Here is a 57671-nt window from a genome sequence, read left to right as displayed (position 1 = left end):
GATGTTGTGGTTCGTGTGCTTTCTTATGAAGGGCGTCGTTACTTTGTCAACGGCCAAGTCATGCGCAGTGGGCAATATACTTTAAATGATCAACCAATCAGTATCTATACTGCATTGGGTCAGGCAGGTGGAGTAGACACTAAAACTGGTGATACCACCAATATTCAATTAATCAGAAATGGACAGACTTATAACCTAAATACCATTCAGCTCGAAAAACAAGGATTGTCTTTACATCAACTATTGATCCAACCGAATGACACGATTTTCGTAAATACTAAACTAGATCAAAAACTTTATGTCATGGGCGAATCGAGTCGTAGTCAAGCCCTCACATTACGAGATCAAGGGATGACATTAAGTGATGTACTTGGTGAAAGCGAAGGAATTAACCCTACTTCAGCAAGTGCTGCACGTATTTATGTAATGCGTACTGACCTTAACACTAAACAGTCAACAATTTATCATCTTAATTTAAGTAGTCTAGGTAATTTAGCCTTAGCCAATCAATTTGCCATGCAAAAAAATGATATTGTCTATATTGATGCAACGGGCCTAACCCGCTGGCAACGTATTATGAATCAAGTAATTCCATTCTCAAGTGCCTTATATAGCTTTGATCAATTGGGTAAATAAGATGCAGATTCAAAACATATTAGTCGTCTGTGTTGGCAATATTTGTCGTAGTCCAATGGCAGAATTTTTTTTAAAAAAAAGCCATCCTGATTTACATATAGAATCAGCTGGGCTTTCGGCCATGGTCGGCTATTCTGCAGATGATAAAGCCATTGCCTGTATGGATAGTCTAAACATTGATATGCGTTCCCATGTTGCACGACAAATTAGTGCAGATTTGGTCAAAAAAGCAGATCTCGTTCTGGTGATGAGTAAAAATCAATCACAACATATTGAACAAAAATGGCCTTTTGCTAAGGGGAAAGTGTTTCGTTTAGGGCATTGGCAAGGTCAAAATGTGCCTGACCCTTATCAACATGATCAAGCTTTTTTTGATGAAACATGTAAAAATATCCAAGCTTATGCCAATGATTGGCAATCACATCTATAAATTTTAATTAGTTGTTTACCTATGAATCAAAATTCAAAAACTAATGATGATACGATTGACTTAAAAGAGTTGTTTTTCTCTTTAATCGCTCAATGGAAAGTGATTGCACTTTGTGTCATTTTAACTTTAATCTGTGCTCTACTTTATTTACGTGTAACATCACCTGTTTATTCTACTGATGCAATGGTTCAGGTAGAAGATGGTAAAAGTGCTGCTTCTGCTGCCCTTATGGGTGAACTCAAAGATGTTGCTGGTGGCTTGGGGCAAAAGTCTCCTGCCGATGCTGAAATAGAAATATTAAATTCACGACTTGTTCTTGGGAAAGTAATTCAGAATTTGAATTTAGATATCCAAATAGATGACAATGCCGATACTTTTTTGCATAAATTAGTTTCCAAAGAGAAATCTCATCTCAGTTATAGCACCAAAGCAGTTGATTTTCAAAAAAATCGGTCTAGTTTTTCCATATTAAAGTTAGATATCCCAGAATATTATTATGATAAAAAACTTACTTTAAAATTTATAGATAAAAAGAAGTTTAATCTAAGCTATAAAGACCAAATTGTATTTAAAGGTAATTTAAATCAACTTAATCAAGCTCAAGATAATAAAGGATTATGGTCAGTTCAAATTGATAGCTTAAACCCTTTTCAACAAGACTTTACTATTACTAAATTTGCACTTCCTTCAGCGGTTAAACTGATGCAAGAAAATTATTCAGTTGCTGAAAAAGGCAAAATGACGGGGGTTATTGGTCTTAGTTATATCGGAAATGATCAACAGCATATTACTCAAGTTCTCAATAATATTTTGAGTGTTTATCATGGACAGAACATTGAACGAAAAACCTTAGAGTCTAAACAGACATTAAGCTTTCTCGACCAGCAACTTCCAGAGCTTAAACAGCAGCTTGAAGAGTCTGAGATTAAATTTAATAAATTCCGCGAACAATACAATACTGTAGATGTCACTCAAGAAGCAGAGCTGATGTTAAAGCAAAATGTTGAATTGGAGAAAATGCGGATTGAGTTAAAGCAAAAACAAGCAGAATATTCTGCTAAATATACCCCTGATCATCCATTAATGACAGAGATCAACGCTCAACTCACTGCAATTGATAAGAAATCAACTGAACTTAATCAGGCGATTAAGCGTTTGCCTGAAACGCAACGTTTATATTTACAACTCTATCGTGATGTTAAAGTCAATACAGAACTTTACACTTCATTATTAAACAGCTATCAACAATTAAAAATTGTTAAAGCGGGTGAAATTGGTAATGTACGTATCATTGATACAGCTGTAGAACCTGTTAAACCCATTAAGCCACAAAAATTAATTGTACTTATTCTTTCTATTTTTGTTGGTGGCTTTATTGGAGTAATGATTGCTCTACTTCGAAATATGCTTTCATCAGGAATTAAAGATTCTAGCCGAATTGAAAATGAACTTGATCTCCCTGTGTATGCCACTGTGCCTCGCTCTCCAATTCAAGAAAGCCGTGTTCAGTTGTTGAAAAAGAAAAAATCGATTCCGATTCTTGCTGCTAAGAATAGTGAAGATATTGCCATTGAAAGTTTACGTAGCATTCGTACCACAATTCACTTTGCTTTAAATAAAGCAAAAAATAATATTATTGCGATTTCAGGACCCGCTCCAGAAATTGGTAAATCATTTATTTCGACCAACCTTGCCGCAATTTTTGCACAAGGAAATAAGAAGGTCTTATTGATTGATGCCGATATACGTCGAGGCTATTTACATAAATATTTTAGTCATGACACTTCACCTGGTTTAACTGAATATTTAGCAGGCCACAACACGCTTGAACAATGTATTGTACATTCAGATACCGTAAATCATTTAGATTTTCTGCCACGTGGTAAAAATCATAGTCATGCTTCTGAAATGCTCAGTTCCGATCGCTTTAGCGAATTATTAGAACAGCTTTCTCAGCAATATGATCATATTATTATTGATACACCACCTGTGTTAGCAGTAACAGATGGCATCATCATTTCTCAATTTGCTGGTGTAAACCTTGTTGTTGCCCGTTATGCAAAAACGCAGATGAAAGAACTGGAATTAACCATCAATCGCTTTGAACAAGCGGGAAGCAAAGTGAATGGGGTTATTCTCAATGATGTTCAAGCAACTGCTGGGGGTAATTATGGCTATAATTATGCTTATGCCTACACCGCATCCAAAGTTGATTGATATTCAATAAGTAGCGAAAAAGCCAGATTCAATCTGGCTTTTTTGTGCCAATTTTTTGATCAATATAACTGTATATTTTTAGTTGTCGCCATCAGATAACTATATCGTTTATGATGAAGAAGTTATATGCTTGAGCAGATTATGCTAATGATCAAATTAGCCTCTTAAAAGATTAAAATTTGGATATTTTTATGAGTAAAGCCTTACCCATCGCAATTGCTGTAATCTTAGGTGGTGCTGCACTTGTACCTGTTTATTATGCATCTCAACATCCTGCTGATGTAAACAGTCACTCAATGTCAAAAAATGCTAAACCTGTAGAAAAAATTAGTTATGCACTTGGTTATGAAGTTGCGAGCCAAACGCCACCTGAAGTCGATGTGAATACATTTATCAGCGGTATTCGTGACGGTCATGCTAAAAAACAACGTGCCTATACAGATGAAGAATTACAAACTGCATATGTTGACTTCCAAAAAGAAATGCAACAAAAGCAATTACAGCAAAGCAAAGAAACAGCCTCATCAAATGACTCATTCTTAGCTGAAAATGCGAAAAAAGAAGGTGTTAAAACAACGGCTTCAGGATTGCAATATAAAATCACCAAAGAAGGTACAGGTAAACAGCCTGCTGCTACTTCACAAGTCACGGTACATTACAAAGGTCAGTTGTTAGATGGCAAAGTATTCGACAGTTCATATGATCGTGGTCAACCAGTTGAGTTTCCTTTGAACCAAGTAATTCCAGGTTGGACTGAAGGTTTACAACTCATGAAGGAAGGCGGTAAAGCAACCTTATATATCCCTGCAAAATTGGCTTATGGTGAACAAGGTGTTCCTGGCACGATTCCTCCAAACAGCACTTTAATTTTTGATGTTGAACTTGTTAAAGTTAAATAACATTTACGAAAAGGAGAGATTTACTCTCCTTTTTTGGATTTTAATTATGAAAAAAACACTTATTGTGCTTAGTCTTAGTATGCTGAGTAGTGCAGCTTTCTCAGCACCGATTAACAATAAAAGCTCCCAACAAGATCAACTGGGTTATAGCTATGGTTATGTCATGGGACGTACCAATGCCGATACCTTAAAACAAATTAATTTAAATGCCTTTATCCAAGGGATCAAAGAAGGCTCTACAGGTCAGAAAGCAAGCTTAACTGATGAAGAAATGGCAAAAGCACTTGCACAATATAAACAGCAAACTGAAGCAAAACAAATGCTAGAGTTTAAACAAGCTGCAGATGTAAATGCCAAACAAGGTGAAGCTTTTCTTGTAGAAAATGCGAAAAAAACTGGTGTAATTACTCGCCCAAGTGGTTTGCAGTATAGTGTTTTACAACAAGGTACTGGAAAATCACCCTCTGCAAAATCTAAAGTTTCTGTAAACTATGAAGGTCGTTTACTTGATGGCACCGTATTTGACAGTTCTTTTGCACGGAATGAAGCGGTAGAATTTCAAGTTAGCCAAGTGATTCAAGGTTGGACTGAAGGTTTGCAACTGATGAAAGAAGGCGCGAAATATCGTTTCTTTATTCCAGCGAAACTTGCCTATGGTGAGATTGGTGCGGGTGATGCGATTGGCCCAAACAGCACATTAATCTTTGATGTAGAACTATTAAAAGTTTTACCTTAAGTTAAATGTGAAATAGCTTTTAAAATAAAAAACATCGCTCAATTGCGATGTTTTTTTATGCTCTAATAAAAAATCTTATCGCATTTCATAGAAGTAAATTCATACATCTATAAAGCTTACAGTACCGTATCTTATATTTAGAATTTAAATTCCCCAAACGCTATGGCGATATCCTTGTCACCATGCGTTAGATACATCACTTATGATTAAATGATGCTCAAAGTAAAAGCGGTTTCATTTATATTCTGTTGATTGGTCTTAATTTAGTGTTTTAAATGTCTTGGTCTAAATCCTGCAGCAAGCAGTGCAATACCATAAGCCACAATACCGACCAAACATAATCCGACAACTTCAAGAATTCGAAGCCATTGCGACGCTGTGCCATCATACCAAGTTAAAGCAAACCATAGTGCGCCAATCATTACGATATTGGCTATGGCAAATTGAACGAATAATTTTTTCCAATGCGCACCAAAACGGAAAATATTTTTCTTATGTAAATAAAAATATAACATCCCTGCATTGACCAAAGCTGAGCCTGAAGAAGCAATGGCTAAGGCCATATGCTCAGCTTGCCAATCAATCAATTTAAAAATACCAATAAAGATAATATTTAAAATCGCATTGGCTGCAACCGCCATTAAGCCGACACGTACAGGGGTTTTGGTGTCCTGAATGGCATAAAAGCCTGGTGCAAAAACTTTAATCAACATAAATGCCAGTACACCACCACTCATACATTGCAGTGCCATAGCGGTCATTTGCGTATCACGTGCATCAAAAGCCCCATGCTGGAAAAGTGCTTGAATGATTGGCGTAGATAACATGAACAAAGCAATACTGGCTGGCACCCCCACCAAGACAATCACGCGAGCAGCCCAATCCAGCATTCTACGGAACTTGGCCTGATCTTGCTCTGCTTTACTCACGGAAAGAGACGGAAGAATCACTGTACCGATTGCAACACCAATCAATCCAAGTGGCAACTCGGTCATACGTTCAGCACTATATAACCATGACACCGAACCATCTTGCATGAATGAGGCCCAAATTGTATTTAGTAATAAGTTAATCTGAGTGACTGATACACCAAATAAAGCAGGCAACATCAGTTTTAGAATTCGATCGACACCCTCATGTTTAAAATCAACTTTAGGTGGAATCAGTAATTTTTTATTCCATAATTCAGGTATTTGAATGGCAAGTTGTAAAACCCCTGCTGCAACCACAGCCCATCCTAAAGCCATGATCGGTTGAGCCATATGCGGGGCTAACCACCAAGCACCAGCAATCATTGCCACGTTGAGTAATACAGGCGAAAACGCTGGCGAAGCAAAAGATCCATAACTATTCAAAATACTGCTAGCAAATGCAGTCAATGACATAAACATCAGATAGGGAATCGTTAAACGAAACATATCTACAGCCAGATCAAATTTTGCAGGATCATTATGAAAACCAGGTGCATAGACATACAAGATCACAGGCGCAATGATCATACTGATCAAGGTTAACAGTGACATCACCATTAACAGGCAGCCAAACACACGACTAATGAGAATCTGTACTTCCGCATGCAGTTTTGTAGTTTTATATTCGGTGAGTACGGGAATAAAGGCTTGCGAAAAAGCCCCTTCTGCAAATAAACGCCTGAAAAAATTGGGAATACGAAAAGCAACCACAAAGGTGTCAAAATCCTTACCTGCCCCAAACACATTGAGCAAAACCATATCTCTGACTAAGCCCAAGACTCGTGACAACATGGTCATTGCACTGACAATAAAGGTGGATCGCCACAGCGCCATCGTATTCACCTAGTTAAAATAAAGTCGCTATTGTAATTAAATATTCTTAAAATTGCGTTGTTAAATCATAAACAGACACTTATTTACTTCGCTTGTTCTACTTTTAATTTTTTCTGATTCAAACTTTCTCTAAACTGCTGCCATTGAAAATGTGGTCCAGGATCAGTTTTTCGTCCTGATGCAATATCAGAATGTCCTGTTAAATGATGATCAGTTTTTGGATAAGCGTGTTGCAAAATGGCAACCACATCAACCAGTTGTTGATATTGGATCGCTTCAAAATCGCTATCATCACTTCCTTCAAGTTCAATCCCAATTGAATAGTCATTACACTCAACTTTACCCAGATAAGCTGAACGTCCAGCATGCCAAGCCCGATCATTAAAATTAACAAACTGGATAATTTCACCAGTTCTTAAAATCAATAAATGTGCAGAAACCTGCATACCCTCAATGGTTTGAAAATAAGGATGGACTGACCAATCCAGTTGATTTTGAAAAAACTGTTCAATATAACCACCACCAAATTGTGATGGTGGCAAACTAATATTGTGAATCACAATCAGCTGAATCTCTGTATTTTCAGGACGTTGATTATAGTTGGGTGATGGGACTTGTCTTGCGCCAATCAATTGACCATTTACGACCTGAAACTGTGGTGCAGATTGCATATCTTATTCCTACAGAATTTTTCTATTTTCAATAAAGCTGATTCTCAATATTTTAGTGTACTCTCGGGGCTGTTGACAATTCGTCTATGTTTGCGACGACGAGTATTTTTTAGGTGATACAAGGCACGAGATACGAAATTTAGTCATTCTAAATGAGTAGTTCGTAACGATGTAGTACCAAAAAATACTCTAGTCCTCAGCTTCGACTTTCACTGCGAATAAAGTAATACTTTGTTCTTGTTCAGATTATGACTAAAATTATTTCAGTCTGTATTATGAAACTTAAAAATAGTCTCACTATTCTCATTCATGTTTTACGATGTATACGTCTCGTGCTTAATTTGGACCGACAACGCAAACTATTTATGAAATGTTAACAGATCCTTATCTGTATAAAATAAAAACTTCTTCAAACTTGCAATGACAGTGCTAATATATCGCTCAGTTTTTAAGGGTGACTAAAATAGGGATATCCATGAGCATACCTGAATCTTTGCTTGAACAATCTATTCAAATTAATATTCAACAAGCACTCCAAGAAGATATTGGCGATGCTGATATTACTGCCCTACTCACACCAGAAGATGAGCAAGCGACGGCCACGATCATTTCGCGTGAAGATATGGTCTTGGCGGGACAACCTTGGGTCGATGCACTGATCAGAGCGTATGATCCAAGCGTACAGATTACTTGGCTTAAAAATGATGGTGACTGGGTTAAAGCCAATGAAACCATTTATAAATTGGCAGGTTCTGCGCGTAGCTTGCTGACTGTTGAGCGTCCTGCATTAAACTTTGTGCAAACCCTGTCTGCAGTCGCAACCAAAACGGCTGAATACGTAAAATATCTAGAAGGTACAGCAACCAAATTATTAGATACACGCAAAACTTTGCCGGGTTTACGGATTGCACAAAAGTATGCAGTTGCTGTAGGTGGCGGGCAAAACCATCGCCTAGGTTTATTCGATGCGTTTTTAATTAAAGAAAATCACATCATGGCTGCTGGTGGTATTGCTCAGGCAATTGCCAAAGCGCATCAAATCGCACCAGGTAAGCCTGTCGAAGTTGAAGTTGAAACATGGGATGAACTGAATCAAGCGCTTGAAGCCAAAGCAGATATCGTCATGCTAGATAATTTTAGCCAACAACAAATGATTGATGCGGTTAAACATGTTGCAGGGCGTTGTAAATTAGAAGCTTCTGGAAATATAACTCTTGAGAATTTAAGTCAAGTTGCACAAACAGGTGTTGACTATATTTCGATGGGTGTATTGACTAAAGATGTTAAAGCGATTGATTTATCTATGCGTTTTAATGACTAATCACTCAATCATATTCGGTCATAAAGCAGTATCTATATACTGCTTTTTTATTACAAAATATAACGATGAGTCAATAAATAATCAGCTAATTTTATGCAAAAGATCTTCTAAATAACAATCAAATTACGTGCACCAACAAAAGAGATAAACAATGAAAAAACATATTTTATATTCATCACTATTCGCATTATCTATTCCGATCCTGAGCCATGCAGACACAGTCAATGTGCATGTGTTAAGTGCAACAGTCAAAGATCAAAATATTGCCAATGCTGAAGTAATTTTGCAAAAAAATGGTGAGCGCTCTGCCTCAAGTTCTACCAATACAAGCGGCCGAGCCTCAGTCAATAGTAATACTATAGACAGTTCAGATAATTTACTGATTATCAAAAAATCAGGTTATTCAACACTGGTTGCAAAATGTCCATGTGATGGCATGACCTACGCCTTAAGTCCTGTACTCAAAGATCTCAACAGTATGCGAATTGTACTGAATTGGGGGCAAAACCCTTTAGATCTCGATTCACACTTAAGTTATAAAAATCAGCATGTATATTGGGACAGTAAACAAGGTTTGGCTGCAAATCTGGATGTGGATGACACCGACTCTTATGGCCCTGAAACCGTCACGATTGATAAACGTTTAGAAGGTCAATATTATGTGTATTCAGTACATGACTTTTCTGATCGGACTCAACCAACTACGACCAATTTATCCAATAGCCAAGCCAAAGTCATGGTCTATGCAGGGGAATCACTGATTCGTTCTTATTATATTCCAACTGGTCAAACGGGTAATTTATGGACTGTATTTCGCATTAGCCCTGAAGGTGAAATTCAAGACATCAATCGTATTTCAGGAACCACGGTTAACGCAAGCCAAGTGGGTTCAACAGTATCAAATTATCAAAATCAAACCACTCGGGTAAATATCGTTCCTGTCTCAGCAGATGCGCAAAAACGAGCCAAGACACTAAATTTAAGTGCGGATAAAGCCTATCAAAACAACCAGATTGAACAAGCTGCAATGCTCTATCAACAGTCTATCGACTACAATCCAAATATTGGCCAGACCTATAGTAATCTTGCCGTTGCTTATCAAAAGCTCAATCGTTCCTCAGAAGCTTTATGGGCAAATCAAAAAGCCATTGCTTTGGCGACCAATAACAATACCAAAGCTTACTCTCACTATAATATGGGTAAAATCTATGAAAATAATCAAGATTATGCCCAAGCTAAGCAACATTACCAATTGGCCAATCAATACAAACCAAGCGCGACTTATGATGAAGCGATACAACGTGTAAGCCCGTAAAAAAATTGCCCAAAGGATATCTACATTCTTTGGGCAACGTTGATGCTTTAGTTTGCTATTTTTTATTGATTAGTTTTAATTTTGCTTACAAAACAAGCAGTTTTTACATAGAAAAGCCGTCTGAATAAGCCTATAATCTTTGGCTTCCAATACATTCCTGTAATTAGGCCAATGAAGACTTTGAAACAACAAGTTTTGTTTTTACTTGTCGCTTTTTTATCTGTATTTGCTTTTTTCTTATATCAAGAAGATATCACGCGTTTCTTTCAATTACGTGACATCTATCTAAAACCACGTCTGTATAAATATGGCTTTTCAATTCTCTTAAACTACGCCTTTATTAGTTTATTTTATTTAATTTTAAGAAAAACCTTTGCGACCATTTTACTCAGTCAATTTATTATTTTTTTACTGAGCTTTATCAATATTAAGAAAGAGCAATATCTTTCTGCAAGCTTGGTTCCGAGTGATTTTTTATTATTTAAAGAAACCTTTATCGCCTCTCCAGTCATGCTCAAAATTGCGGTCTTTGTAGCAATTGCAGTGTTTATTGGACTATTTGTATTTCTGTATAAAAAAGAGAAATTAGGGACGAAGCCACTCCTCCTGACAAACAGTATTTTATCTTTTGCTATCCTTGGCTTCTTTATCACTGCAAATTTTAAAAATAATTTTAGTGAAGCTTGTGCCAATGCAGCAAAAAACTCAATTTGCCAATATGCAAAATATCTACCCAATACCCGTGGCGATTGGATTGGTGATCATTTAACCATTAAATATTTAGGTTTTTCGACCTTCTTCTTTTCCAAAACGGTTGATGGCTTAAACAATAAAATTTTCCAAACACAAGTCATCCCTGAAGAAAAAGTTGCCGCTTTTTATCAACCGATGGCGGTTGAACATGATGAAGAATCTACATCGAATCTAGCATCAGATGATCCGTCACAACAAAAACAATTGCCAAATATCGTTTTTGTGATGAGCGAGTCGCATTGGGATGCCAGAAAATTAGACAAAAGCATTCCACCTAACATCACCCCAACGATTAGTAAAAATCAGATTTCTAGCTTATTGTCTCCAAGTTTTGGTGGAGGAACTGCTAACGTTGAGTTTGAAGTGTTAACCAGTCTAAATACCTATTTAAATCATAATGAACTGGCTTATGTCTCAAAATTAAAACGTCCAACTTATTCATTACCGATGTATTTAAATACATTGGGTTATGAAACAACTGCAATGCATAACAACGGCAAATATTTTTATAACCGTAGCGCAGTTTATCAAAATCTAGGTTTTAACCGTTTTACTTCAATTGAAAATATGATCAACATGGCTGACCGTGCTAAATATATTAATGCTGCGGGTTGGGCTACTGATGATTTAATTTATAACAGTATTGAAAATCAGCTTAAAAATACGGATAAACCGCAATTTATCTATGCGATCAGTGTTGAAAATCATCCAATGTACAGTGATGATCGCTTTGGTAAAGATCATTTTAAAATCACCAAAGATGGTGTGAGTGAGAACAGTAAACGTGCACTGAATACTTATTTAACGGGTATGCAACGTGCTGACGATAAATTTAAAACCCTGATTGAGCATGTCAAACAGCTTGATCGCCCAACAATTGTGATTTTCTTTGGTGACCATTTACCCAACTTACAAAGCGTTTACGATGAGTATGGCTTCTTTAAATCAGAGCAAGAAAAATCTGAGAAAAAAGATGTGCGCTTCTTTGAAACACCGCTTGCAGTTTGGGCAAATTTCCCCATTGATCAAAAGCAATTTAAAGGGCCTTTTGTGGCAGCACATTTCTTAGCACCCAAAGTATTAGAAGCTGCGCATATTCCCCTTTCACCTTACTATGCTTTTGTGAATAAGGTGGGTTCTTGTTATAGCACTGTTCATCAAACAGGCACACAAACGCAAAAATCTTGTGAATTTAATCAAGCTGAGATTCTACAACAGTATAAAGACATGAATATGGATGTGTTAAATGGTAAGAATTTCACTTATCAGATGTTAAAATCTAAAGCTGAAAGCTAGTCCTGCCCAAATGATCAAGAAGGTTCTCCAGAGTCTTCTTGATCATGCTGCTGTTCAGCATGTTGTTGCGGTTCATTATTTTTTGCGTCAAATTCTTTGCTTTCGAAATCTTCACGGCGTGGATCTCCAGCCATCAATACAAAGGTAATCACTGCGAATAGAACAATGAGTATTTTCATAAGCCTGCCATTTGCTAAAGTTTGAAATATTCTAAATATCGGTTGATGAAAAGATTTGTAGAGTCTGTATACGAAACAAGGGATTTCAGCTGATTTATGTATCTATTGAAGTAAATAGATGATTGGAATCTTAATCATGTAAGTTTGCGCAAATTATGTGGCCTTCTATCAACTAAAAATAAGGTGCAATTCGCACCTTATTTAAATTATAAAAATTCAGCTATTTAAAATTAAGATTCTATAAATCCCATATAAGGGTCAGAAAATGAATCTTTACCCGTTTCAATACGCCCAGCAAAACGACGTTTAAAGGTGCTATCGCCCTCTATTGTTACAGTAAAATCATACCAACCACCGAAATCAGACATATTCCAATTCAACTCCTTTTCTGTAGAAGCCGTTTCGATATTCCATGTCTTATTGGGTAGATAAGCATTGGCTTTCACTGTCAATTTTGCTGTTTTCGTAGCGTCATTACGAACTTTTAAATAGAGTTTAGGATCACATTCTTCAACACATACACGCACTTCTGGCAATGCCTCTATTTGTGCAGACTTGGCTAAATCACCTGCAAAGCCACGATGGAAGCCATTTGGACCCAACACCCATAAATCATATAGTCCATTTGAAGCTTTCCATACATCGTCCAATTGCTTACCTGCTTCAACCATATAACGACGAGGAATCGCATCTAAATTCAATTTGTCATAAACATGGAAAACTGCAGCGTGTGTTCCTGTATTGGAGAACATTAACTTCACCGTTTTTGTTGCCACATCAACTTTCGCACTACTATGTAAAATATAAGGCAATGCCCGAGACAATCGTGTTCCTAACTCTTGAACAGGATAGACCTGACTTAAAGGACGGGAAACCGGCGGCAATAGCGCTTGCGCATTACGAATCGCATCTGCATCATTCTTGGTTTTTTTACCCATCAAGTCCGAAATAGCTGTGGTATTTGGATTTTTAAAGTCAAAAGCTGTTGTTAAATCACCACATACAGCACGGCGATATGGACTAATATTCGGTTCTTGCACGCCAAAACGTTGCTCTAAGAAACGAATAACAGACGAATGATCAAAAACCTGTGAATTTACCCAACCACCACGGCTCCAGGGAGAAATCACATACATAGGTACGCGTATTCCTGGACCATAGACTCCCACACCATTACTGACTTTAGGATCAGTAAAGTTAGGTTGTCCTGCTGAAGCTTTAGGATGCGTAGCGTATTCATATGAGATTTGTTCATCACTCAAAGTGGTTTTACCTTGCATCACACCTGAAGCGTCTTTTGAAGGTGCACTTGGTGATGGAACGTGGTCAAAAAAGCCATTATTTTCATCAAAGTTGACCAATAAAACCGTTTGGCTCCAAATTGCAGGGTTTTCCGTTAAAGCGTTTAAAACTTCCTGAATATACCAAGCACCTTGTACAGGGCTTGATGGTCCTGGATGCTCACTATAGGCCGCAGGTGCAACCATCCAACTGACTTGAGGTAATTGACCTTTGGCAATATCATCTTTAAATGAAGCAAGAAATCCACCATCAGGCATCGTATTGGCAATCCCTTTATACAACGGTTGTGTTGCATCAATGGCTGGATCATAAGCAGGACACGTGCTGTCATTGTTTACAGGTTTACCAGACAACTCATTGGCACGGCGATATTGTTTAAAGCCAGCCAAAGGATTGTCGGTAAAGTTATCTGGCATATTTTGATAAACTTTCCACGTCACACCCGCTTGTTGTAGGCGCTCAGGATAGGTTGTCCAATCATAGCCTGTGCTTGATGCACCAATACTGTCCAAGTCATTTACGACACTGGCAACACCCGCAGCTTTCGGACCGTTTGAACCTGCCCATAAGAACATACGATTCGAATTGGTTCCTGTATGCATTGCACAATGATATGCATCACACAGGGTAAAGGCGTTGGCAAGTGAGAACTGAAATTCAACTTCTTTTTGTTTGTAATATCCCATAGATTGGGGTTGTTTATACTGTACCCAATTGCCCATACGCCCATGGTTCCAAGCAAATTGCCCATCTGTCCATGAGTGTGGCGTACCGCTAACACGTTGTGCATTGCCACGCGTGCTGTCTAAATGATAGGGAAAGATTTTATTCTTATCTTTATCGTATTGTTCCCAAATCTTACGGTTGTCGGATAGCGGAATCGTAAAACGATCACCAAACCCACGAACACCCTTTAACGTTCCAAAATAATTATCAAACGAGCGATTTTCTTGCGTCAAAATGATGACATGTTTTACATCTTTAATCGTGCCTGTTTCGACTTTGGCGTCAATGGCTAAAGCTTTTTGGATGCTGGCTGGAAAGCTGGCTAAAGCGGCTGTACCAAATATTGTTTTTGTAGAATTGACTAAAAAATCACGACGGTTCATCTCTATTTCCTTATTTTTTATTATGGTGCGCAATGTACTTTACAAGCAGCGGGTGGCTGTGGATTCGTCGTTGAGCTTTCATTATCATCATTACAAGCACTGAGTAAGACACTCAGACTGGTCACTAAAATCAGCAAAAAATTTCGCATTGTCCTATCCATGAAATAAAGGTAGGGATAGTCAATACAACTGCTATGACGCTAGAGTGAAGTTTTTATGGCAGTTTGATGAATATTTTTTAAAAAATGATGAATATCAAATATTTGTTTTAATTTAAAAATAAGCAACTTAGGTTAAAACAATTTTATGCAATAAAAAACGCATCCGAAGATGCGTTTTGTTTATAAAAATATATCAATATTTTAGAATTACCAACCAAGCGCTTCTTGTTGTTTTTTTACCAATTCCTGAATACCTTTTTCAGCCATTTCAAGCATTGCATTGGACTGAGCGCGTGTAAATGGTTTTTCTTCTGCAGTCCCTTGAATTTCAATAAACTCACCTGCTTGAGTCATCACCACATTCAAGTCTGTTTGACAGTTAGAATCTTCTTCATAGCAAAGATCAAGCAATACTTCATCTTGATACATGCCGACAGAAATCGCAGCAACAAGCCCTTTTAATGGATCATGCTTAATTTTCTTTTTCTCAAGAAGTACATTCATAGCATCAATTAATGCAACCGCAGCACCCGTAATTGCAGCAGTACGTGTACCACCATCTGCCTGAATCACATCGCAGTCGATGGTAATGGTGTTTTCACCCAATTTTTTCAAATCCACCATTGCACGTAAGCTACGACCAATCAAACGTTGAATTTCTTGAGTACGACCAGATTGCTTACCGCGAGCAGCTTCACGGTCGCTACGTGTATGGGTAGAACGTGGCAACATACCGTATTCCGCAGTCACCCAACCTTGGCCCTGACCCTTTAAGAAACGTGGCACTGAATTGTCAATACTCGCAGTACACAGCACTTTTGTATGACCAAATTCAACCAATACTGAACCTTCCGCATAACGGGTGTAGTTACGGGTAATTTTAACTTCACGTAATTGATCTAATGCACGTTGGTCGATACGCATAGCTTGTCCTTATGGGATTCAAAAAATATTGCGACTTATTATAACAGATCCAAGAGAGATGGTTTTGTTACAAGATGGTGGTTTTTGAAATTGCTCGCTAAATCTATATGTGGTGACTTAAATAAACGTCTATACAAAAAGATAGATATACAAACCACGTTTTAAAATTTTCGAAATTTAGCCAAAAATTTAAATGATGCTTATCAGCGTAAGCGACAACAACTTGTTGATACTTAAAGGCTGTATAAATGCATATATTAAAGACTATCTTGATTCCAAGTTTTATCTAAGTCTTTTAGGTGATTATACACTTGTTCAAACTCAGTAAAACTGAATGTCAGAGTGGGGACGGAACAAGGGTTTTCCCAAATAACAGATGTTATAACATCATGTATATATCCCCATGCTAGTCCAAACCGAATCCACTTGACTTCAGTTTGAGTAACGACTTGCTCTACCATGATGACACTACATCCAAGATCTAAATCATCGGGACAAACTAAAAGAGGAACAACCGTTGAGACAGCACCATATTCAGAAAATTCAGGTTTAAGAAGCTTCCAAGCATTACTTAAGGCTTTATTATCTTCATAATCATATAGCCATCCTTGTGCTGGGACTAAATTATCTGCACGTTCAATGATATTAGTATTTCCGTGTATCCATATATTTAGCGGAATATTGTCAATTGCAAGAATAGGAAATGATTTTGAGTGACCATTTGCATCATGAACGCATCCGCTAATCGGATGTTCGCTTAAAGGGATGGCTGAAATGAAGTACATATATTGATTAAGTACTTTCAAAAGATTCTAAAATCAACATAGCACAGCTTATACAAAAAATTAAAAATCACTGAATTTAAACATCACTTTAAAAGCAATAGAAGAACCTTATCTAACTCAATAAGGTTCTTCTAACAACAATTGATGATCTATTTTAAACAGCTATTGCACAAGTTGAATGAAGCAAAATAAGTACCTCAGCAACACCAATGCTTACACATCGCAAAAACTTTGTTTAAGCAAAAATACCCTTCAACTTTTGTAAAGACTGAGTAATGGTGGTTGTTAAACTATTTGGCAAAGAGCATTTGGCTAAACGTACCCATACACTGCCAAACTGTTTCAGGAAATCTGCTTCATTATAGTTGATGCCATATTCTGCACACAAAGCTCTAATTTTTGGGGCAGCTTCTGAATAACGATTGGCAGGCATATCAGGGAACAAATGATGTTCAATCTGATGACTTAAATTCCCACTCAAAATATGCAACCAGTCTGTTCCAGTAAAATTACTAGAACCACGAATCTGACGTAAATACCATTCAGCACGGGTTTCATTTTCCACATTATCTGCTTCAAAAGTCTCTGCATCTTCAGTGAAATGACCATTAAAGATTACCGCTGAAGACCACAAACTGCGGATCACATTGGCAATGGCATTCCCAGCTAACACTGGCAAAGCATTGGGGCCTGCAATCACAGGAAAAAACACATAATCTTTTAGAATTTGACGGCGGGCTTTTTTACGAAATTTTGCCGCATCTGCCCAGACCTGTTTCCAAGTTTTTGTTTTATAGATCAGCGCATCTTCCAAATGTAGATTTTGTAAGCCAACATACCATTCAAAAAATACCATCAATTGAATCGCTAAAGGGATATTAAACAAAAAGCGCGGTTCCCATTTTTGTGATTCACTAACACGGAGTAAACCATAACCCACATCATGATCTTTACCCACAATATTAGTATAGGTGTGATGCACATAATTATGTGTGTATTTCCAATCATCACCTGTTGCCATGGTATCCCAGTCGTAGTTTGCACCATTCAAACTCGGGTCATTTAACCAATCGAATTGACCATGCATAACATTATGACCCAACTCCATATTTTCTACGATTTTGGAAATTCCCAGCAATCCCGTACCCACCACCCAAACAGGTGGAATCCATCCGCCAAACATCAACATACCACGTGAAGCAATTTCACTATAACGGACAAAATTTCGGATTTTATAAATATACTTGGCATCTTGTTCACCTAAACTGTCCATGATTTCACGACGGATTTCATCAACACGGCGACCAAACTCTGCGGTTTGTTCTGGATTTAAATGTTTCGATTTACTGTTTGGAAAAGTAACTGACATATTCATTGTCTTGCTCCTCAGTACTTCATTTTTAGAAGCCTTAGCTGAATTTTGGGTACAACTTCCTACGCCTAGGTTCAACAGACCGTGAAGTTGTTTAAATTTATTTAAATGATTGCTTTAATTTAAAGATTAATGACCACAGGGCTTATCGCTTGGCTGATACACAATTTGATCTGTGTATTTGAAGCATGGTCAATTTCACCTGTCAGCATATTTTTGGTCGAACCACTCACTTTGGTACAGGTATTACAAACCCCCATACGACAACCATGGGTTGGTTTTAACCCTGCTTGTTCAGCACTTTCAAGTAGATTTGATTTCGCAGCAAACTCTTGTTGTGAGCGTAAAAAAACAATCGGTTGTGCTTCTAAACTTTCATCTACCGCAATCTGGAAATATTCTTGTTTCAAACGATCTGTGATATTCAAATCTTGAAAAATTTGATTGATGCTTTGCATCATTGCACTTGCACCACACGCATAGCTTTGACGCTGCTTGAAATCAGGAACCAAACTTTCCAATAACTCGATGGTTAAATGCTGCTTTTGCTGAGCTGTGTGAATATAGTGATAATTCAACAACGCATGTTGCTGATAAAGCTGTTCTAGATCTGTATGAAAAGCCTCATCACGACTAAAATAAATTAAATCAATTGGACGATTTGAATCTTTAAGTGCTTCAAGCAACAAAGAATGGATTGCGGTAATTCCACTGCCTGACGCAATCAATAACAATGGCGATGCATCTTGAGCTAAAACAAAATCACCTTGAGCTTGTGACAACTCAACAATGCTACCAAAAGCCATTTGGCTCAGTGCATTGGAGACTTTACCTTGCTGTTTTACAGCAATGATCATATCGCCATTATTCAAAAATTTAACCACAGAGTAACTGCGTTGTTGACGTACACCCGCAATTTCAACAGTTACAAGAACAGATTGTCCCGCTTTAAACTGCTGATGCTTAAAATTACGATTTGGACGTAATTGAATTTGATAAAAATCAGGGCTTAATGCACGAGTTTTAATAATCGTGGCTTTTACCTTTTTCCAAGCCCAAACAGGATTGATTTTTTCAGCGATAAAATCGACAAAATCCTCACGAACCCATTCTGGCTGATACTGCATATAGCTACTCATGTGACGTTCCTCTTTGTGCTTGCTATTTATTGAGTGAACAAACGTTCTTTTAGTGAACATATGTACACTATAATCATTTTTTAAATTCAGTCAACACCTGTACACTGACATTCGTCGTTTAATTTGTTTTTATTTTTGATAGACTCATCACAACAAAAATCTTTGGATACCAGAATGTCGATACGCGATGAACGAAAACAGCAAAGCCGTCAGGCTTTACTTGATGCTGCTTTAACCTTAAGCACATCGGGTCGTTCATTTTCGAGTATCAGTTTGCGAGAAGTTGCCCGTGAAGTTGGTTTGGTTCCGACAGCGTTTTATCGCCATTTCCAAGATATGGATGAGTTGGGCAAAGAGCTGGTGGATCAAGTTGCGCTTTATTTAAAGAATGTCCTACATCAATTAGGCAAAGGCCTAGCGCATCCTGAAGCGAAAACCAAAACCAGCATGGCACTGTTTTTTGAGGCTGTAGACAGCAGTTCGCAACAATGGATTTTTATGATCGCGGAACGTTGGGGTGGTTCAGAAGTTGTGCGTAAAGCCATCGCCCGTGAAATTGACTTCCTAAACGATGACCTTGCCAATGCGTTAAAGAAGTTTGAAGTTATCGCAAATTTTCATGATGAAAATGATTTAAAAGTGATCACCAATATTTTGATTAATTTATCTTTTACTTGGGCAATGTCATGGATTAACTTATCTCGCCAATACTCAGGCATCGAACTTGAGTTACAAAAAATGGTGCTTAAAAAACAATCGGTGACGCAAATCCGCTTAATTTTTAAAGGCATCGAAAATTGGGACCGAGATAGAGCTTAATTTATTTCCCAAACTCGTCTGTATATCACCAGCAATAAAAAAACCCGCAATTCAATTGCGGGTTTTAAAAACAGCAAAGCTTATTTGGCTTTACGTTCTTTATTGATCAGATAGTCAACAACTTGCGTCACTTTACCATCTTCACCTTGAACCACATATTTACCATTTACCACAACAGCAGGCACCCCTGAAAGCTGGTACTGTTGTGCCAATTGGTTTGATTCAGCAATTTTTGCAGTGATCGCAAAAGAACTATACATACTGTTAAATTTCGCCTCAGGCACACCGTACTGAGTAAAGAATTTAGCAAAAGCATCTTTTTGTAGAACTTGCTGATTACCTGCATGATTGGTATGGAATAAAGGCAAATGCGTACGTTTACGTACACCCAATGCTTCACTCACATAATATGCACGAGCACCTTGTTCCCATAATGGATTCATTGCTGCAGGTGTACGGATAAAGTTAACATCTTTAGGGATCTTCTTTAACCACGCTTGCATATGCGGTTCTAATGTAAAGCAGTGAGGGCATCCATACCAAAAAAACTCACGTACTTCAATTTTACCCGGAACTGAAACTTTTCCTGGGTTTTGCACCACGGTATAATCTTTACCTGCAACAAAATCAGCAGCCATGGCATTTACAGAAAATGCCATCACTATGGCAGTCATGCCACCTAAAATAAATTTTTTCATTGACTTTATTGTCCTCGTAGTCATCTCGTATAGCTTATGCATTCACTATAAAACAAATATGGGAAAATCGTTTTCCTTCTGTGAAGTTTTTTACACGATTCATCGCTTTTTCTGGATTTATGGTTACACTAGGGTCTGTTGATATTTCATAAATAGACGAAGTGTTAACAAACACTAGCATAACTGAACTTAATTTTTGATTAAAACAATTTACTTAGAGGTGTCCGGCATGTCGCAACTTAATGTTGATCCACAGGAAATTGCTAAATTTGAAGCACTTGCTGCTTTATGGTGGGATCAACACTCTGAGTTCAGACCTTTACATCAAATCAATCCACTGCGTTTAAACTGGGTTGATGAACATGCCAATGGTCTTACAGGCAAAAAGATTCTTGATGTGGGCTGTGGCGGCGGGATTTTGGCTGAAAGTATGGCGCGTCGTGGTGCCGATGTTTTAGGTATCGATATGGGGGCAGCGCCATTGAATGTGGCTCGCTTACACGCTGAACAGGAAAATGTTCAAAATATTGAATATCGCCAGGTTCCTGTGGAACAACTCGCAGAAGAACAAGCAGGACAATACGATATTGTTACATGTATGGAAATGCTAGAACATGTTCCTGACCCAGCATCCATCATCCAAGCGTGTCAAAAGTTAGTTAAACCAAATGGTCATGTGTTTTTCTCAACAATTAACCGTAATCCTAAATCTTATTTATTCGCAATTATTGGTGCGGAATATGTATTACGTTTATTGAAAAAAGGCACCCATGATTATCATAAATTTATTAAACCGTCTGAACTTGCAGATGACATTCGTAACTCAGGTTTAAAACTTAAAGATATGACTGGCTTACACTACAACCCACTCACAAAGCATTACTGGCTTGCGCCCAATGTTGATGTGAATTACATGGTTTATACTGTGAATGAAGGTGTTTGATGCAAGCTGTTCTTTTTGATTTAGACGGAACACTGATTGATACGGCTGCGGATTTTATCCGTATTATTCAAAATATGTGTCGAGAAGAAGGACGTGCAGTGGTTGATGCGGATTTGATCCGTACTCAGGTTTCTGAGGGCGCACGTGCAATGGTAAAACTGGTTTATCCTGAACTCGAAGTGGATGATCCAGTCTTTTTAGTGCATCGCCAACGCTTTTTAGATCAGTATGGTGATGACATTGCTGTAGACACAGACCTGTTTGCTGGTATGTATCCACTTTTGGCAGAGTTAGAAAGCCAACAGATCCCTTGGGGTATTGTGACCAATAAACCACGTTGGTTAAGTGAATCATTATTGAACGCATTGAACCTCACACAACGTTGTGCTGTTCTGGTCTGTCCTGAAGATGTCGCTCAGACCAAACCAGATCCTGAGCCAATGTATCTGGCGGCAAAGCAAATTGAGATTGCACCTGAACAATGTATTTATGTGGGTGATCATCCGCGCGATATTGATGCAGGACGTAATGCGCAAATGTATACAATCCTCGCAGCATATGGTTATTTACCATTACAGTACAAAGATGATTTAAATGCTTGGCAAGCCGACTGTATCGTAGAGAATGTCGATGAATTACATCAAGTTATTCGAAAACTTGTGAATAGTTAAAGTTCAAGAAAATCATTCAATTTACCCAACAACATGATAAATAACACTGAAACATCTTGAATATGATGTTTCAATGTTTTTATATAGAAGATAGCTCTGTTGGCACTTCGGCTCGCTTTACGAGAAGCAGTTCTTTTCCAACAGTGCAAAGTAAGACATATAAAATTTAATCATTCTAAATGATGAGAAACATTGTTTGATTGGGTAACGACATTGCGTCCAAAGCCTAAATGACATCATAACAACTATAGGAGGTCTCCAATGAAGTATTCAGAATATCAACCTCGCCCAGATTTATTGAAGGATAAAATTATCCTTATTACGGGTGCGGGAGACGGTATTGGACGTGCAGCTGCGCTCAGCTACGCCTTACACGGCGCAACAGTCGTGTTACATGGTCGCACGCTCAATAAACTTGAAGTCATTTATGATGAAATTGAATCACTTGGTGCCCCGCAACCTGCCATTCTTCCTTTGCAGCTTTCTACTGCCTCTTCACGTGACTATGAACTGCTTGTCGATACTCTAGAGCAACAATTTGGCCGCTTAGATGGTATTTTGCATAATGCCGGAATCTTAGGAGAGCGTGTTGAGTTGGCACATTATCCAGAAGAGGTTTGGGATGATGTGATGGCGGTGAATTTACGTGCACCCTTTGTGCTCACCCAAGAATTACTGCCTTTACTGGAAAAATCAGAAAATGCATCAGTCGTTTTCGCCAGCTCTGGTGTAGGACGTGAAGCACGTGCGCAATGGGGCGCTTACTCGGTTTCAAAGATTGCGATTGAAGCGGTCAGTAAAATATTTGCTAAAGAAAATACTTATCCAAATATTCGATATAATTGTATCAACCCAGGTGGGACCCGTACCGCTATGCGTGCCAAAGCTTATCCTGATGAAGATCCAAAGGTTTTACCATCACCTGAAGCCATCATGCCTGCTTATCTCTACCTCATGGGAGATGATAGCCTTGCGTTGAATGGTGAGAGTATCGACGCACAAGATTAGGGTCTGTTGACATCTCTCTTTCTCCACGCTTTTCGAAGTGTGGAGAAAATCATAAGGGATTCTGTCATTTAAAATATTGGTCATAGAGTCAAAATAAAAATTTAATAAAAGCCCATATCAAAATCGTTTTACCCAATAAAAATTATAATTTTATTCAGTTTCTTAAATAACAACGCTTACTCTATAGTGGTACTCAAGTTAAGCAGATCAATTTGAGGCGTTTTTTTATGAAAGATTTAAAACATAAAGTAGAGATGATTCGTTCTATCGAACAATTACAGCTTCCAAATCAGTTTATTCAGGCCTTAGATGATGCCCATCAAGCCAAAGATATGATTAAAGCAATCAATTGTTTAAAGGAGATGAATCAGCAGTGGTATTAACCATTCAGGCTCAATTTATAACGGGGTCATCTCTCTAAGGCTACATACAAGTTTATTTTCATAAATATTTACATTTTTTTGCCACCTATTCCGCTTAAAAAAATTTGCTGCGATGCATTACAGCTCAAAGCTTTGCAATAACTCTTTTCACTTTTACAGAAATATGTTTTTATTATGTCTGTCATTTTAAATGAAAAACTGAACTTTCTTCACAGTTTCTCTGCAATTTAGCAGTACAGTAGTGAGGTCAAAATAAACATATTGAATAAGCGAGGACGATTATGAAAAAGATTTTAGCGATCATCGCCATCTCTTTATCAACGCTGTTGACGGCTCAGATCAGCAGTGCAGGTCCTCATTTTGACAATGACAATGGTTTTGATCGTGGCAAAAGCGAACGTGGAGATCGTGGACGCAATCATCGTGATCGTGGTAATGATGACGACAACATTCAAGAACAGCGTCGTGAACGTGAAGAACGTGGTGTAAAACGTTTGCAACAGCACAAATGGCAAATGGGTTATGTAATGCCACAACATTATCGTGGTAATAGTTACAAAGTTGATTATAAAGATGAAAATCTTCCAAAGCCTTCACGTAATCAACAATGGTATAAGATCAACAATGACTATATCTTGGTCGACTCAGACAATAATAATATTGTGAATATCCGAGGGATGTAGTTTTTAAATATTTTGGTTTCATAGGCTCAAACACCTTTTTGTTTGAGCTTTTTTTTGTCTAAATTTCATCATTTACAATCTGTTTTTAAAAAACTCTAGAAACCTCCATAAAATTGACAATTGAATGATATTTCTCCATTTTTCATCTTAACTTAAATTGTAATTTGAATGATCGGATAAAGCATCCGTCTGAAAAGGTCGATTCAAATGAGAAAAGTTCTAAGCGCAATCACACTATCACTCAGTGCCTTAGTTGCTACTTCAGCAATGGCTGACTGGGATCATGGTCAAAATCATCGCCCTGTTGCATCACATGAAAAATTTGAATGGCGAGAAGGTGTAATTTTACCTGATCGTTATCATGACAATCGCTATTATGTGAATGATTATCGTGCATACAAAAACCTGCATCAACCGGCTAAATTTGAACGCTGGTATAAAGTAGATGGTCATTATGTACTGGTTAATGAACGCAACCACCATATTATCCGTGTGATTCGATAATATCCAAACTACGATATTTACAGCCCAAATTCTTTTTGGGCTTTTTTATTTATGAAAAGAAAAACCTCAATGGGTCTCTTCATCAAGTCTTCATACATTTCACAATTCACCTAAATCTTGCTCACCGTTTATCTCAAATTATTGAGTAATTTAATTACATCAAAGGACAAAAGTTCAATTCAGGTGAATCAAATGAAAAATATCTTAACGACACTGGCTTTATCGATGAGTGCGCTGATTGCAACGTCTGCGATGGCTGCACCGCATGATTATCATCGAAATGATCACAATCGCTATCAACAAAGCCATTGGGATCATAAATATGACAATCGTTGGAATAACAACAACCATTATGACAACCGAGTAAATTCGAGTCAGCGCTGGCGCTCAGGGCAATACTTCCCGACTCAATTCAATTCTTCGCGTTATCATGTCAATTATAAAAACTACCGCCAGTTACCTAAACCTGGAAGATATCAGCAATGGTATAAAGTAAATGGTGATTATGTGCTGGTAAATGAGCGAAATAATCGTATTATTCGTGTGATTGGTTAATGTCGATATTTTAACTTTTAAACCCAACTCAGCTTGGGTTTTTTCATATTTTGAGAATATGATTAAAATCTAATTGATTGGGCAAATAAATAAACTACATACTTTCATTTATATCTCCATAGTTTCTCTATATTTTACGATTAGATTTAATCTGAACTGGTTAATTATTGAGTTAGTCAGGAAAGACAAATATCCTCATTAAATTGTTCAAAATGAAAAGATTAACTTATGTAATTTCAATGAACAGTAATCCTTAAAATATTTGGTTTTTAACTCAATAATCCAATGTGAATCGCAACACGCATATGACCCTTTTGCACTCGTCCTCCCACGTTCGAGTGCTTTTTTTATTTTGACTATTATTCTTGCACTATTTTTGTTTAGAATCGCTGTATCGCAATCATCAATACTGAGATAGGCATGCAAACCGACAGTTTAGAAACAATACAAAGCACAACGCAAGAATACGTGCATTGGTTTCGTCACTCTGCACCCTATATCAATGCCCATCGTGGTAAAACTTTTGTATTGATGTTTGGTGGTGAAGCCGTTGAACATGACAATTTTCAGCATATTATCCATGATATTGCGCTACTGCATTCATTGGGCATACGACTCATTTTAGTCCACGGCGCTCGCCCGCAAATTACGGCCAACTTGCTTCACAATAAAATTCAAAGCCCGATCCATATCAACCGTCGTGTCACCACACGTGAATCACTGCCTTGTGTTATGAGTGCCGTTGGTTCGATTCGTCTACAAATCGAAGCTTTATTGTCTATGGGACTAGCCAATTCACCTATGTTTGGCGCACGCATTGATGTGGTCTCAGGTAATTTTGTCACAGCAAAGCCGTATGGCATTCGTGATGGTGTCGATTTCCAACTCACTGGCGAAGTTCGCACGATTGATACTGAAGCCATTCAACGCCATTTAGGCAATCAAAATATTGTGTTACTTGGCCCTACAGGGTATTCCACCACAGGTGAAGTATTTAACTTGCTTGCAGAAGAAGTTGCGACAAAAACGGCCATTCATATCAAAGCCGATAAATTGATTTTTTTAGGCAATCAACAGGGCTTAATGGATGAATATGGGCAATTGAGACGTGAAATTACCCCGCAGCAACTCGATAAGCATATTGAAAAATACCAAGATTCAAATTTTGAAATCGCTTTGCATTTGCACAATGCAAAAGAAGCCTCACTAAAAGGCGTAAATCGCGTTCATCTGCTTTCCTATAGCGATGATGGTGCATTGATCAAAGAGCTCTTCACTCGTGATGGACATGGCACCATGATCACCGATGCCCATTATGAAGAAGTTCGTATGGCAAATATTGGTGATGTTGGCGGTTTGATTAATCTATTACGCCCTTTGGAAGATGAAGGTATTTTAGTCTATCGCTCACGCGAACGTTTAGAAAATGAAATCGAAAAGTTTGCCGTCATTGAACGAGATGGAACAATTCTCGCCTGTGCTGCGCTCTACCCGATTCCATCAACAGACAATGAAGTGCAATCGGCCGAAATTGCTTGTGTAGCCGTACACCCAAGCTATCGCAAATCTAATCGTGGTAGCCAAATTTTGCATTTCCTAGAAGAAAATGCACGTCAATTGGGTATTCAACAACTGTTTGTATTAACCACGCGAACCGCACACTGGTTCTTAGAGCATGGATTTAAACTGGCAAATGTTGATGATTTACCCGAAGCCCGACAAGCGCTGTATAACTATCAACGTAATTCGATGGTCTTTAAAAAATCAATTGCTTAAAATTGATGAATTTTTTTATTCTCTATCAATTATCACATTTGCTGCTAAGCTTATCGCTATAGATTCCATCAAGCAGAATATTTTCTTATTCTTGAGGGTGGAATCTATATATGGTGATTGAATAATACAAATAACATCATAATTTTCAAATTCTTATAACATTATATTTTTATAGAATATCCACTTTATATTTCTCATTTACAGCTAAGCTTAGCAGTTAATTATTTATCTGTTTTTTTCATTAGCAATCACTAAAAACTTATTTTTTTGAAAATACAAAGCCTTTTAAGCTGATGCTCATGCCTTTTTCTGACTTTATAGGAGCATCGTGACTCATGGCGAGCTTATTTCAACCTTCGTGGAAAAAAATCACCCTTATTAGTGCTAGCCTTGCCACCATCATGATGCTTACTGGATGCTCAAAACCACAAGAAACCACAACCTTAAATATCGGTTTTCAAAAATATGGGGTCTTGCCCATTATCAAAGCACGTGGCGACTTAGATAAAGCCCTAAAGGAAAAAGGGGTAAATGTGAAATGGGTTGAATTCCCTGCTGGTCCTCAACTCCTAGAAGGTTTAAATGTCGGTAGTGTGGCCTTTGGTGAATCTGGGGAAGCACCGCCTATTTTCGCCCAAGCTGCAAACTCAAATCTGGTCTATGTTGCCAATCAACCTGCTGCACCTTTGGCTGAAGCCTTAATTGTGCCGAAAGATTCAGCCATTCAATCAGTCCAAGATTTAAAAGGTAAGCGTGTAGTTTTGAATAAAGGTTCAAATGTACATTATCTTTTACTCAAAGTTTTAGAAGCAAATCATTTAAAACTTGATGATATTCAAGTGGTCTACCTACCACCAGCTGATGCACGTGCTGCCTTTGAAAAAGGTGCTGTAGATGCTTGGCTCATTTGGGATCCGTTCTTTGCTGCTGCTGAAAAACAACTCAATGCCAAAGTCATTGCGACAGGTCAAAACTTGGTCAATAACCACCAATTCTATTTGGCTGATCGTAAGTTTGCTGAACAACATCCCGATGTTTTAAAAATTGTGGTCAATGAACTGAATACGACAACGCAGTGGGTGTCTCAACATCAAACCGATGCGGCAAAACTCTTAGAAAAACCGACAGGCTTACCGCTTGATATTTTGAATACCTCAATTTCTCGTATGGGTTTTGGTGTGACTCCAATTTCTAACGATGTGGTAAAGAAACAGCAAGCTGTCGCAGATGCTTTTTATCAACAAAAACTCATTCCGAATAAAATCAACATTCAAGCAGCTGTTTTAGCGAATTAATTTCGCCAACAGCTCCGTTAAAGAGGACATCAATATGACCCAGCAAATCGGACAACAAAACACAGCCTCATGGTTCAATGCAACGACTCATGCCATGACCACGATGTTGATCTGTAGCGCAATGCTGGGTTCAGCCTCTGTGTGGGCAATCGATCCAACGGTAAAAGAATTACGTATTGGCTTTCAAAAAAGTTCTATTAATTTTGCAATCGCCAAACAACAAAAATTGTATGAGAAAGAATTTCCAAATGCCAAAATCACTTGGAATGAATTCCCTGCGGGTCCTCAAATTTTAGAAGCCCTTGCTGTAGGTTCTCTGGATGTTGGTGTCACTGGCGATACCCCACCAGTATATGCCCAAGCCGCGAATAAACCGCTGTACTACATTGCCTATGAAGCAGCCAAGCCGTTGGCTTCGGCAATTTTAGTGCCTAAAGATTCAAAAATCACCAAACTGAATGAGTTGAAAGGTAAACGTATTGCGTTACAGAAAGGCTCAAGTGCGCATTATTTATTGGTACAAGCTGTCCGTAAAGCTGGTTTGCAATGGTCAGACATTCAACCGATTTGGTTAACCCCTGCTGATGCCCGTGCTGCATTTCAAAAAGGTGCTGTCGACGCTTGGGCGATTTGGGACCCATTCTTTGCTTCTGCTCAAGTTGAAGATCAGGCGCGTATCCTCGCCTCAGGGCAGGGTTTAAGTCCAAATTATACCTTCTATTTGGCATCGCCAGATTTTGTAAAGAAATATCCTCAAGCAGTTAAAGGCATTATCCAGCAAATTAATACTGCTGATAAATGGGTACAAGCCAATCGTGTCGCAACAGCGCAAGCCATCGGGCAAAGCACTGGTTTAAAACCGAAAGTTAGTCAAACTTTTATTGAGCGACGCCCAAGACCTTCGGGTGCAGCACCGCTTTCAGCAAAAGTAATTGCAGATCAGCAACAGCTGGCCAATCGTTTTAGCGAACTCAAAATTATTCCAAACAGCATTGATATCAAACAAGCGGTTTGGACTGCGAAATAATATTTTCTAAGGATGAATGTAATGAAAATCTTCTGGTTTATTCCTACTCACGGTGACAGTCGTTATTTAGGTACAAGCAAAGGCGCTCGCCAAGTTGACCATGCTTATATGAAACAAATTGCTGTAGCTGTGGATAATTTGGGCTATGAAGGTGTACTCATTCCCACGGGACGTTCATGTGAAGATCCATGGATTACTGCTGCGAGCCTGATTGATGCGACTAAAAATTTAAAATTCTTGGTTGCGTTACGTCCAGGTGTAACAACGCCTGCACTCGCGGCACGTATGGCTGCAACTTTTGATCGTCTATCAAATGGACGGGTTTTACTCAACCTCGTTACAGGCGGCGATGAGCAAGAACTGAAAGGTGATGGCGTATACGAAGACCACGCTTCACGTTATAAAACAGCAGCTGAATACACCACGATTTGGCGTGAAATTTTAAAACGTTCACATACAGGTGAATCATTTACCTTCCATGGCGAACGTTTAAGTGTAGATGAGGCCAAGTTGCTTTATCCACCAATTCAAGCACCTTACCCACCACTCTGGTTTGGGGGCTCTTCTGAAGATGCGATTGAATTGGCTGCTGAGCAAGTTGATACCTATTTGACTTGGGGCGAACCACCTGCTGCAGTCAAAGAAAAAATTGCAGTAGTGAAAGCGAAAGCCGATGCCAAAGGTCGTCAACTTAATTATGGTATTCGTTTACATGTCATTGTTCGTGAGACCAATGAACAAGCATGGCAAGCTGCCAATGAACTGATCCAATATGTAGATGATGCGACGATCGCCGCTGCACAGAAAAAATTTAAACAAATGGATTCCGTCGGTCAGCGCCGTATGGCTGAACTACATAATGGTGATCGTAGTAAGCTTGAAGTATCGCCAAACCTTTGGGCAGGAGTTGGACTCGTTCGTGGCGGTGCAGGTACGGCTTTGGTCGGTGATCCTCAGACTGTTGCAGATCGTATCCAAGAATATGCAGATTTAGGCATCAATACCTTTATTTTCTCAGGCTACCCACATTTGGAAGAATCTATTCGCTTTGCTGAACTAGTATTCCCATTACTGCCATTGGAAACACGCAAGAAACTCACGCAACCTAATTTGACTGGACCATTTGGCGAAATCGTTGCCAATAATTACACCCCTGAAGAGAATAAAAAACCATTACAGGAGCCTGCATGAATGCCTTAATTAACAATGCTGCTCCAGCCAAAAGTACTGCCGTTTCACGTGGAACGAAACAAATTGGGCAGCGTTTGCTGCCTTGGATTGTGCCGATTTTACTGATTGTCATTTGGCAAATTGCGTCTAAAACAGGATTGCTTGAAAGCCGTGTTTTACCTGCACCGACAGCGGTAGTCTCTGCGTTTTGGACACTTTTAGTCAGCGGTGAGCTTTGGCAGCACGTCAAAGTCAGTGCTGGTCGCGCGCTACTTGGCCTCTTAGTTGGTGGTGGGCTCGGTCTATTTTTGGGACTGCTTAATGGTTCATCAAAAGTTGCATCCAACTTATTGGATACCACCTTGCAAATGATCCGAAATATTCCAGCTTTGGCGCTGATTCCATTGGTTATTTTATGGTTTGGAATTGATGAGTCTGCAAAACTCTTTTTAGTGGCTGTCGGTGTGTTTTTCCCGATCTACATCAATACCTATCATGGGATTCGTTCAGTTGATCCTCAATTGATTGAAATGGGAAAAAGCTATGGGTTAAGCAGATGGCAATTGTATAAAGACATTATTTTACCGGGCGCAATGCCTTCAATTTTAGTGGGTTTACGCTTTTCACTGGGGTTGGTTTGGGTACTGCTGATTGTGGCAGAAACAATTTCCGCACAATCTGGAATTGGTTATATGACCATGAATGCGCGTGAATTTTTACAAACAGATATCGTGCTAGTAGGTATCTTGCTGTATGCCCTTTTAGGCAAACTTGCCGATGTATTTGCACAATTTTTAGAAAAATACCTATTGCGTTGGCACGCAGGTTATCAAAAATAGGAGTCTGATATGACCGATTTAAGCATTAGCCAATATGCCAATGACTTGGTGGCACCAACTGAGATTGTTGAAGAACAACAAGCAAAAATTGGTGCAGAAATTTCGATCGAACAACTGCATAAATATTATGGCGAAGTTAAAGTTCTTGAGGACTTAGATTTAAACATTGAAGCAGGTGAATTCGTTGCAATTGTGGGACGCAGCGGTTGTGGTAAAAGTACCCTACTGCGTTTAATTGCCGATTTAGAACAACCCAGTTATGGTGAAATCAAATTTAAATCTTTATTAAATTTCCGTGAAGGGATCATTGCAGATGATATTCGGGTGATGTTCCAAGATCCACGCTTATTGCCATGGAAAAGTATTCTAAAAAATGTGCAATTGGGTCTAGCCAAAAACCAATTTTCTAAAGCTGAGCAATTATTAGAAAAGGTCGGATTAAAGGAGAAATCTGGACTTTGGCCATCACAGCTTTCTGGTGGACAACGTCAACGAACGGCGCTTGCTCGTGCTTTGTCACATACACCACGAGTCTTATTACTGGATGAACCTTTAGGTGCTTTAGATGCATTGACGCGACTAGAAATGCAGAATTTAATTGAAAAGTTATGGTTAGAACAAGGCTTTACCACCATTCTAGTTACCCATGATGTTAGTGAAGCAGTTCAACTCGCAGATCGTATTATTCTTTTGGATAAAGGACATATTGCGCAACAGTTTCAAGTCGATTTACCACGTCCACGTCAAAAAGGTGTAGCATTTGCCGAACTTGAACAACAGGTACTCAGTGCTGTGCTTGCGACATGAACAGCAACAAAATACCCTTTTGTTGGCAACGCAAGGTATTGTCGAGCAGAATATTTTTGTCTTTACATATTTACCTTGCGGAACCATGTTGCTGATCTTGAATAATTAAATCGAATATTTAGTCGTTTTGATCGGATAGAAAATGTTCGCTGTCACAAATATGTTTAAGTTTTCAACTGTTTCTATTGATTAAAAATGAGCTGGGTATTTTAAAGCTAGTCAGTTTTCTTAAATGAAAATTAAATCATGCTATTTAAGATTATCTAATTTTTAAATTAACTCAAAAATTAACCTTATACTAAAAAATGTCACAAAATTTAAATATTAAGTCATAACTGACAGAATTTTAAAATAAGATTTGCTCCAGTTTAGTGCAAAATTAGATAATAGAGATCTACGATCGACTTAATAATAAAACTTCATCATTATTTATCAGAAATATACCAAAATAATGCTGCTTTCTGTGCACAAATCAAACATTTTACCGTACAATTTAATAATCAGTTTTTCGATTAAAGATGCGATGGAACAAAAAAAGAGTGCTCAAAAACGCCAGCAGCTGCTCAATGCTGCACTTGACGTATTTTCTGTCTATGGTTTCAACGGCGCAAGTCTAGATGAAATCGCTCAATTAGCAGATATGCATAAATCCAATATTTTCTACTACTATGAAAATAAAGAAGCCTTATATGTTGAAGTGCTAACGACAGTTATGCAGAAATGGTTAGCACCGTTGCAGTCGCTTGAGTCAGAATTGGAACCGACAGAAGCTTTGTCACATTACATCATGACCAAAATTGAAATCTCTAGAACTCAGCCTAAAGCTTCAAAACTTTTCGCGTTAGAAGTGATTCAAGGCGCACCACATATTTTACCGATCCTCAAAGGCCCGCTTAAAAAGCTCTTTAAACGCAAAGCTAAAGTGATTTTAAACTGGCAGGCGCAAGGTAAAATATCAGATCAAATCGATGCTGAATTGCTGATTATTAATATTTGGGCATTGACTCAAAATTATGCAGACTTTAGTACTCAAATTGAAATGGTGACTGGTAAAACTTTGCGTAATAAAAGTATGTGTCAACGCGCAATTGAACATACAATCCATATGACTTTATATGGTGTGTTACCGCGCAATTAATCATCCAATATACTTATTGGTTATTTTGGCAAACGGCCATAGAGTTCTATGGTCGCCAAGACTCAATTTTAAACTTTATATAATACTCAAACAAACTAAGTCTTTAATAAATAGACTGATATAGTTTTAACAACTTTTGCGCACCCAATAATAAATTATCTTCCCAATCTAAATGTGCGGTGTCATTTGCACCATCTGTAATGTATTTAATCGAAACTAAACGCACATCTAATTTTTTACAGACTTTAGCCAGTGCATAGCCTTCCATATCGACCAAGTTACAGCTCACTTTGGGTTGTCCTGTTTCAAAACTATCCCCTGTACCACAAACACCCTGCACTAAATGTGGAAAATACGATTCTAAATGAATTTCGCGTGGAAAATGCTCATCCATTGGCGTAACGCCCACATCAAAACCAAGTGGGGAAACATCCATATCACGTTGCACAAAGGTTTTTACCTCAATCAACTCATGGGCATCAAAGAAAGAACTTCCTGCACTACCTAAATTCAGTATGGTTTTACAGCCGGTTTTTTGAATAACATCGAATGCCGTATAGGCTGCATTAATCTTGCCAATCCCGCTATAGTGGACAGTGATACCTGCTTGTTCAAATAACCCTTTAGATTCATTGGGTAAAGCCATAATCAGTGCAATGTCGTCTTTCATATCTATTCAAAATTAAAATTTTCCTTATTAGAATGGAAATTCAAATCCTGATCAATCTTATTGTTAACTCAAAATTTTAAAATCATATACAAATCACTACTGTACCTATGACCTTGATTGCGCATAATGTTTTAATAGAAAAATAGAGATGAAAATAAATGAATATCCAAATCATCGTGGGCAGTATTCGAGAAGGTCGTGTTGCCATTAAAGTCGCAGAATGGTTACTTAAAGAAATCCAAAAACTCGACTTCAGTACCCTCAATGTTGAAATTGTAGATTTAAAAGAATGGGATTTACCTTTCTTTGCCGGAAAAAACTCACCCGCCTCAGGAATCTATGATCAGCCTAAACAGCAAGAATGGGCGAAAAAAGTTGCTTCTGGAGATGCGTTTATTTTCATTACACCAGAATACAATCACGGCTATAGTCCTGTACTGAAAAATGCCATCGACTTCGTTTATAAAGAATGGCAGAACAAACCTTCGGCTTTTATCAGCTATGGCGGTACCAACGGTTCACGTTCAATTGATCAAATTAAACAAGTCTGTGCTTTTATTGGCATGATTGACTCTAATGCAGTCATTGAACTGCGAGATATTGGACAACGTGGTAAGAGTGAAACCTTTGAGGGAAATGAGTTTGATAATAAAGCAGTCAAATCTGTGGTAAACAAACTCATCCAATATGCCAATGTCTAAAATCACATTGTACGCTTTAGCTTACATCACTTGCATGCATTGACGGCTAGGGAAGTTGAAGCAAATCCCCTATTCTATAGTCATAGGGAACAGGAAGTTTCCCAGACATAAAACAATAATAATCAGTCTGTACATCAGGAAGTGAGGTAGAACAGGAGTTTACCTAGCGAACCAATACGAAAAAGCCCCGTCAGGATGATGGGGCTTTTTTTATAACTTGGACTTTTTAATTTTGCCCAACTGTTAATGACTGATCACCAATACATTTACATCCGCAAGATAAAGGTGAATTATGCTGAGCAGCGGGCTTTCCCATCACCAACATATGATTATCACCTGCAACAATGCTGGCGACACATTTATGCTTGGGACAAGTCGCCTTATCCCCTACACACGCAATCGCTTTACCATCAATCAGAAAAGAAGACTGAGCAGAAATAATTTTTCCACCACCTGTCGTGGGTGACCCTAATGTGATATATGGAAGTGCCATAGTGCCTACCTTTTATTGTTTTGTTATTGAATAAAAATTTATAAAACATCGAACTCAATACGGCGGTTCTTTTTACGCCCATCTTCAGTTGCATTATCAGCAACCGGTTTGGTTGAACCCAGACCAGCTGTGCTTAAACGAGTCGGTGCAATGCCTTTCGTAGTTAAGTATTGCTTCACCGCTTCAGCACGTTGCAAACTCAAATCCTGATTCTTCTGTGGATTACCTTGGCTGTCAGTATGCCCCACAATTTTAACATTTTTACCTTGGACTTTATTTAATGCAACCACCATCTCGTCTAAGATTTGTGTACCTGTTGGGGTAAGTACGGCTTTGCCAGATTCAAACTCAATAATTCGATTTTTTAATGCATTATCAATCACAGATTGCTCAGCAGCATTCACTGAAATTTGTGAATTAAATCGATAAGGTGGTTGAACTAAGGATTGGAATAAACTGGTGGTTGGCTGAATATCAGTTTGCACACCCATTTTCCCAACCAATTCAACTTGCGTGCCTCGTACAGAGAGCTTACCTTGGCTAATCTTCTTTAAATCTGGGGTAATCACACGAGTAACCGAATCACTCCAGCCATTCGGTGCGGATACGGCTCGAATTTGGATTTTATCAACAACTTGATCATCACCATAAACCGCTTTTAATTTCGCCAAGATTGCTTGTTTGGTCATGTCATTCGGCACAGCACCTTCAACCACAATCGGGGCAGCAAACACATTGAATGAACAAAATAAGCTAGAAATAAGCGCAAATTTTTTCAATATTTTGACTTGTTTATTTTTCATATCATTATTCATCTATAAATGTTTGTCTAAAAATTTTCATGCCTTGAACCAGACTCAATTGACGTTCACATAAAGACTGTTCTAGTGCTGCTAGACCTGCATTCTGTTCCAAATAGGCATCAATCCATAACGGTTTGACCAAAGATACCCAATGATCATTTTGCATATTTTGAGTGAAAATATTACTCAAAGCCGTGATATCTGCCCCTTGGAATCCAAATAATAAAATTGGAGACTCTTGGTGAAGAATACCAATCAAGATCTCTGTATTACTTTTTTCTAAAAAGCGTCCGATTAAGTTGACCCAAAAGGCAGCAATTTCATAGCAATAATTATGATTATTAATCGGTAAAATAAGCACCTTAGATAACTTACTGGTACCGTGTTTAAGCACCGGCTGTAGTAATAAGCCCAAACCCAACATACTTTGTGCCAATTCATAAGGCGTGATCTTCATCATTTGTGCAAATGAATGCATGGTATGATTTTCAAAAAAGTCCTGCGTTTTTAATTCAGGTAGAACCTGTATTTCACGATCAATTTCACCCAGCTTATTAATCAATACTTCAGGATCACGAATGGTTCGGATGCTTCGATTTTTTTGAAATAAATCAATCAATACTGGTTTATATTTAAACGGCGCATAGAGTAAGTTTTGAAAGGGGTGATCAACTTCTAATAACTGGCTTAAAACCATTGGAAATTGACGACCAGAACTGTCTTCACTGGTCACCATATTTGCCGCAAGAAACATTCTTTCCTTAGGGTTTGCGATAAAGAAGTCTAAAGGTGCTAATGATTCATAAGCTTGATTAAAATTTTCTTCTCGCATTGCAAGCTCTAAAGCTTCCGTAATCCATTGATCAATCACTTGAATCAATGAATATTGCCCTTTTGTTTTCAGAAAATCACCACGTGCGGGACATTTTCCATAATACAACGGTGTAGACTTTATCGTTTGCATACTTTAATCCCTCGCGTCAAATCGTTCCCTTGAATCATTGAGCCACTCCTTTTCCGGCAGCATTTGCCGCATTGCCAGCAGGTGCCGCAGTTGGGCTTGCTGGTGCGGTTGTCTGAGGCTTAGGTGCAGCTGCTGTCGGTGCAGTCGCACCGCCAAATGGTGAAGCTGCTGGTGAGTTTGCACTTACGGTAACAGGCGCTGCCTGTGCTGCAACAACCAATGGTGCTTTAGGACTTGTGACTCGATCAACCAGTTTTAATCCAACATAGCCACGATTAGAACCAATTGGATTTGAAGCATTACCACTAATTAAACGGAATTGAAGTTTCACAAACAAATCACTGTTTTGTTTGCTTGCCCATGTCATTTCAAAGCTTCCATTCAATGACTTACGTTGTGCGCTATCAATTAATTTATTGATCCCGTATTCACCCGGCTCATCAAATATAGTATGGGTTTGCCCATCTAAATCGATTGCAGTAATGCGTGCTCCCGGTATTGCACCAGGATTTGGCCACATGAAGTTAACCCATTGTTGGATGCCATTTTCATAAACCAAGCGCTGCCCATCAATATCAATGGTATAGGACAATAATTTATTGTTAGGGATTGGATAGAATTGGAAATTTGACTGATTGGCTGCAACTGGAGCACCACCTGCTGCTCCCGCAGAAGCACCATTAATTGGTGTGGTATATTGCTCAAAATTCATGACGAAATCAGGATTTAAACCAATACCCATGTTTTTCCATGTCTTCGATGACAACGTATAACCACGACGAATAACGAATGGATCAAGGGTTTCTTTTACAAATTTAGAAATGCTGCCGTTATCACCAAAAATTTGGCTAATTTCACTACTGGTCGCTTGAATGGTTCCAGAAGAGTTAAATGGAACTTTTTGCGAAAGTGTTTGGCTAAATGGTTGGAAAGCCTGCAAGGTCCAAAGTTTATTAATTTCGTCCTGTGCTGGGGTCAACAAACTGTCAAAAGATTGAGTTAATGGACTCACCAACAATTTTTGAACCATTTGCTGATCCAACTCACCCAAACCAACCGTCAATTTTTCATCGACGACTTTTTGAGTGGTGTTGAAAACTGAACTTTGATCATTAATGGTCAGTTTCGCTAAGGCCAAAGCACTTGGACCAAAGTCACCTGCACTGCGTAGATCATTCAGCTTACTTCTGACTTGCGCCATATTCTGTAAATAATCATCCAGCAGTGATTTGTTCTGTAAATCATCACGTTTACGGACCAATTGGTAGAATACTTGGAATTGTTGAGAAATCTGCCCTTGTGCTTGATTCGATGCACGTTGGATATCATCCGTTTTACCTTGACCTAAAACTTTACGCTTAAACCAAGCAATAAAGCCAGTTTGTGGTGCAGCCAGTTCAGCTTGAACGACTGGATTATCCCAACTGGTTTCTTTTGCAACACGGTCAATATAGGTACGGATTGGAGAGTTTTGTGGCTCACCCAACACATCCATGACCTTGGCTTGCTGAACAAAATCAGCACCTTTTGCATAATGGGTAGCATTAATAAACTTCTTCCATTCAGCAATATATTCTTGCTTATACAACTGGGTTAACTGTTTACGAATTTGGTCAGGACTACCACTAAAAGTTAAATCATCTGACTGGGTACTATTCAACACCCAATCTTTGGTATCTGTTGGCTTATTCGCAGCTTCTTCAATAGCTTTATCGACATATTCATCCCATGCTTTTTGGGTAAATATACCAGGCAATGCATAACCACCGAGCATGACATTACGATTGGTTTCACCGACAATTTGCGCCACCGTCACCGCAGGGAATCGAACAGCCGCGCGCATTTTAATTTCATTATAAACGCGATCACGTGCTGGCATTCCACGTACAACAGAGAGCAACACTTGACGGGTTTGATCGACCAATTGCGCATCAGACTCTAACACTGGAAACTTCTTATCATTGGCTAAAGTCATTGAATAGCTCAATATTTTTTCAGCTTTTTGAATCATTTCGCCACGTGGCATTTGTCCACGATTGGTGTCTAACCATGAACGCCAGAAACGAGTGACTTGGTCACTTAAATGACTCGCATCCATATATTGTGGATTGCTCATCATCAAATAGGCTTTTAACGCATTGTAGGCATCTTGTGGATTGGTATCAGAAGGTTCTGATGCAATCTGTGTCGAAGACGCTTGTTTAATTTCTACATTGACATGATTTTGCTTAAGCGTCTGCTCATTGCCTTTTACACGTTGTAAATATTGTGCAATGTTTTGCTGACTCGGCGCTAAAACAATCTGTTTCACACCTTTTAAATATTCAGCTTTTAATTTTTCTTTTAAGTCATTGCCTTGATATAGACCAAACGAAAACTTCAATGGGCGATGCTGATCAAAATCATCTAATTGCTCTAAACGTTGTTGCAAAATCAGTAAAGCATCGATTTGGGTCGAGAGCTCTTGACCCGAAGTTTGCTCCATTTGCACAACTTTATTTAAATCGGCCTGAACATCTGCAATCAATTGTTGGTTATTACGATAAGACCATACCCATAGTCCTAAAATGATGGATACACCCAATAATGATGCAATAAACGCCAAATAACGTTTACGCTTTGTGGTCGGGTTAATATGCTGTTTAACTAGGTTTTTATCTTTGAGAATGACTTCTGAGAATAGCCCTTTTAAGAAATAGCCATGATTCTGAGAAATTGAATTTTGTGGAATACCATGTTCGCTATTGGGGATTTTAGTCAGCTGAAAATCATCAACAATTTGTTCCGTCATCGGGCTTTCTATCACGCCCTCTTGTAAAGCACTGGTAAAGTAAAAGCCACGGAAGACTGGTTTAAACTGATACGGATTTTCTTCAAATAAAGTACCAATAAACGTTTTTAATACAGGTTTTAAAGTCTTAAATTCAAGAGGGAAAGTCATTACACTTGGCGAAATATTTTGCGCATGACGGCGACTTAAATGGGTGGTACTGACCCCTTTTAATCCATCATATAAAATATTGTAGTGCTTCTCAAAATGTTCTACAGCATTCTGTGATGATTCAGAGTCATAAGGTAAGGTCGCACCCCACACTTGATCAAACTCAGCGGATTCATAACATTCAAAAAATTCAGTGAATCCTGCAATCAAATCCATTTTAGAAAAGACCAAATAAACAGGTGCAAAAATTTCTAAACGTTCAGTTAAGTCTTGAATACGCGCTCTTAAACTTTTCGCCAATTTGATCGATTTTTCAGGGCTTTGACTGACCAACTCAGCCACACTGACAATCACAATTAAGCCATTGATCGGCGCTTTAGAACGGTTCTTTTTCAGAATATTTAAAAAGCCTAACCATTCTGAATGGTCTTCAGAATACACAGAGTATCGACCAGCTGTATCCAGCAATACCCCTTCTGTTGAGAAAAACCAATCGCAGTTTCGGGTACCACTGAGTCCTGAAGACACCACTTTTTGATGGGTCTCTTCAAAGGGAAATTTTAGTCCAGAATGGTAAATTGCCGAGCTTTTTCCCGCAGCAGGGTTACCAATCACCATATACCAAGGCAACTCATAGAGTGCTGCGTTACCACTTTTATCACCCAATTTAGACTTACGAATCAATTGGATCGAATCTTTCATCTGCTGATTGATCAGATTTAATTCTTCTTTATCTTTTTGTTTTCCATATTCAGCAGTGGTGTCTTGTTGAATCGCTTCAGCCAATGCTTCACCTTGTTCTGCATGTTTACGGCGCTGGATCAACCAGTAGATGCCGTAAATCACCAATCCAAGAATGTAAGCTGCAACCATCATAAAGAAGTACTGACGCGGCACTACACTATATGAAGAAACGAGCGCCACCAGAATCGAAAGTGCAATCACCAGTTTCGGATTTGTGATGTACTGCCATGCATAGCTTAAAATTGTTTGTATCATTTTCTCTATTTCTTTCTAAATTTATCTGTAAGTTCTATGCAAACTCAGTCCCAACAAGCACTTGGGTTTGCTGATGTTCAGCACTATAAACATAACCGTACAACTCATCTTTAAAGTGCAAACTCAACATAAAACCAAAAACTTTGGCTAAGGGTTGGGTATGGCCTAGGCTATTTTTACTGTAAAGATAATGATGCGCTTCAATCGCTGTTTCGGCAAAGTTTTGTTCAAGTTTCTTTAACAGCTTGATCTCTGCTGGGTCGTCTAAGACCAAGACAAAGCGCTGTTCTTGATCAAACTGTTCTGCTTGGTCTAAATTCAACTCTTTTAATGTTTTAGATGCCTGATCAGAATTTAAAGCAATTCGAATATACTTTATTGCTTGTAAATTTTGCAATTCGACCTGAGTATTTGTCATACAACAGGTACTGATATACTCAGATGGAATATATTTTTCAGTCATCCACGTCCGATCATCTATGGTTTCTTGATCAATTTCTGAATCTACTGCAATAAACAGTGATGCCTCAGCATCTAGGAGTTGGGTTCTTTTCAGCAACTTAATCCAGTCTTTATACGCAGTTGTTTCACCCCAATAATGATATTCAGTGCCAAATTGCTGATCGAGAATGCCCAGTTCAGTAAGATAATGATGAACCAATTCTGAAGCTGAACTTTCATCCCAGCTATGGAATAAATTTTCTGGCAAAATAATTTGAATATTCAAACGATTAAGTCGAGGTACTGCTTCTGCGACCTGTTGTTCTATCGGCTCATCCTCATAGTCACGATGAGGATCAATCCAAGCAGGATGCATACGATATTCATGTGCAAGTTTCGCATCATAAAAGAGTGCTGAGTTTTTTAGGTGCTCTGCAATTTGATATAAAGTTTCAGTATTCTGTTCTAATTGCTGCTGAATTAATGCACTTATACGCTTTTGACGACTGGAAAGACTAGATGCCTCATCCTCTAACGGTTCTTCAATCTCTTGAACACGGAATGAAAGAATCGGTAAGCCATAACCATTGACCAATTGCGAATCAAGTTCAGGACTTGCCACATCTTGAAGCTGATCAAGCTGTGCTTCATTTTCGCCTAAGGCACTTAAACTTGTCGCTGAATAAACTTTCAAGTCTACCCATTCAATTTTTTCTTCAACTTTAGCTTCAGTGGTTTGTTGTTGTTCTGAACGTTGTTCTGCCTCAATTCTTTGCTGTTCTTTCTTCTCTTGGCGGCTTTGATAAATCTTTTTGATCAACATTGGGCTTAGAATTAACAAAGTAATCGCCGCTGGAATCACCCCAAAGAAAATCAGAAAATCTTGCCCATTTGGGTCATATTTGATATCACGCCAATAAAACACCACGATTACCGAAACCAGTAATATTGTGCTGACTAAAGTTCCTAAAATTATTTTGATCACTTATGACACTCCAATCAGTGCATAACACGTTTCATCATTGTCACTTTGAGTTTTTGGCATCACAAAAGCACCTTGTGCCAAACCGATTTGTGTTGTTGAACTCAGTTGTAAAGGCTGGACTTCCTCTTTTGCCAAGACTAAACGTAGATCGACAAGTAAGGTAGGACTACACCAACTTTGCAGAATTTTCTTTAACTTCTTACTCAATTTTTTCTTGGGTAAAAATTCTAAATACTGTGCATGGCTCAATGGTCCAATTTGAATCTCAATTTTTCCATCAATTTGTCGAATCGTTTCTCCACAAAAAGTATTTACACCTAACAAAAAGGGCTGCTTGCCTCCCAATGTAGTTTTCTGCTCATCACCGAGTTTAAACTTTTCGGTAATATATTCTTTGACTTCAACCTGTTGATTGAACACACAGGTCAGCATTGTCTTTAGTGCATGGGCTGTGTTGTTTTGCCCCTGCATCAGCCCAGAAAACTCAGCAAAATAGTCATCTAGATCACTCTGTTGATGTTGTGTCCGAATATAACCATTTAAAGCATGCAGGATTTCTAAGTAATTATTTTCTTTTTCAACTTCATAACGTACAGGCAGGTTATAACTTAAACTTGCTTCAACAAATTGAGCTGTAAGCTTATGATTAAATAAGCCTAAAAATTTTTGAACTTCAACACGCTGTTTACGCGGTGCTTGTTTCACTTTATTGGTATAGGTATACGGCATTGCGCCTTGCATACCGGTTAAACCGACAATCAAATTAGTAAGATGGATTTTTTCGTCTTGTTGTTCAAGTAATTCAATTTCATGTTTTGGGAAGTTCAAATTTAATGAACTTTCAAAAAGAAAATCGTCAGACCAATTCTTTAAAACAGCGGTATTGGGTGCATGTCTAAATAATCGTGTGGTTTGGATAAATTCAAAAGCTGTAGGGGTTTTAAAAAGCTCATCAATTACAGAAGCTTCTTGCCACCAACGTTCTGTACGCATTGGTATAACTCCTGTTTTGTATTTAAATCTCGAACAAAAACGTCAACAAAACTGTTCATCTGTACTTTTAAATTAAAGATATGACTGATCAATTCGCTGAAAATATATAAGCTATGCCCTCTAAAGACTTGGACATCTACATCCATTAAAACCTTCACCCCACGTACAAACATTGGAAAGGGTTTGGCTTCAACCAGTTTATTGGTGATTTCAAACTCAATTTTTTTAATTGCATCAATAATTAAATGATTTTCTTTAGATTTTGGTAGGTTATAAAGCTCTAATAATTCTTTAATATGGCTGACAGCATCACCCTTCATTAACGCTAAAGTATTTAATGAAAGATGCGAAATAATACGCCATTGTTCATTCTTATTTTTTTCAAATTGGAACGGTGCAGTAGGTCTTTTTAACACCAATGCACGACGAGCAACGGTACTGTCATTCAAATTCAAGACATTATTTGACTGACCCAAAGCTTCGTGCGGTAATTCACGATTGGAACATAACAATTTACAACTGACAAAATCAGACTTAATACTGTGCGGTTCTAATTGTTTAGAAATAATCGAATAGCCCGTTTCGACATATTGATTTTGTAAAACGGTTGGATTTAATGCATAAAAAAACTGAATATCATCACCGTGATAATGACTCATGGCAAAGAAAGGTAAAATTGGATAAACCACTTGATCTTGGTTGCTTTTTTCACGGATCAAATTCATTTCAACGATTGAATACACTTGATAGAATTCAGGATGATGTGCATCCGTCATCAAAGGATATTCTAAGTTTTTATGATTGATTTTTTGTGGCTCAGCTTGTTTCTCAAACAAATTGACAACAGGGCTGGTAAATAACTTAAAATTTGCCACATTCAATTCTGAATAATTGCGAATAATGGCTTGGTCATTTAAATTCAGTTTTAAATGGATCTGCACTTCAAAACTTAGATTTTCTTCTTTTAATAATTTTAAAAAATCTAAATTCAAATTTAAATAACTAAACTTTTCAGGAAAGCAGAAATATTCGATTAATAATCGGTAAGCATGATGGGTATGTTGATCAACCGGCAATAAACTTTCATTTTCATCAAAACCCATCACTTCAAACGGATTTTTTATCGCCACAACTTTATGATTGATACGAAGACTAAAACTGGTCTCTTTATGAAAGATATGATCTAGAACTTGCAAAGGAAAGTTTGAAATCGCATCCAAATAAATGGGTAGCTTTTCATTTTTCAACCAATTTTTAGCAGGGTTTAATAACTCAAATTTTAAATTTAATGTCGCATTTTGGTTTAAATGAATATGTGCGCTAGGATTGGTTTGGAAACTCAGACTTTCCAGTTGGATCGGCAGTAATTTAACTTCAGCACTGGTATTAAACTCACATTGGACACCTTTGAAACTTCTCGATTTTAAAGTGGTCCCTTTGGGAATAATATGAACATCTGTCAATTGTTTTTGCTTGTTTAAGTCTTCAAAACTCACAACTGAACACGCCGGAAAATGGCGTAAATATTGAGGAAACATCACCTCAAATAAAGAACGTGTAAAGATGTCGTAACTATCAGCTAACTTTTTATCAATACGTGCGGCAATTAAAGAAAATGCCTGTATCAGGCGTTCAATATGTGGATCATCAATTTGTTCTTGATTTAAAGATAATCGTTGTGCAATTTTTGGGTATTTATCTGCAAAGGCACGCGACTGCTGTCCAAATTCTTGTAATTGCTTTTCATAATACGGTAAAAGTTCTTCTATCACGACATACCTACTTTATTTTAAGATCTGGCAGAAATCACATATTGCTGTGTTGTTGGCTTAAGTAAGGCATCAAAAATTACAGGTTCATAAAGTGGATGGATATTTAAATAAGCTTGAATGCTTAGGCATAACGAACCAACATTTTGGTCATCTAACTGCATTTCTACTTTAATTTGTTTTAAGCGTGGTTCATGTGCAGCAATCGATTGTTCTATGGACTGGCAGATAGTATCTCGATCGGTTGGATTCGCTGTGGAAAGCCCAACAAAATCAATAATGCCAAATTGTACAATAGACTTTTTCACTAAAGGAAAATCATCGATTTCCAAATCTAGCTTGGCAATTCGTGTATTTAATAAATCTTCTAAATCATGAGCAACAGACTCTCTTAACTCATGAATCGAAAGCCCTTTAATATAATCATCTTCAACAATTAAACGATCAAATAGTGTAGATCGAAATCCATATGGGTATAGTTGATCTAAATTCATAATGTATATTCTAATAATATGAAACAGATAGGGACCCGAGTCCCTATCTGTTCCAACAAACAATTAAGCAGCGTAAGATGCTGTATTGTTAGAAAGAGACCATTTCTTAGTAACGGCACCTTTAGCAGAACCGTTAATATCTTGTTGATTATAAGTCCACTCAACCGCAGCATATTTAAGACCAAATGCTTCAGTTGGAACACCTTCTTCATTTACCGTAGGCGTTACACTTGAAACAAGTACATGCTTAAGTTTGATTTGAAGGTACTTAATACGTTTGTCACCATTTGCACGGTAGAAGTCAATTTGAACTTCATCAAATGTATAACCCGCAGAACAAGCTTCCCAAAGTTTTGGACTAGTTGCATCCAAATCTTTAACAAAAAGCATATCTGAGTGTTCTACACGTTCAGCAGTATGACCACCAACGCTTGAAGAAGTCGCAGATTTCGGCTGACGAATATTATGAGACCAAGAATTAACTTCTAGCCAATTTTTGTGCTCAGAATCACGCGACTCGCCATCAACCTTGTACTTACCTTGGAATTGAACGTATATATCTTTCATTGGATTACCCTTATTTTTTAAAGTTATTATTTAGCCACGCTCTATTTTAATTCGAGGACTGAGGTAACTCAGTGACAAGTCGCAAAGAAACCGACAACTCATCTAGCTGGAAATGCGGTCTTAAGAAGACCACAGACTTGTAGTGCCCTGGCTCTGCAGGATTCTCTACAACTTTTACAGAAGCTTCACGCAATGGATACTGCGCTTTAGCTTCTTGTGAAGCACCATCATCAAGCAATACGTATTGTGATAGCCATTCATTTAAAAATGCTTCTACATTACCCGCTGAAGCAAAGCTTCCGACTTTATCTCGCATCATCGCTTTTAAATAATGTGCAATTCGAGAAACTGCCATGATGTATTGGATCTGGCTAGATAATGATGAGTTCGCATTTGCGGTATCACTGTCATACTTCTTCGGTTTTTGCGTAGACTGTGCACCAAAAAATGCTGCGTAATCTGTATTTTTACAATGAACAAGTGGAATAAAACCTAAGTCACTCAACTCTTTCTCACGACGGTCAGTGATCGCAATTTCAGTTGGACACTTAAATACAACTTCACCATCATTGGTTTTAAAAGTATGTACTGGTAAGCCTTCGACCATACCACCACCTTCAACACCGCGAATCGCAGCACACCAACCATGGAGGTCAAATGCATTGGTCAAACGAGTACCAAACGCATAAGCTGCATTCATCCACAAATATTCATCATGGTTTTGCCCTGAAACTTCTTCCACAAAGTTAAAGCCTTCAGTCGCCCAACCTTCTTTTGGATCATAAGGCAAACGGCCTAAAACGCGTGGCATTGTCAACGCAACATAACGAGCGTCATCGCTTTCACGGAAAGAACGCCACTGTACATATTCTGCTGTTTCAAATACTTTTGAAACGTCACGAGGACGATCAATATCTGTAAATGATTCAAGGCCTAACATATTACTGCTTGCTGCCGAAATAAACGGAGCATGTGCCGCTGCTGCAACATGTGAAATCTGTTCTAACAGATACATGTCTGAAGGAGTACGGTCAAACTCAAAGTCACCGATCAATGTTGCATAAGGTGCACCACCGAATGAACCGTATTCTTCTTCATAAACTTTTTTAAACAAAGTACTTTGATCGAAATCTGTCGCACCTTGGAAATCTTTGACCAATTCTTTTTTCGTTGTGTTTAACATACGAATTTTGATCAATGGATTTGAAGGTGACTCCTGACAGAAGTAATACAAACCACGCCAAGTCGATTCAATTTTCTGAAACTGCTCATTGTGCATGATTTTACTGAGCTGCTTTGAAATCAACGCATCTATTTCAGCAATACGCTTATCAATCGATAAAGACATATTTTCTGAAACAGTGATTGTTCCTGCCATCACTTCTTTGGCCAATTCACCAATCAAGCTTTTCGCACGGTCATGCTCTTCATCATTACGTGCAATTCGGCTACGCTCCACGATAGAATCAAGTAAACTTACTTCTTCTACGGCTGCATCTTGCACAGTATTGGTTTGTAAATTACTCATTTTCAGGACCCGCCTCAGCGCTTAATTTACGAATCTGATCAGTATTTTGTAAGACTTCATCAAGTAAATCTTCCAAACGCTCACTATTTGAAATCTTGTTTCTCAAATCCGTTAAGCGTTCACGAGCTTCAACTAATTTTCTCAATGGTTCTACTTGTTGTACCACTTGTTCTGGTCTGAAATCTTCCATCGATTTAAAGGTTAAGTCGACCGACATACGCCCACCCTCTTCAGTCAGCGTATTTTCAACTTGATATGCGGCACGAGGAGACAACGACTCCATCACTTCATCAATGTTTTCTAAGTCAACATTAATAAATTTTTTATCTTTTAATTTGGTTTTTTCTAACTCAGAAGCAGCAGAAAAGTCACCTAAAACACCTACAACAAAAGGTAACTCTTTAATTTCTTTACCATCACCGACTTCAACATCATAAGTCAGTTGAACACGTGGTGGTCGGATTCGCTGTAATTTCTTCTGTACACTTTCACGTTTTGACATTTTTGTTATCCATTAATTTGGGCGATAAATTATGTTGGGAAGTTCGGTCTTGGTGCTGATGACGTAGACTTCGGTTTCGCTGGCGTCGCAGTAGGCTTTGTAGCTGGTTTTGCAGCAGGAGTTGAGCGTGTTGGTGTAGCACGGTTCTTCTGAGGGCGACTTACCTTCTGAGGACGAGCACGCTCTACAACTGGAGCACTTTCCTGATTTTTTTCAACCAAAACTGCTGCTGGCATTGCTTGTCTAACTGCGTCAGTAAAACTTTTCGCAACAGGATAGGTTTTATCCTCAGTCAAATATCTCATTTCACGTGTGCGCATTTTATTCAATGCGTCAGAAGCTAAGCCAATTCCTGCAAGGAATTTGACATCCGTTAATTCATTGCTTTGGATGTTTTGCGTTTCTAAATAATTGACAATTTGGATGGCTTTATCATTTTTTCCAATTTGCTGAAACTTCTCTGCCGCCGAGACCAACAGTTTGTTTTTATTGTCTTTATTTTTCTTATCACACAATTGTGAATAGACCGCCAACAACTCAGGATTGGTTTCTCCCTCGACCATTGGGTAATCTTTTATACAGGATCTTTTTAGTTTGATTTCATCATCCGCGTAGACAAATGTAGTCGCCAATGATGCGCCAAGAACTAAAATATATGGAATAAAATTCTTCAAAATCCAACCTCAATATTTACTTGATTCAGTTATTCAATAGATTTACTTTTGATGTTTTATAAATATGTATAATTAAGCAATTTCGTTAAAGACTTAAAAATAAGACTAAAAAAACGCGCCCTCGTCAAGTTAAATTTCGTATCAATATTTTAACCGTTTGATAAAAATGACTTTTTTAATTGGTTGTATAATATACATAATATCCTGTCTTCACAAAAGTTTTTTTTTATGTAAAATATTTCCAGTGATTTTTAAAAAATTATTAAATATTTGATTTCAATATACTAATTTTAATGCCAAATTTATAGGCTAGAAAATTTAGAATTTAATTGCCTAGAAATAAAGTTTTTTGAGAGAGACAGAAAATGACAGATCTAAAAGTTTTGATTAAAAAGTTATCAGCATCTTCACGTACATCTTTAGAACAATCCGCCAACTTATGTGTAAACCATCAAAATTTTGAAATCGAAATCGAACATTTTTTTGTCAAATTATTAGAACAACAATCCAATGATCTTGAACTTCTACTTAATAAATACAAAATTTCAAAAGATGCACTTTTAACGGATTTATTAGAGTGTATTTCTCAACTTCCTAAAGGCAATACCCGTACACCTATTTTTTCCAAATCAATTGTTAGACTTCTTGAACAAGCCTGGTTACTTGCTTCGGCTGAACCAGACCCAGTGATCCGAAGCGGCCATTTATTGATTGCACTTTTAACAGCATCTGATCTTTACCAAATTGCTATTCGAGCATCGAGTTTATTTGATCTGTTTCCAATCGATACGATGAAGCATAAATTTTTGGAAATTTGTGTAAACAGCGCCGAAAATATTCCAACAAATTCTCAAGAACAAGAAGCTGAACTTAAGAATCAGCCAACAGACAATTCCGCTTCGAGCAAAAAGACACCTGCATTAGATCAGTTCACCATTAATTTGACTGAAAAAGCCCAAAAAGGTGGGATTGATCCAGTCATTGGTCGTGAATATGAAATCCGTTTAATGCTTGATATCTTAATGCGTCGTCGTCAAAACAACCCTATTTTAACGGGTGAGCCTGGTGTGGGTAAAACCGCAGTAGTGGAAGGCCTAGCATTAAAAATTTCACAGAACCAAGTGCCCGATGCGTTAAAAAATGTCCAATTACACTCTTTGGATATGGGCCTGTTACAAGCAGGTGCAAGTGTTAAAGGTGAGTTTGAAAACCGCTTAAAACAAGTGATTCAAGAAGTACAGCAATCTTCACATCCGATTATTCTGTTTATTGATGAAGCCCACACCATGATTGGTGCGGGCGGTCAAGCTGGGCAAAATGATGCCGCGAACTTATTAAAACCTGCACTTGCTCGCGGTGAATTACGCACAATTGCAGCAACAACTTGGGCTGAATACAAACAATATTTTGAAAAAGATGCTGCTTTAAGTCGTCGTTTCCAAGTGGTCAAAGTAGAAGAACCGACTGAAGAAGTCGCGATCGATATGCTACGCGCCATGATTCCAGTGATGGCCAATCACTTTAATTTACGCATTGATGATGAAGCGATTATCACCGCTGTTCATTCTTCACATCGTTATATTAGTGGCCGCCAACTCCCGGATAAAGCCATTAGTGTGCTTGACACCGCTGCGGCTCGTGTTGCGCTAACCCAAAATGCTCAACCGGTCAAACTTGATCAACTTAAAGCACAACAACATAATTTAAATCTTGAATTCAATATTATTGAAAATGAACACCGTCACCAGCCAATTCATGAAGAACGTTTAGCTCAATTAACATCATCATTGGAATTGCTTGATCAAGAAATTCAGCAAACAGAACAACAATGGCAAGCCGAATTGGCATTGATTCAAAAAATCCAAGCATTAGAAACTGCTGAACAGGCTGATTCGAACAAAGATGAGATTCTCAGTACACGTACGCAGCTATCTGAGCTACAAGGTCAGCAACCATTGGTCTTTGAACGTGTAAATGCCCAAATTATTAATGAAATTATTTCAGACTGGACGGGTATTCCTGTTGGTAAAATGGTCAATGATGAAATTAAGCAAATTCTCAGTCTGGAAGAAAAACTTGAAAAACGTGTGATGGGACAAGATTATGCCCTACATCAGTTGGTTCAAGGTATTAAAACATCAAAAGCACGTTTAGAAGACCCAAATAAACCACAAGGTGTTTTCATGCTTGTCGGTCCAAGTGGTGTGGGTAAAACAGAAACTGCCTTAGCACTTGCCAATGAACTTTATGGTGGTGAGTCACATTTAATCACCATCAATATGTCTGAATACCAAGAGGCGCATACGGTTTCTTCGCTTAAAGGTGCGCCTCCAGGATATGTCGGGTATGGTCAAGGCGGTGTTTTGACTGAAGCCGTTCGACGTAATCCGTATAGCGTTGTGTTATTAGACGAGATTGAAAAAGCACACAGCGATGTCCAAGAACTGTTCTACCAAGTTTTTGACAAAGGTACGCTCGAAGATGGTGAAGGTCGTGTGATTGATTTTAAAAACACCACGATATTACTGACGTCAAACACGGGCTCAAATGCCATCATGCAGGCATGCTTAAATCAACCTGTCGAAGAATGGCCAAGTGCTGAAGAGCTGACTGAACAACTCAAACCAAGCTTATACAAACAATTTAAGCCAGCATTCTTAGGCCGTATGCGAATTGTCCCTTACTTCCCATTACATGATGATCTATTAGTCAGAATTATTGAGCATAAACTAGGAAAAATTACAGCACGACTCGAAAAGCAGTATGAAACCAAAGTGACATATAGCGATGATTTAATCGAATTAATTCTAAGTCGTTGTACTGAAGTTGATAGTGGCGCACGTAATGTTGATAACATTTTAAATGCCTCAGTGTTACCTGCTTTGGCCACTGAAATATTGGTGGCTTTGGCTGAACAAAAAATACCAAAAGTCATTCATATTGATACTAAAGATGATGAAATCATTTACCTATTAGATCCACAAGCGAAGCCAGCAAAGAAAAAGTCGAGCAAAAAGTCAAAAGTTGTGGAAGCTTAAATATATACGAGTATAGAAAATGGATATAAATTTAGACGTCTTATTAGAGCCTATTTCTGATGCTCATCCGTGTGGAGAAGATTTATCTTTTTCCAATGAGTTTCACGAAATCAAAAAAGCACGTACCCATGATGATCCTTTATTAGACCAAGGTGATTGGATTTCTGAGCCAAAGCAAGCCGACTGGTCATTTGTTGCAGAAAAATCAATCCAATTACTCACGCAAAAAACCAAAGATATTCGTTTATTAACCTGGCTTACAGAAGCTTGGACAAACCTCTATGGCTTTGAAGGCTTAATCAAAGGACTGGAACTGAGTCACCGTGTTTTAGAACAGTTCTGGTTAAAGATTCATCCTGAAATTGAAGATGACGACTTAGATCAACGCTTAGGCTTACTGCAAGGTTTTACCACCCAATTACCGAGCTTGGTAAAGAATGTTCCGCTCATCAACATTCAACCGTTTTATTCACTTGCCCAATACGAAAAATTCTTACATCTACAGAATAATCGTCGTAAGCAAGCCGAAGATTCTGACAGTGTAGAAGCGTCCTTAGAATTAGATCAATTCAATCAGGCGCTATTCAACACCTCACGGACTTTTCAGTATCAAAATTATCAGCAATTTCAAGAAATTTTGCAGCATTGGAATATTATCAAACAAACATTAGATGCACTGATGGAGCTGGAAGCACCAAGTTTTGCGAGTATCGATTCACAGTTTGAAAATATTCAAATGAACCTGAAAAAAATCTATAAAGCAGACTCATTTGGAAACAACACCAATACAGCTGCAGTTGAAGATACCCCAGCTCAAATGACAATGCCAGTAACAGAAACAACGCATTCAGCTCCAATTCCACAAGCGCAAACATTTCAACCTCAACCACAAAGCCATTTACAAAACCGTGAACAGGCAATGCGGGTTTTACAAGAGATTGCCGATTACTTTCAAACCAATGAGCCGCATAGTCCTGTGAGTTATATGCTGCAAAAAACAATTAAATGGAGCCAAATGCCTTTACATGAATGGTTAACTCAAGTCATTAAAAATGATAATCCCCTTGATTCTATTCAAGAATTATTGGGCGTAAACCAAAATAATGAATCTTCTGAATGGTAATCATCTATGTTTAAAGCAGAAAAAGTTCTTTGGGGTGAAGGTTTATTTTTAAGACCACAACACTTCCAATTACAAGATACGTATCAAGAACAACGACTTAACCACACCATTCGTTCAACGATTCCTTATCCTTATGGAATTAAAAATCTTCGATTTGACGAAACACAACTGGGCACACATGTGCTTGCTTTAGAGCAAATCGATATGATTTGGCAGGATGGTGAAATTTACCAAGCGCCGGCCAAAGATCTGTTACCACAACCAATTTTATTGGATGAACTGAACTTGCGTGGGGAAATGTTAATCTACTTAGCATTGCCTATTTTACAACCGAATAAAAAGAACATCTCTGATGAACAGGATAAACAACCTGCTCGCTACCATTCATATTTGAATGAAACTCACGATCTTTTTACTGATGCATCCCCTGCTGAAATTACATTTCTTCGACGCCGAACTGAATTTAAACTTTTTGATGTTCAAGCAGATCCAAATCAAGATTTAGATGGTTTTTTATATCTTGCTATCGGAAAAATTCGACGTCATAGTTCAGGGAATTTTGAGATTGATTCAAAATATATTCCACCAATTTTACATATTCAGTCAAATGAAACCTTATTGGCAAATTTGAAGCGAACATTGAACGTTGTTCGTGCCAAAATTAAAATGATTCAAACCAATAACCGTGAAAATGAACAAAAGCTCATTGAATTTAGATCGGGTGATATTGTTTCATTCTGGTTGGTCAATGCACTAAATACTGCTCATGCGACCTTGAATCATCTGTTACAAAATCCGCAGATTCACCCTGAAAAACTATTTTTTGAACTTCTGCGTTTAACGGGTTCATTGCTGACATTCTCTACCGCATATGAAGTTGAACATTTGCCACAATATCAACATCATAACTTGCAAGATAGCTTTAGTCAGCTTGATAAAATTTTACGCGAATTGCTCGATACGATTATTTCAAGTCGTTATATCAGTATTGCGCTAAAAGAAATTCGCCCATCATATTGGGTCGGAAGCTTAGAAACAGATAAAATCACTAAAGAATCAAGACTTTATATCGCTGTTTCTAGTAGCATGATGCAAACCCATGAACTGATTCAAATTGTCCCACTGCGTTTCAAAGTCGGGAATACTGTCGATGTTGAACAACGTGTTGTTGCGGCACTTCCTGCAATCCCAATTCATCATTTAGTCCAAATTCCAACTGCTATCCCAGTGCGTTCTGGTGTGAATTATTTTGAAATTGAACCACATCATGAAATGTATCAACGTATGCTTGATTCTGAAACCATCTGTATTTATGTCCCTGCAGGTTTCCAAGATATCAGTATTGAATTAATTGCAGTGATGAATGGTTAAGCGAGGAGTATGTCATGAGCCAGAATAATATTGCCCCCTCACTGTTTGATGATGGACAAATCGGTGGAGGTTCTTTACCTCAACAATCCAAAATCACACAAGCAACCAATTTAGTCGACCTTCTACATGACGGATTTTATATTGTTTTCTTATTGAAAAATCAGTATGTGCCAGAAAATGCAAACGGCTTTAAAGACAAAATTTTAGACTTGTTGAATCGTTTTGAACATCAAGCAAAAAAACTGCAGTTTTCTCCTGAAGATATTCATGATGCAAAATATGCATATTGTGCCTTAATTGATGAAACCATTGTTACTCAACAAGATCCATCATTCTTTAACCTACAAAATCATTGGTTAATCAGTCCACTTCAATTAACTTTATTTGGTTCACAACTTGCAGGTTATCGATTCTTTGAGTTTCTCGAACTGATTCGTGCTCGTGGTAAAGAAAGATTGGCTTCACTCGAAGTTTTTCATTATTGCTTATTGCTTGGTTTCCAAGGTAAGTATCGTATTGAATCGATTGAAAGTTTAAATCATCTTGTGGCACGAGTCGGTGATGAAATCGATTATTTGAAAGGCAAAAAGACTGCCTTTTCTCCTTTTGCGGCTTTACCAGATCAAATCAAAAATATTATTCATAAAGAATTACCCTTTGTTTGGATTTTAATTTTCCTGTTGTTATTTGCTGTACTGGCTTTCGCTGGCCTAAAATTCATGTTGAATAAGACGGAAAATGCTTCTATTGCGAAATTTAATAATGTGATTTCTGCACCTGCTGAACAAGCACATATCACTATTCAATTGCCTTGACAGGTTGAATTATGACACAAGAAAAACAAACATCTATTCGTATATTACAAAGTAAACCCGCTAAAAAAACATTGGGGAAATCATCTGTTTTTCTACTTGGTTTAATTGCTGGGATGGTTATTTCTGCTATTTTCTTTTTTGTTTTTATCAATGGCAACCCAACAGAAAATACCAGTACCAATACGGATTCGGTTGCAACACAAGAACCTGAACTACGCGATGTGCATGCTGAAGAAGCAGCAACCAATCATCACGATGAAAATGCTGGTGCATATAAGCAGCATATCAATGAAAAAGATTTCAATCAGATTTTTAAACATGAAAATAAGGTTGCCGCTCAGAAAAACCCAAATCCGAATGCCTCTCCGTTTGAACAAATGCTAAAACCTGAGGCGAAACCAGCAGTGCCACCGCCAGCTGCAACCAGACCACAAGCGGCAATAACCGCAAAACCAGTACCAAAAGCGAAAGTAGAAGCAAAGTCAGAAGCTGCTGCTAAACCTACTGAAAAAGAAGCCGCACCTAAAAAAGAGGAAGCGCAAGAAGCTTCCCCTGAAGGTACAGTGAAAATGACGATAGACCGTAAAGTCATAGAAAACAAACCATGATTTTGTTTGTTGTCATTTGCTTTATCTTTTTGGTGCTTGGCCTAACTTTTCTGATGTCTTATGAAATTAGACATAAAACCTTAGACTACCTTAAAGCACTTTTACCGCAAGGTAAGAGAAAGCTGGCTTCTGCAAAGCACTTTGCAGAACAAATGAATCAAGCAGCCTCAGCCAATCAGACCCAAACCCATTGGCATTTACAGCAATGGTGGATTTTGATTGCGGGTTTCTTTTTACTTTCCAGCATTCTTGTTTTTGCATTTACACGACCAATTGATCCGACAAAGGTTGAAGCAGAATATTTAAGAAAAACTGACCCACAAATTTATGCACTATTAAATGGTGAAGTTTTAACCCCTCCTCCTGCAGTGGATGAAAGCTTAATTGATGCTGCGATTGTTCAAGCACAAATATTGGAAAGAGACAACCCTGTTCCAAATCATCAATTCCCGAGTGTAAATCCATCAGCTATTGATAATGAAGGGGTTGGAGATCAACGTAGCAGCTTCGATACAGCAATGGTTGACCGTAAATGGGACAAAATGCATCCAAGTTATAAGCAGCGTTTACTGATGGTCTTTAAAATCATGAAAGAGCGCCATGGTTATGAAATGGTGCTTTTAGAAGGTTATCGTAGTCCAGAACGTCAAACTCGTTTATCTGGCAATACAGCCACGACTTTAGCCAAAGCCTATCAAAGTTATCATCAGTTTGGTTTAGCTGCCGATGTTGCCTTTAAACGAGATGGTAAAGTTGTTATTTCTGAACGAGATCCTTGGGCATGGAAAGGCTATCAATTATATGGGGTTGTTGCTGAATCTGTAGGTTTAACGTGGGGTGGACGTTGGACACGAATCCACGACTATGGTCATACTGAGTTCCGTATGCCAGGACTGCGTAAAAACCGTGAATCTGCTGAACGCTTGATTGCTGAAGCACAAGGTAAAGGACTTATGGCAAATAATATTGATGTAAATTAATTGCCATGTTGTCTTTGTAGGAAAATGCTTACAGCAATCACAGCGATTGTCATCTATACGATCAAAGCCTAGTCTTATATTCTATAGTTATAGGGAACAGGAAGTTTCCCAGACATAAAACAATAATAAAGCGTCTGAGCATCAGGAACGTGAGATTCGACAGGAGTCAGATCTAACACACCAATACGAAGAAAACCCCATCAGGATGATGGGGTTTTCTTTTTATATCTATAGAATATCTGATTCACATCACATTGTTTGAGAATCTATAAACTATTTAAATACGCAATAATCTGTTGATTTTCAGCCATTTCAGCAAGCTCTAATGCGGTAAATTGGCTTTTATAGTCTTTGTCTGCGCCTTTAGAAATCAATAATTTAACAATATCTAAATGATCATTCTCCGCCGCAGCTTGTAGCGCACTATAGCCTTCATCATCAGTTTGATTAACGTCAATACCTTGTGATAACAGTTGTTCGACCTGTTCAAACTCTCCTAAAGATGCAGCATACACCAGTTCAGGAAGATGTAGTTCTTCATCATGATCAGGAAGTGGTGAGAAAGAGTTAAGTTTCATAAGAAATACCAAATTTTTGTTCAATTATTATTTAGCTAAAAATTTTAAAGGTCAACAGTTCATTATTCAATGAAGTCAGTGATCAATTAACTCAATATAAATAGATCTCTTTCATTTCGACAATAAAACATACCAAACACCACGCATAAAAAAACACCCCAATCTCGCTAGAGATCGGGGTGTTTTAGATTTAAAAGCTGGCGATGACTTACTCTCACATGGGTAACCCCACACTACCATCAGCGCTAAGAGGTTTCACTTCTGAGTT

53 protein-coding genes, 1 rRNA gene and 2 pseudogenes (1 of these 56 running past the window's edge) are annotated in these 57671 nt (G+C 38.1%); 30 read left to right on the top strand and 26 right to left on the bottom strand.

The features are described 5' to 3' along the window. The 5 genes from ACG916_RS16110 to bamJ (ACG916_RS16090) all read left to right on the top strand — a co-directional run. Nucleotides 1-636 carry the 3' portion of a polysaccharide biosynthesis/export family protein gene (locus tag ACG916_RS16110; RefSeq protein WP_419330539.1) on the top strand. Its footprint begins 465 nt before the window's first position, so only the last 636 of its 1101 coding nucleotides appear in the window; its start codon lies beyond the left edge, outside the window; it ends in the stop codon at nt 634-636. A 1-nt stretch (nt 637) separates the two neighbouring features. Then, entirely contained in the window at nt 638-1066 is a 429-nt protein-coding gene (locus ACG916_RS16105; RefSeq protein WP_314338655.1) for a low molecular weight protein-tyrosine-phosphatase, read from the top strand. Nucleotides 1067-1087: 21 nt separating this feature from the next. Then, nucleotides 1088-3283, top strand: coding sequence for a polysaccharide biosynthesis tyrosine autokinase (locus tag ACG916_RS16100; protein WP_314338653.1), 2196 nt, complete (start codon nt 1088-1090; stop codon nt 3281-3283). A 191-nt stretch (nt 3284-3474) separates the two neighbouring features. Further along, entirely contained in the window at nt 3475-4182 is a 708-nt protein-coding gene (bamJ, locus tag ACG916_RS16095) for a BamJ family beta-barrel-assembly machinery protein (RefSeq protein WP_419330537.1), read from the top strand. Nucleotides 4183-4228: 46 nt separating this feature from the next. Next, nucleotides 4229-4918, top strand: a complete 690-nt coding sequence (bamJ, locus tag ACG916_RS16090; RefSeq protein WP_034614777.1) for a BamJ family beta-barrel-assembly machinery protein — start codon at nt 4229-4231, stop codon at nt 4916-4918. Between the two features lie 263 nt (nt 4919-5181). On the opposite strand, the gene murJ is transcribed toward bamJ (ACG916_RS16090), so the two are convergent. Continuing rightward, nucleotides 5182-6732, bottom strand: coding sequence for a murein biosynthesis integral membrane protein MurJ (murJ, locus tag ACG916_RS16085; RefSeq protein ID WP_234624143.1), 1551 nt, complete (start codon nt 6730-6732; stop codon nt 5182-5184). A 74-nt stretch (nt 6733-6806) separates the two neighbouring features. Next, nucleotides 6807-7394, bottom strand: coding sequence for a 1,6-anhydro-N-acetylmuramyl-L-alanine amidase AmpD (gene ampD, locus ACG916_RS16080; RefSeq protein ID WP_419330535.1), 588 nt, complete (start codon nt 7392-7394; stop codon nt 6807-6809). A gap of 475 nt (nt 7395-7869) precedes the next feature. Here ampD and nadC point away from each other — a divergent pair, with 475 nt between their 5' ends. From nadC to ACG916_RS16065, 3 genes are all read left to right on the top strand, one after another. Then, nucleotides 7870-8715 carry a carboxylating nicotinate-nucleotide diphosphorylase gene (gene nadC, locus ACG916_RS16075; protein ID WP_419330533.1) on the top strand — a complete coding sequence of 282 codons (846 nt, stop codon included), beginning with the start codon at nt 7870-7872 and terminating at the stop codon, nt 8713-8715. A 151-nt stretch (nt 8716-8866) separates the two neighbouring features. After that, nucleotides 8867-10030: a DUF2135 domain-containing protein gene (locus ACG916_RS16070; protein ID WP_419330531.1), complete on the top strand. Its 1164-nt coding sequence runs from the start codon at nt 8867-8869 to the stop codon at nt 10028-10030. Nucleotides 10031-10201: 171 nt separating this feature from the next. Beyond that, complete coding sequence (locus ACG916_RS16065) at nt 10202-12079, top strand: LTA synthase family protein (protein ID WP_419330529.1); 1878 nt, start codon at nt 10202-10204, stop codon at nt 12077-12079. Between the two features lie 14 nt (nt 12080-12093). Here the strand turns inward: ACG916_RS16065 and ACG916_RS16060 are convergent, their stop codons facing one another. The 7 genes from ACG916_RS16060 to ACG916_RS16030 all read right to left on the bottom strand — a co-directional run bounded on the left by ACG916_RS16060 (nt 12094) and on the right by ACG916_RS16030 (nt 19050). Beyond that, nucleotides 12094-12258 (bottom strand): ABZJ_00068 family colistin stress protein, encoded by a 165-nt coding sequence (locus ACG916_RS16060; protein WP_004723523.1) that lies wholly within the window; start codon nt 12256-12258, stop codon nt 12094-12096. 230 nt (nt 12259-12488) lie between these two features. Then, a complete protein-coding gene (locus ACG916_RS16055; protein ID WP_419330527.1) occupies nt 12489-14669 on the bottom strand; it encodes a phosphocholine-specific phospholipase C in 2181 nt (726 codons plus the stop codon). 20 nt (nt 14670-14689) lie between these two features. Further along, entirely contained in the window at nt 14690-14818 is a 129-nt protein-coding gene (locus tag ACG916_RS16050) for a hypothetical protein (protein ID WP_262087376.1), read from the bottom strand. A 219-nt stretch (nt 14819-15037) separates the two neighbouring features. Continuing rightward, the gene (gene rph, locus ACG916_RS16045; RefSeq protein WP_004723527.1) at nt 15038-15754 is read right to left on the bottom strand and encodes a ribonuclease PH; all 717 of its coding nucleotides are present in this window, start codon (nt 15752-15754) and stop codon (nt 15038-15040) included. 257 nt (nt 15755-16011) lie between these two features. After that, entirely contained in the window at nt 16012-16539 is a 528-nt protein-coding gene (locus tag ACG916_RS16040; RefSeq protein ID WP_419330577.1) for a hypothetical protein, read from the bottom strand. A 235-nt stretch (nt 16540-16774) separates the two neighbouring features. Next, the gene (locus tag ACG916_RS16035; protein ID WP_419286699.1) at nt 16775-17914 is read right to left on the bottom strand and encodes a fatty acid desaturase family protein; all 1140 of its coding nucleotides are present in this window, start codon (nt 17912-17914) and stop codon (nt 16775-16777) included. A 119-nt stretch (nt 17915-18033) separates the two neighbouring features. Next, a complete protein-coding gene (locus ACG916_RS16030; protein ID WP_419330525.1) occupies nt 18034-19050 on the bottom strand; it encodes a ferredoxin reductase in 1017 nt (338 codons plus the stop codon). 174 nt (nt 19051-19224) lie between these two features. Here ACG916_RS16030 and ACG916_RS16025 point away from each other — a divergent pair, with 174 nt between their 5' ends. Beyond that, nucleotides 19225-19869, top strand: a complete 645-nt coding sequence (locus ACG916_RS16025) for a TetR family transcriptional regulator (protein ID WP_056518244.1) — start codon at nt 19225-19227, stop codon at nt 19867-19869. An 80-nt stretch (nt 19870-19949) separates the two neighbouring features. Here the strand turns inward: ACG916_RS16025 and ACG916_RS16020 are convergent, their stop codons facing one another. Continuing rightward, the gene (locus ACG916_RS16020; RefSeq protein ID WP_419330523.1) at nt 19950-20567 is read right to left on the bottom strand and encodes a thiol:disulfide interchange protein DsbA/DsbL; all 618 of its coding nucleotides are present in this window, start codon (nt 20565-20567) and stop codon (nt 19950-19952) included. A gap of 229 nt (nt 20568-20796) precedes the next feature. Here ACG916_RS16020 and ubiG point away from each other — a divergent pair, with 229 nt between their 5' ends. The 14 genes from ubiG (at nt 20797) to ACG916_RS15950 (ending at nt 33366) form a co-directional block, all read left to right on the top strand. Next, a complete protein-coding gene (gene ubiG, locus ACG916_RS16015) occupies nt 20797-21510 on the top strand; it encodes a bifunctional 2-polyprenyl-6-hydroxyphenol methylase/3-demethylubiquinol 3-O-methyltransferase UbiG (protein WP_004723533.1) in 714 nt (237 codons plus the stop codon). Next, nucleotides 21507-22181 (top strand): HAD family hydrolase, encoded by a 675-nt coding sequence (locus tag ACG916_RS16010; RefSeq protein ID WP_170266086.1) that lies wholly within the window; start codon nt 21507-21509, stop codon nt 22179-22181. The genes ubiG and ACG916_RS16010 overlap by 4 nt, the downstream gene beginning before the upstream one ends. A gap of 261 nt (nt 22182-22442) precedes the next feature. Beyond that, complete coding sequence (locus ACG916_RS16005) at nt 22443-23189, top strand: YciK family oxidoreductase (protein ID WP_004723535.1); 747 nt, start codon at nt 22443-22445, stop codon at nt 23187-23189. 227 nt (nt 23190-23416) lie between these two features. Continuing rightward, on the top strand, nt 23417-23572 hold the full coding sequence (locus ACG916_RS16000) for a hypothetical protein (protein ID WP_171500336.1): 156 nt from the start codon (nt 23417-23419) through the stop codon (nt 23570-23572). A 281-nt stretch (nt 23573-23853) separates the two neighbouring features. After that, a complete protein-coding gene (locus tag ACG916_RS15995) occupies nt 23854-24255 on the top strand; it encodes an RcnB family protein (protein WP_004723537.1) in 402 nt (133 codons plus the stop codon). 207 nt (nt 24256-24462) lie between these two features. Continuing rightward, entirely contained in the window at nt 24463-24759 is a 297-nt protein-coding gene (locus ACG916_RS15990) for an RcnB family protein (RefSeq protein ID WP_419330520.1), read from the top strand. Nucleotides 24760-24951: 192 nt separating this feature from the next. After that, nucleotides 24952-25314: an RcnB family protein gene (locus ACG916_RS15985; RefSeq protein WP_419303384.1), complete on the top strand. Its 363-nt coding sequence runs from the start codon at nt 24952-24954 to the stop codon at nt 25312-25314. Nucleotides 25315-25734: 420 nt separating this feature from the next. Continuing rightward, entirely contained in the window at nt 25735-27090 is a 1356-nt protein-coding gene (gene argA, locus ACG916_RS15980; protein ID WP_151956703.1) for an amino-acid N-acetyltransferase, read from the top strand. Nucleotides 27091-27425: 335 nt separating this feature from the next. Continuing rightward, the gene (locus tag ACG916_RS15975; RefSeq protein ID WP_419330518.1) at nt 27426-28385 is read left to right on the top strand and encodes a sulfonate ABC transporter substrate-binding protein; all 960 of its coding nucleotides are present in this window, start codon (nt 27426-27428) and stop codon (nt 28383-28385) included. 94 nt (nt 28386-28479) lie between these two features. Then, complete coding sequence (locus ACG916_RS15970) at nt 28480-29412, top strand: sulfonate ABC transporter substrate-binding protein (protein ID WP_085942780.1); 933 nt, start codon at nt 28480-28482, stop codon at nt 29410-29412. A gap of 21 nt (nt 29413-29433) precedes the next feature. Further along, the gene (gene ssuD, locus ACG916_RS15965; RefSeq protein ID WP_004823601.1) at nt 29434-30603 is read left to right on the top strand and encodes an FMNH2-dependent alkanesulfonate monooxygenase; all 1170 of its coding nucleotides are present in this window, start codon (nt 29434-29436) and stop codon (nt 30601-30603) included. Next, the gene (gene ssuC, locus ACG916_RS15960; RefSeq protein WP_004723544.1) at nt 30600-31421 is read left to right on the top strand and encodes an aliphatic sulfonate ABC transporter permease SsuC; all 822 of its coding nucleotides are present in this window, start codon (nt 30600-30602) and stop codon (nt 31419-31421) included. The genes ssuD and ssuC overlap by 4 nt, the downstream gene beginning before the upstream one ends. A gap of 9 nt (nt 31422-31430) precedes the next feature. Further along, the gene (locus ACG916_RS15955; protein ID WP_105714168.1) at nt 31431-32228 is read left to right on the top strand and encodes an ATP-binding cassette domain-containing protein; all 798 of its coding nucleotides are present in this window, start codon (nt 31431-31433) and stop codon (nt 32226-32228) included. Nucleotides 32229-32751: 523 nt separating this feature from the next. After that, the gene (locus ACG916_RS15950; RefSeq protein ID WP_016539535.1) at nt 32752-33366 is read left to right on the top strand and encodes a TetR/AcrR family transcriptional regulator; all 615 of its coding nucleotides are present in this window, start codon (nt 32752-32754) and stop codon (nt 33364-33366) included. Nucleotides 33367-33469: 103 nt separating this feature from the next. On the opposite strand, the gene ACG916_RS15945 is transcribed toward ACG916_RS15950, so the two are convergent. Continuing rightward, the gene (locus ACG916_RS15945) at nt 33470-34036 is read right to left on the bottom strand and encodes a 5'-methylthioadenosine/S-adenosylhomocysteine nucleosidase family protein (RefSeq protein ID WP_419330516.1); all 567 of its coding nucleotides are present in this window, start codon (nt 34034-34036) and stop codon (nt 33470-33472) included. 158 nt (nt 34037-34194) lie between these two features. On the opposite strand from ACG916_RS15945, the gene ACG916_RS15940 reads away from it, so the two are divergent. Next, entirely contained in the window at nt 34195-34737 is a 543-nt protein-coding gene (locus tag ACG916_RS15940; protein ID WP_419330514.1) for an NADPH-dependent FMN reductase, read from the top strand. A gap of 226 nt (nt 34738-34963) precedes the next feature. Here the strand turns inward: ACG916_RS15940 and ACG916_RS15935 are convergent, their stop codons facing one another. The 13 genes and pseudogenes from ACG916_RS15935 to ACG916_RS15875 all read right to left on the bottom strand — a co-directional run bounded on the left by ACG916_RS15935 (nt 34964) and on the right by ACG916_RS15875 (nt 48890). After that, the gene (locus tag ACG916_RS15935; RefSeq protein WP_004723549.1) at nt 34964-35230 is read right to left on the bottom strand and encodes a PAAR domain-containing protein; all 267 of its coding nucleotides are present in this window, start codon (nt 35228-35230) and stop codon (nt 34964-34966) included. Between the two features lie 38 nt (nt 35231-35268). Further along, nucleotides 35269-35919, bottom strand: coding sequence for an OmpA family protein (locus tag ACG916_RS15930; protein ID WP_434279581.1), 651 nt, complete (start codon nt 35917-35919; stop codon nt 35269-35271). Between the two features lie 118 nt (nt 35920-36037). Further along, a pseudogene (locus tag ACG916_RS15925) lies at nt 36038-36529 on the bottom strand (type VI secretion system-associated protein TagF); the annotation flags it as partial. Nucleotides 36530-36600: 71 nt separating this feature from the next. Continuing rightward, nucleotides 36601-36997 (bottom strand): annotated as a pseudogene (tagF, locus tag ACG916_RS15920) (type VI secretion system-associated protein TagF); the annotation flags it as partial. A gap of 34 nt (nt 36998-37031) precedes the next feature. Then, nucleotides 37032-40934, bottom strand: a complete 3903-nt coding sequence (tssM, locus tag ACG916_RS15915) for a type VI secretion system membrane subunit TssM (RefSeq protein WP_419330575.1) — start codon at nt 40932-40934, stop codon at nt 37032-37034. A gap of 37 nt (nt 40935-40971) precedes the next feature. Then, nucleotides 40972-42363 carry a hypothetical protein gene (locus ACG916_RS15910; protein ID WP_419330512.1) on the bottom strand — a complete coding sequence of 464 codons (1392 nt, stop codon included), beginning with the start codon at nt 42361-42363 and terminating at the stop codon, nt 40972-40974. Continuing rightward, nucleotides 42364-43356 (bottom strand): type VI secretion system baseplate subunit TssG, encoded by a 993-nt coding sequence (gene tssG / locus ACG916_RS15905; protein ID WP_419330511.1) that lies wholly within the window; start codon nt 43354-43356, stop codon nt 42364-42366. Continuing rightward, a complete protein-coding gene (tssF, locus tag ACG916_RS15900) occupies nt 43320-45128 on the bottom strand; it encodes a type VI secretion system baseplate subunit TssF (RefSeq protein WP_004823592.1) in 1809 nt (602 codons plus the stop codon). The genes tssG and tssF overlap by 37 nt, the downstream gene beginning before the upstream one ends. A 17-nt stretch (nt 45129-45145) precedes the next feature. After that, a complete protein-coding gene (gene tssE, locus ACG916_RS15895) occupies nt 45146-45619 on the bottom strand; it encodes a type VI secretion system baseplate subunit TssE (protein WP_004723556.1) in 474 nt (157 codons plus the stop codon). A gap of 63 nt (nt 45620-45682) precedes the next feature. After that, complete coding sequence (locus tag ACG916_RS15890; protein ID WP_004723558.1) at nt 45683-46186, bottom strand: Hcp family type VI secretion system effector; 504 nt, start codon at nt 46184-46186, stop codon at nt 45683-45685. 46 nt (nt 46187-46232) lie between these two features. After that, entirely contained in the window at nt 46233-47714 is a 1482-nt protein-coding gene (gene tssC, locus ACG916_RS15885; protein WP_004823591.1) for a type VI secretion system contractile sheath large subunit, read from the bottom strand. Beyond that, nucleotides 47707-48216 (bottom strand): type VI secretion system contractile sheath small subunit, encoded by a 510-nt coding sequence (tssB, locus tag ACG916_RS15880; protein ID WP_004723560.1) that lies wholly within the window; start codon nt 48214-48216, stop codon nt 47707-47709. Before tssB ends, tssC begins: the two co-directional genes overlap by 8 nt. A gap of 29 nt (nt 48217-48245) precedes the next feature. Then, entirely contained in the window at nt 48246-48890 is a 645-nt protein-coding gene (locus ACG916_RS15875; protein ID WP_004723561.1) for a hypothetical protein, read from the bottom strand. A gap of 365 nt (nt 48891-49255) precedes the next feature. Here ACG916_RS15875 and tssH point away from each other — a divergent pair, with 365 nt between their 5' ends. From tssH to ACG916_RS15845, 6 genes are read left to right on the top strand one after another with little or no spacing between them, the layout of a single operon-like run. Continuing rightward, nucleotides 49256-51928 (top strand): type VI secretion system ATPase TssH, encoded by a 2673-nt coding sequence (tssH, locus tag ACG916_RS15870; protein ID WP_056518224.1) that lies wholly within the window; start codon nt 49256-49258, stop codon nt 51926-51928. A 19-nt stretch (nt 51929-51947) separates the two neighbouring features. Further along, nucleotides 51948-53051, top strand: a complete 1104-nt coding sequence (gene tssA, locus ACG916_RS15865; RefSeq protein WP_004723563.1) for a type VI secretion system protein TssA — start codon at nt 51948-51950, stop codon at nt 53049-53051. Nucleotides 53052-53057: 6 nt separating this feature from the next. Continuing rightward, complete coding sequence (gene tssK / locus ACG916_RS15860) at nt 53058-54422, top strand: type VI secretion system baseplate subunit TssK (RefSeq protein WP_004823587.1); 1365 nt, start codon at nt 53058-53060, stop codon at nt 54420-54422. Nucleotides 54423-54436: 14 nt separating this feature from the next. Beyond that, nucleotides 54437-55237: a type IVB secretion system protein IcmH/DotU gene (gene icmH / locus ACG916_RS15855; RefSeq protein WP_004723567.1), complete on the top strand. Its 801-nt coding sequence runs from the start codon at nt 54437-54439 to the stop codon at nt 55235-55237. An 11-nt stretch (nt 55238-55248) separates the two neighbouring features. Then, a complete protein-coding gene (locus ACG916_RS15850; protein WP_419330508.1) occupies nt 55249-55845 on the top strand; it encodes a hypothetical protein in 597 nt (198 codons plus the stop codon). After that, a complete protein-coding gene (locus tag ACG916_RS15845; RefSeq protein WP_004723569.1) occupies nt 55842-56825 on the top strand; it encodes a M15 family metallopeptidase in 984 nt (327 codons plus the stop codon). Before ACG916_RS15850 ends, ACG916_RS15845 begins: the two co-directional genes overlap by 4 nt. Nucleotides 56826-57091: 266 nt before the next feature. Here the strand turns inward: ACG916_RS15845 and ACG916_RS15840 are convergent, their stop codons facing one another. Together ACG916_RS15840 and rrf are read right to left on the bottom strand one after the other, a co-directional pair. Next, entirely contained in the window at nt 57092-57403 is a 312-nt protein-coding gene (locus tag ACG916_RS15840) for an ankyrin repeat domain-containing protein (RefSeq protein WP_419330506.1), read from the bottom strand. Between the two features lie 195 nt (nt 57404-57598). Then, nucleotides 57599-57671 (bottom strand): 5S ribosomal RNA (gene rrf / locus ACG916_RS21785); the annotation flags it as partial.

This window comes from Acinetobacter legionensis (genome assembly GCF_048552295.1).
Classification (GTDB): domain Bacteria; phylum Pseudomonadota; class Gammaproteobacteria; order Pseudomonadales; family Moraxellaceae; genus Acinetobacter.
Note: the sequence above shows the minus strand (reverse complement) of the source record. Positions and strands in the feature narration are given on the sequence as shown.

Coding starts and splice junctions, on each gene's coding strand:
- ACG916_RS16105 (WP_314338655.1), top strand. CDS start 638: ATGCAGATTCAAAACATATTAGTCGTCTGTGTTGGCAATATTTGTCGT.
- ACG916_RS16100 (WP_314338653.1), top strand. CDS start 1,088: ATGAATCAAAATTCAAAAACTAATGATGATACGATTGACTTAAAAGAG.
- bamJ (WP_419330537.1), top strand. CDS start 3,475: ATGAGTAAAGCCTTACCCATCGCAATTGCTGTAATCTTAGGTGGTGCT.
- bamJ (WP_034614777.1), top strand. CDS start 4,229: ATGAAAAAAACACTTATTGTGCTTAGTCTTAGTATGCTGAGTAGTGCA.
- ampD (WP_419330535.1), bottom strand. CDS start 7,394: ATGCAATCTGCACCACAGTTTCAGGTCGTAAATGGTCAATTGATTGGC.
- nadC (WP_419330533.1), top strand. CDS start 7,870: ATGAGCATACCTGAATCTTTGCTTGAACAATCTATTCAAATTAATATT.
- ACG916_RS16070 (WP_419330531.1), top strand. CDS start 8,867: ATGAAAAAACATATTTTATATTCATCACTATTCGCATTATCTATTCCG.
- ACG916_RS16065 (WP_419330529.1), top strand. CDS start 10,202: ATGAAGACTTTGAAACAACAAGTTTTGTTTTTACTTGTCGCTTTTTTA.
- ACG916_RS16060 (WP_004723523.1), bottom strand. CDS start 12,258: ATGAAAATACTCATTGTTCTATTCGCAGTGATTACCTTTGTATTGATG.
- ACG916_RS16055 (WP_419330527.1), bottom strand. CDS start 14,669: ATGAACCGTCGTGATTTTTTAGTCAATTCTACAAAAACAATATTTGGT.
- ACG916_RS16050 (WP_262087376.1), bottom strand. CDS start 14,818: ATGCGAAATTTTTTGCTGATTTTAGTGACCAGTCTGAGTGTCTTACTC.
- rph (WP_004723527.1), bottom strand. CDS start 15,754: ATGCGTATCGACCAACGTGCATTAGATCAATTACGTGAAGTTAAAATT.
- ACG916_RS16040 (WP_419330577.1), bottom strand. CDS start 16,539: ATGTACTTCATTTCAGCCATCCCTTTAAGCGAACATCCGATTAGCGGA.
- ACG916_RS16035 (WP_419286699.1), bottom strand. CDS start 17,914: ATGAATATGTCAGTTACTTTTCCAAACAGTAAATCGAAACATTTAAAT.
- ACG916_RS16030 (WP_419330525.1), bottom strand. CDS start 19,050: ATGAGTAGCTATATGCAGTATCAGCCAGAATGGGTTCGTGAGGATTTT.
- ACG916_RS16025 (WP_056518244.1), top strand. CDS start 19,225: ATGTCGATACGCGATGAACGAAAACAGCAAAGCCGTCAGGCTTTACTT.
- ACG916_RS16020 (WP_419330523.1), bottom strand. CDS start 20,567: ATGAAAAAATTTATTTTAGGTGGCATGACTGCCATAGTGATGGCATTT.
- ubiG (WP_004723533.1), top strand. CDS start 20,797: ATGTCGCAACTTAATGTTGATCCACAGGAAATTGCTAAATTTGAAGCA.
- ACG916_RS16005 (WP_004723535.1), top strand. CDS start 22,443: ATGAAGTATTCAGAATATCAACCTCGCCCAGATTTATTGAAGGATAAA.
- ACG916_RS16000 (WP_171500336.1), top strand. CDS start 23,417: ATGAAAGATTTAAAACATAAAGTAGAGATGATTCGTTCTATCGAACAA.
- ACG916_RS15995 (WP_004723537.1), top strand. CDS start 23,854: ATGAAAAAGATTTTAGCGATCATCGCCATCTCTTTATCAACGCTGTTG.
- ACG916_RS15990 (WP_419330520.1), top strand. CDS start 24,463: ATGAGAAAAGTTCTAAGCGCAATCACACTATCACTCAGTGCCTTAGTT.
- ACG916_RS15985 (WP_419303384.1), top strand. CDS start 24,952: ATGAAAAATATCTTAACGACACTGGCTTTATCGATGAGTGCGCTGATT.
- argA (WP_151956703.1), top strand. CDS start 25,735: ATGCAAACCGACAGTTTAGAAACAATACAAAGCACAACGCAAGAATAC.
- ACG916_RS15975 (WP_419330518.1), top strand. CDS start 27,426: ATGGCGAGCTTATTTCAACCTTCGTGGAAAAAAATCACCCTTATTAGT.
- ACG916_RS15970 (WP_085942780.1), top strand. CDS start 28,480: ATGACCACGATGTTGATCTGTAGCGCAATGCTGGGTTCAGCCTCTGTG.
- ssuD (WP_004823601.1), top strand. CDS start 29,434: ATGAAAATCTTCTGGTTTATTCCTACTCACGGTGACAGTCGTTATTTA.
- ssuC (WP_004723544.1), top strand. CDS start 30,600: ATGAATGCCTTAATTAACAATGCTGCTCCAGCCAAAAGTACTGCCGTT.
- ACG916_RS15955 (WP_105714168.1), top strand. CDS start 31,431: ATGACCGATTTAAGCATTAGCCAATATGCCAATGACTTGGTGGCACCA.
- ACG916_RS15950 (WP_016539535.1), top strand. CDS start 32,752: ATGGAACAAAAAAAGAGTGCTCAAAAACGCCAGCAGCTGCTCAATGCT.
- ACG916_RS15945 (WP_419330516.1), bottom strand. CDS start 34,036: ATGAAAGACGACATTGCACTGATTATGGCTTTACCCAATGAATCTAAA.
- ACG916_RS15940 (WP_419330514.1), top strand. CDS start 34,195: ATGAATATCCAAATCATCGTGGGCAGTATTCGAGAAGGTCGTGTTGCC.
- ACG916_RS15935 (WP_004723549.1), bottom strand. CDS start 35,230: ATGGCACTTCCATATATCACATTAGGGTCACCCACGACAGGTGGTGGA.
- ACG916_RS15930 (WP_434279581.1), bottom strand. CDS start 35,919: ATGACCAAACAAGCAATCTTGGCGAAATTAAAAGCGGTTTATGGTGAT.
- tssG (WP_419330511.1), bottom strand. CDS start 43,356: ATGCGTACAGAACGTTGGTGGCAAGAAGCTTCTGTAATTGATGAGCTT.
- tssE (WP_004723556.1), bottom strand. CDS start 45,619: ATGAATTTAGATCAACTATACCCATATGGATTTCGATCTACACTATTT.
- ACG916_RS15890 (WP_004723558.1), bottom strand. CDS start 46,186: ATGAAAGATATATACGTTCAATTCCAAGGTAAGTACAAGGTTGATGGC.
- tssC (WP_004823591.1), bottom strand. CDS start 47,714: ATGAGTAATTTACAAACCAATACTGTGCAAGATGCAGCCGTAGAAGAA.
- tssB (WP_004723560.1), bottom strand. CDS start 48,216: ATGTCAAAACGTGAAAGTGTACAGAAGAAATTACAGCGAATCCGACCA.
- tssH (WP_056518224.1), top strand. CDS start 49,256: ATGACAGATCTAAAAGTTTTGATTAAAAAGTTATCAGCATCTTCACGT.
- tssA (WP_004723563.1), top strand. CDS start 51,948: ATGGATATAAATTTAGACGTCTTATTAGAGCCTATTTCTGATGCTCAT.
- tssK (WP_004823587.1), top strand. CDS start 53,058: ATGTTTAAAGCAGAAAAAGTTCTTTGGGGTGAAGGTTTATTTTTAAGA.
- icmH (WP_004723567.1), top strand. CDS start 54,437: ATGAGCCAGAATAATATTGCCCCCTCACTGTTTGATGATGGACAAATC.
- ACG916_RS15850 (WP_419330508.1), top strand. CDS start 55,249: ATGACACAAGAAAAACAAACATCTATTCGTATATTACAAAGTAAACCC.
- ACG916_RS15845 (WP_004723569.1), top strand. CDS start 55,842: ATGATTTTGTTTGTTGTCATTTGCTTTATCTTTTTGGTGCTTGGCCTA.
- ACG916_RS15840 (WP_419330506.1), bottom strand. CDS start 57,403: ATGAAACTTAACTCTTTCTCACCACTTCCTGATCATGATGAAGAACTA.